This is a genomic window from Pseudomonas putida, assembly GCF_009883635.2.
Taxonomy (GTDB): Bacteria; Pseudomonadota; Gammaproteobacteria; order Pseudomonadales; family Pseudomonadaceae; genus Aquipseudomonas; species Aquipseudomonas putida_W.
In genome coordinates this window covers 4,364,753-4,422,423 of record NZ_CP026115.2, presented here as the reverse complement: position 1 = coordinate 4,422,423, position 57,671 = coordinate 4,364,753, and the positions used below count along the sequence as shown (strand labels likewise).

Here is a 57,671-nt window from a genome sequence, read left to right as displayed (position 1 = left end):
ACTGTCAGATTCACATAAATATCATTGAAAGCATTTCTCATCGGGCGCATGATCGACAAAAATTTGGCCTTCATGGACGAAGCTTCAGTAAAAAGTCGGTTTTTTGACTTTTCCGCCAAAACCGTGACAGGTCGCGAAGTTCCCCTTCCCTGCGCTGTAACCAGCGCCATGAGTCGAGGCTGTGAAATGAGCGTTCTGATCCCCTGCATCATCGCCGGCGGTGCCGGCACCCGCCTGTGGCCGGTTTCTCGCGAAGCCATGCCCAAACCCTTCATGCGCTTGCCCGATGGCCAGAGCCTGCTGCAGAAAACCTTCACCCGAGCTGCGGCGCTACCAGGCATCGAGCGGATACTGACGGTGACCAACCGCGAAGTGTTCTTCCGCACCCAGGACGAGTACCGCCTGGTCAATCCCGACAACCTCGCCCTCGACTACCTGCTGGAAACCAACGGCCGCAACACTGCGCCCGCGATCGCTGCCGCCGCGCTGCACTGTGCCAGGCATTACGGCCACGACAGCGTGCTGCTGGTGTTGCCGGCCGACCATCTGATCCAGGACGCCGAGGCCTTCGCCACCGCCGTCGAGCACGCCCGGCAACTGGCCAACGAAGGCTGGCTGGCCACCTTTGGCCTGCTGCCAAGCCGCGCCGAAACCGGCTTCGGTTACATCGAGCAAGGCGAGGCCATCGGCAATCATGCGCATCAGGTCGCCTGCTTCGTGGAGAAGCCCGATGCCCTCACCGCCCGCGACTACCTCGAAGGCGGCCGCCACCTGTGGAATGCCGGCATGTTCTGCCTGCGTGCTGGCACCGTACTCGCCGAACTGCAGGCGCATGCCCCGGAACTGCTGGCCTGCGTGACCTGCTGCCTGGAGCAGAGCGCGACCAAGCAGGGCAACAAGGCACTGCAGGTGGAACTGGACCCGGACAGCTTCGCCCTGGCCGAGGACATCTCCATCGACTACGCCTTGATGGAGCGATCCGACAAGGTTGCCGTGGTGCCTTGCGAACTGGGCTGGAGCGATATCGGCAGCTGGGAGGCGGTGCGCGAACTGCGTAACACCGACGACGCCGGCAACCACTGCAACGGTGAAGCGGTGCTGCACGACGTGACCAACTGCTACATCGACTCACCAAAGCGCCTGGTCGGCGCCGTCGGCCTGGACAACCTGATCGTCATCGACACCCCCGATGCCTTGCTGATCGCCGACGCCGCGCGCAGCCAGGAGGTCAAGGTGATAGCCCAGCAGCTCAAGCACCAAGGCCATGAAGCCTACCGCCTGCACCGCACCGTCACCCGCCCCTGGGGCACGTACACCGTGCTCGAGGAAGGCCCGCGCTTCAAGATCAAGCGGATCATGGTGCGCCCTGGCGAATCGCTGTCGCTGCAGATGCACCATCACCGCAGCGAGCACTGGATCATCGTCAGCGGCATGGCCTGCGTGACCAACGGCGAAGAAGAGTTTCTGCTCGACACCAACGAGTCGACCTTCATCAAACCCGGCCGCACTCACCGCCTGACCAACCCCGGCGTGATCGACCTGGTAATGATCGAAGTCCAGAGCGGCGAGTACCTGGGCGAAGATGACATCGTGCGCTTTACTGATATCTATGGACGCGTCCCGGCGGCAGCCATCGGCTGAAGGCTGGCGGACGCGTTTTTTGTCCGCAGCCTTCAGCGAGGTTTCCGGTTCATGCGTATTCTCTGGACTCTGCCTTACCTGCCCTGGCCCACCACCAGTGGCAGCAAGACCCGGCAATACCACCTGCTGCGCGCCCTCGCGCAGCAGGGCCACCGGATCACCTTGCTGGTGCAGTCGAAAATCCCCTTGTGCGATGCCGCCCGCGAAGCCCTCGAACCCTTGCTCGATCGCTTGATCGTGCTGCCCCGGCGCCCACTGCACAGCCCGCTCAACCTGCTCGCCTCACCCATCATCGATTACCCGATGCGGGCCATCATCAACGGCCTGGCCCCTGGCTTGCGGCACCAGTTCGAGCAATTGCTGGACGAACCCTGGGACGTCATCCAGATCGAGCACAGCTATAGCTTCCAGCCGTTCGAAAAAGCACTGCAGGCACGCGAGCTGCCCTACATGCTCAGCGAACACAACCTGGAGTCGGTGACCGGTGCCGCCTGCCATGACCGCCTGCCGCTGTGGCTGCGCCCGCTCAATGCCTTCGACCGTTGGCGCTATCGGCGCTGGGAGCAGCGCGTGCTGCGCCAACCCACCGAAGTGGTAGCGGTGAGCCCGCATGATGCCGAGCTGATCAGCCAGGTCAGCGGCCGCCCGGTCAATGTGGTGGTCAACGGCGTCGATTGCGATTACTACCAGAACGTCCACCCGGCCCTGCACAGCCAGCGCCTGCTGTTCGTGGGCAACTTCGAGTACGCCGCCAATGTCGAAGCCATCGAATGGGCCCTGGAAGAAATCCTGCCCCAGGTGTGGATGAGCAACCCGGCGGTACGCCTGGCCATCGCCGGGCATGCCCTGCCGATCAGCTGGAAACTGCGCTGGAACGACCCACGCATCGAGTGGGTCGGCTATCGCCCTGACCTGCGCGAACTGCAGCGCCGTTCCGCGCTGTTCTTTGCACCCTTGCGCTATGCCGGTGGCTCCAAGGTGAAGATCCTCGAAGCCATGGCCGCCGGGCTGCCGGTGATCAGTACCGACAAAGGCGTATCAGGCCTGGCCGCCAACAACGGCGAGCATTACCTGGGCAGTGACGACGGTGACCAGTTGGCGCTGCTGGTCACACAACTGCTCAACCAGCCGTGGCGCATGTGCCAATTGAGCGAGGCCGGCCGCCAGTTTGCCCGCAATCGCCACGACTGGAGCGTGGCCGCCCAGCAACTGGAAACCGTGCACATGCGCCTCACCCAGTCGGCACCGGCCGACGCCACCCAGGGCGGTGGCGCCTGGCTCGGTCGCTCAGCCGAGTAGTTCGCTCAGCGGTATGAACGGCACGCTGTCGCCCGGCTTCGGCGTGCTGCCCTCACGCACCTCCACCAGCCCCTCGGCCCAGGCCGCACTGCGCAGCACACCGGAGCTCTGGTTCTTGTAGATGCGCACCTGGCCATTGTCGATGCGCGCACGCAGGTACTCGCGACGCGTGCCAGCCTTGGTCCATTCGAAGCCGGCCGGAACATCGAAACGCAGCGGCGTGACATCGGCCACGCCCTGGCGGCGCAGCAGGTAGGGCCGCGTCAACAGGCCGAACGTCACCAGGGTCGAAGCCGGGTTGCCGGGCAAGCCGATTACCGGCACACCGCGGTAATGCCCGAAGGTCAGCGGCTTGCCAGGCTTGATCGCCAGCTTCCACAAGGCCAGCTGGCCCGCTTCGCGCAATGCGGCACCGAGGTAGTCGGCCTCGCCCACGGAAACACCGCCAGTGGAGAGGATCAGGTCGACATCGCCCAGTCCACCCAGGCATTCGCGGGTACGTTCCAGGTCATCGGGGAGAATGCCCATGTCGCGCACTTCGCAGCCCAGCCGCTGCAGCCAGCTGACCAGCAAGCGCCGGTTGCTGTTGTAGATCTGCCCCGGGCCCAGTGGCAGGCCAGGCTCGACCAGCTCATCGCCAGTGGACAGCACCGCCACCCGTACCCGCCGCACCACCCGCAACTGCGCATGGCCAAGGGTTGCTGCCAGGCCCAGCTCGATAGGACCGAGCCGCGTGCCAGCGACCATCACCTGCTCGCCCTTGCGGGTTTCCTGGCCCTGTGGGCGAACGTTCTGATCAAGTGTTAGCGCTTCGAGGAAGCGCACTCGACCATCTTCCAGCACCTCGGTGTTTTCCTGCATCTCGACGCAGTCGGCACCTGCCGGCATTGGCGCACCAGTGAAAATGCGCGCACAGGTGCCGGGCTGCAGGGGCTCGGGAGCATGCCCGGCGAAGATCCGCTGACTGACCGGCAAAGGCTCGCCCTGGAGATCGGCCAGGCGCAAGGCGTAACCATCCATGGCGCTGTTCGGCCACGGCGGCAGGTCAAGCGTGGCCACCAGCTCGGTGGCCAGCACGCGGCCTTCGGCCTCGGCCAGCGAGACGATTTCGGTTTCCCTGATTGGCGCAGCCTCTGCCAGCGCCAGCAGTCGCTCCAGGGCTTCTTCCACCGGCATCAGTGGCCGGGCAGCAGGCGCCTCAGCCACGGCTGTCACAGGCCGCTGCCTGTTTCAGGTGGGCGACGAAATTGCACGGCCGATGGCGGGCATCCAGCTGCTCGGCGAGAATGCCGTCCCAACCGGTGCGCACGGCATTGGTCGAGCCCGGCAGGCAGCACACCAGGGTGCCGTTGGCCAGACCGGCCAGGGCCCGCGATTGCACGGTGGAGGTGCCGATATCGGCCACGGAAATCTGCCGGAACAGTTCACCGAAGCCCTCGACCTGCTTATCCAGCAGGCAGGCGACCGCCTCCGGGGTACTGTCACGGCCGGTAAAGCCGGTACCACCGGTGATCAGCACCACCTGCACGCTGTCGTCGGCGATCCAGGTGGCGACCTGGGCGCGGATCTTGTACAGGTCGTCCTTGAGCAGCACGCGCGCGGCCAGCGTGTGGCCAGCGGCGGTGAGGCGGTCGACGAAGGTCTGCCCGGAGGTGTCGGTTTCAAATGTGCGGGTGTCGCTGACCGTGAGCACGGCAATGTTCAGCGCCACGAAGGGGGTATCTGCCTTGGCTTTCATGGGTGTCCGTCGCAGGGAAAGGGGATGGACGCAGTTATATCACAGGCAGCCGTGCAGGCCGTCACAGGTCAATAACCCTGGCTTGCGGCTATGCTGGAATGTAAAAGGAACTTGCGTGGACGCCCTGCGTCATAAAGTCATCTTGCACCATCGCACTGGAGAAACACGATGATTCAACGGACCCTTCCCGCCTTCCTGCTCGCCTTGGGCCTTGGCGCCCTCGCTGGCTGTGCATCGCCGACCGTGATCACCCTGAACGACGGCCGCGAAATCCAGGCAGTGGATACCCCCTCCTATGACGAGGACTCCGGTTTCTACGAATTCGAACAGCTCGACGGCAAGCGCACGCGCCTGAACAAGGACCAGATCCGCACCGTCAAGGAGCTCTGACCCGGGTGTTCTGGTGGGCAAGCCCTGTCAACAACAAGGGCTTGCCGCCAAAAATGCTATGCAGTAGGATTTTGGTCATCGGAGTGTAGCGCAGCCAGGTAGCGCGTCTCGTTCGGGACGAGAAGGCCGCAGGTTCGAATCCTGTCTCTCCGACCAAGATCTCAGCAAAAAGACCGCCTTGCGCGGGCTTTTTGTTGTGCCTCGGAAATCAGTTGACCGCTGTCACCTGCTCCGCCTGCACCGGCACATACAGCAACTGCAGACGCGAGCTGCTCCACTCACGGGTGCGGTTGGTCAGCTCGATGTCGTTGTTCAGCTTCTGCCCATAGCTCGGCACGATTTCCTTCAGGCGCGCCTGCCATTCCGGCATCTTGATGCGGTCCTTGAAGGTTTTCTCCAGCACCGTCAGCATGATCGGCGCGGCCGTCGAGGCGCCCGGCGAAGCCCCCAGCAGCGCGGCGATGCTGCCATCCTGCGCGGCCACCACTTCGGTACCGAACTGCAGGATGCCACCCAGTACCGGATCCTTCTTGATCACCTGCACGCGCTGGCCAGCCTGCAGCAGCTTCCAGTCCTCGTTCCTGGCATTGGGGAAATACTCGCGCAGGGCCTGCATGCGGTCGTCGAAGCTGAGCATCAGTTGGCCCATCAGGTAGGTGCTGAGGTCGAAGTTATCGATCCCGGCGTTCACCATCGGCAGGATATTGTGGCTGGTAAGCGAGGCAAACATGTCCAGCAACGAGCCGTGCTTGAGGTACTTGGTGGAGAAGGTCGCGAATGGGCCGAACAGCAACACCTCCTGGCCATCGATCACTCGCGTGTCCAGATGGGGTACCGACATCGGTGGCGCCCCGACCGAAGCCTTGCCATACAGCTTGGCCTTGTGCCGGGCGACGATGTCCGGGTTGTCGGTCATCAGGAACTGGCCGCCGACCGGGAAGCCTGCATAGCCGTCCGCCTCAGGGATGCCCGACTTCTGCAGCAGCTTCAGCGCGCCGCCACCGGCCCCGATGAACACAAAGCGGGCATTGACGCTAGCCTCCTTGCCGCCTTGGGCAAGGTCAGCCACCACCACTTTCCAGGTGCCATCAGCATTGCGCACGATATCGCGCACTTCATGGCTCAGGTGCAGCGTGACATTGGGGTTGCGGGTCATCGAGGCAAACAGCTGGCGGGTGATCTCGCCGAAGTTCACGTCGGTACCGATGGCCATGCGCGTGGCGGCCACCCGCTGTTGCGGGTCACGCCCCTCCATCACCAGAGGCACCCACTTGCGGATCTGCTCGTGGTCTTCGCTGATCTCCATGCCACGGAACAGCGAGCTGTGCTGCAAGGCAGCAACGCGCTTGTGCAAGAAGGCGATGTTCTCGTCACCCCAGACGAAGCTCATGTGCGGCACGTTGTTGATGAACGACTTCGGGTTGCTGAGCACACCCTGCTCGACCTGGTAGGCCCAGAACTGCATGGAGATCTCGAACTGCTCGTTGACCCCGACAGCTTTGCTGATGTCGATGCTGCCGTCCTTGCCTTCGCTGGTGTAGTTCAGCTCGCAGAACGCCGAATGACCGGTGCCAGCGTTGTTCCAGGCGTTGGAGCTCTCCTCGGCGACCTGGTCCATGCGCTCGTAGACGCCGACCTTCCAGTTCGGCTCCAGCTCGGTGAGGTAGGTGCCCAGGCTCGCGCTCATGATGCCGCCGCCAATCAGCAGCACATCGACGGTCTTCGCAGGCTCTTCGGGTTTGGAGCAGCCGATGACGCCCAGGCAGAGGAACGTCAGCAGGAATTTCTTCATTGATGTTGTCCAGTTGTTGTGTACACGCGCGCCGCACAGAGCAGGGAGCGTGCCAACTGGGTCATGGCCAATGAATACGGGTGTGACAGCGGGTCGCATGGCGACATTCCGCCACAGGAATAACGGCTTTATCCTGCTTGATGGCGGGTTTCCCCCAAGGGGGCCGCTGCGCAGCCCCGGCCATTGATCAGGCGGTCAGCCGCGAGGTGACCTCACCCAACTGCCCCGACAACCCATGCAGGCGCTGCCCCGCCTGCTCGGTATGCTGCACCGCCTCCTGGTTGGCGGTGGCGATCCGGGTGATTTCGATCAGGTTGCGCGAAATGTCTTCGGCCACGCTGGTCTGCTCTTCGGCCGCCGTGGCGATCTGCCGGTTCATGTCGCGTATCGCCTCCACCGCCAGGGTGATCCGTTGCAGCATATGCCCGGCCTGCTGCACCTGCTCGGCGCCCTCCTCGCTGCGCTGCTGGCCGCTCTCGATGGCCTTGACCGCCTCCACAGCGCCCGATTGCACGGCTTCGATGATCTGGTGAATCTCGGCGATCGATGCCGCCGTGCGCTGGGCCAGGCTGCGCACCTCATCGGCGACCACGGCAAAGCCACGCCCGGCCTCACCCGCACGGGCCGCTTCGATGGCGGCATTGAGCGCCAGCAGGTTGGTCTGCTCGGCGATGCCGCGAATCACTTCCAATACCTTGCCGATGCGGGAACTGTCACTTTCCAGGTCGCGGATCACCGCAGCGGTGCCGGCGATCTCGCGGTTGACCACGCCAATGATGTCGATGGTCTGCTGCATCACCTGTTCGCCCGCCTGGGCGCTGTGGTCGGCATCGTCGGCGGCACGTGCGGCCTCGGCGGCGTGGCGGGCCACTTCCTGGGCGGTGGCGGACATCTCGTGCATGGCCGTGGCCACCTGATCGGTGCGCTGGAACTGGTCGTGGGTACCACGGGCCATGTCACCGGCGATACTGCGCAACTGGCCACTGGCGCCTTCCAGTTCCTGGGCGTTGTCCTTCAACCGGCCAACGGTCTCGGCAAGGAAGTCGCGCAAGGTATTGGCAGCACGCGCCAGACGGCCCAGTTCGTCCTCGCGACGGCTGTCGACGCGGGCGGCGAAGTGGCCCTGGCTGAGTTGTGCCACGTATTCGATCAGTTGGCGAATTGGCTCGATCAGGCTGCGGTTAAGCAGCCACAGGCTGAGCACGCCGACCAGCAATGCCGATCCGAGCATTACCAGCACGCCGAGCCACACGGTGCGTTCGGCACCGGCATTGATCTCGGCGGCACGGCCACGGGCTTCGGCGCGCAGCTGCTCGACCAGCGCGCTCATCTGCTCGCTGGCCGCCCGGTCCACGCCCTTCACTGCCTGGTCACCGGCTACCGGGTCGCCACCGGCCGCCAGAAATGCCTGACGCCCTTGTTCGTAGGCCTGGCCGAGCTGGCGGTGGCTGTCACGCAGTTGCTGCAGCGGTGCCTTGAGCTTGGCATCGCTGCTGTCGATCAGCTCCCCAAGCAGCTGTTGAACCTGCTGCTCGCGGGCCTGGAACTGCTGCCAGTACTTGTCCAGCTCGGCCGGTTGGCGACCGCGCAGCAGCACGTTCTTCCATTCCTGCACCTGGATCTTGAACTGCAGGTTGGCTTCATCGATCAATTGCGACGCCCGCAGCGGCCCGTCCACCAGTTCGCCATAGCCACGCACGCTGGAGGACAGGAACTGGAAGCACACCAGGGCGATCAGCAGCATCGCCGCCAGGCTGCCGCCCAGCAGGGTGAGAATTTGCACTCGGAGTGATTTACGCAACATCGCGGATCTCGGGAACAAGGAATAAGGAAACGGCGCGCCGTTGCAGCGCCGCGACAGACATCCTTGTCCTCGTTCGCAGGCCAAAAAAAAGCTGCCATCGATCGATAGCAGCCAGGTCGAGCACTTACGCAACAGTTGAATTCAATACTCTCAGGCAATTGCTACAGAAATGTTACAAGTGCACGACGCCTAGCCCGTGGTGAACTGCAGCTCGGCCAGGCGAGCGTACAGCGGGCTTTCCTCGACCAGCTGCCGGTGCGTCCCGACCGCGACCACTCGCCCCTTGTCGATCACCGCGATGCGGTCGGCGTGCTGCACCGTGGCCAGGCGGTGCGCGATGACCAGCGTGGTATGCCCGGCCATCAGGCTCGGCAGGGCCTGCTGGATCAGGTGCTCGCTTTGCGCATCGAGGGCGCTGGTGGCTTCGTCGAGTAGCAGGATCGGCGCATCCACCAGCAGCGCTCGGGCGATTGCCAGGCGCTGCTTCTGGCCACCAGAAAGGCCAATGCCGCCCTCGCCCAGCGGCGTCTGGTAACCCTGTGGCAGTTGCCGGATGAATTCGTCGGCGTGGGCGCCCTGGGCTGCCGCCTCGACGTCGGCCAGGGTCGCCTCGGGCCGACCGTAGCGGATGTTGGCCTCCACCGTGCCGCGGAACAGTGACGGGTTCTGCGCCACCAGGGCGAACTGACGGCGCAGGTCGTCGGGCTCCAGCGCCGTGATCGGCTGGCCGTCGAGCAGGATGCGCCCCTGTTGCGGGTCGTAGAAGCGCAAGAGCAGGTCGAACAAGGTCGACTTGCCCGCCCCCGAAGGCCCCACCAACGCCACGGTCTGGCCTGGCTCGATGGCCAGGCTGAGGTGGTCGATGGCGGCCACCGAAGGCCGCGAGGGATAGGCGAAGGTCAGCTGCTGCAGTTCGATGCGCCCACTGGCACGCTGCTGCGCCAGTGTCACGGGGGCCGCTGGGGCCAGGATCGTGCTGCGCGCCGTCAGCAGCTCGGCGATGCGCTCGGCGGCCCCGGCGGCGCGCTGTAACTCGCCGATCACTTCACTCAGGGTGCCGAAGGCACTGCCGACGATCAGGCTGTAGAACACGAACGCTGCCAGCTCCCCTGCGGAAATGCGCCCGGCGATCACATCCATGCCTCCCACCCACAGCATGACGCCAACCGCGCCCAGCACCAGCACGATCACCAAGGTGATCAGCCAGGCACGCTGGGCGATACGTTGCCGGGCCACGGCAAACGCAGCCTCCACCGTACCGGCGAACAGCTCGCGGTCAAGTGCCTGGTGGTTGTAGGCCTGCACGGTCTTGATCTGCCCCAGGGTCTCGGCCACATAGCTGCCGACATCGGCCACCCGGTCCTGGCTCTGCCGCGACAGGCTGCGCACCCGCCGGCCAAACAGCAGGATCGGCGCCAACACCAGCGGCAATGCCACCACCACGATGCTGGTGAGCTTGGGGTTGGTGATGAACAGCAGCACCACGCCACCGATCACCATCAGTGCATTGCGCAGGAACATCGACAGCGACGAGCCGATCACCGATTGCAACAAGGTCGTGTCGGCGGTCAGCCGTGACTGGATCTCGGAACTACGGTTGTCCTCGAAAAAGCCTGGATGCAAGCCCACCAGGTGATCGAAAACCGCGCGACGGATGTCGGCAACGCAGCGCTCGCCGATCCACGACACCAGGTAGAAGCGGCTGAACGTGCCTGCCGCCAGGGCCACTACCAGCACCAGGAACAGGCCGATGGTCTGGTTCAACTGGTGCGCTGAGCGGGTCATGAAACCCTGATCGACCAGCAGGCGGATACCCTGGCCCATGGACAGGGTGATGCCGGCGGTGACGACCAGCGCCAGCAAGGCCAGCAAGGCCTGGCGACGGTACGGACGCATGAACTGCCAGGCCAGGCGCATGGCACGGCGTTGGCGAGAAGAAGCCGAATCGGGCATGAGGTGAACCAGGGAACGCAGGAAGATTGAAGACTACCATTCATCCACGTTGGGCGTGCCTATAACCCATCGATCTAACAGGCCTCTGGAGCTTTGCCGCGCTTTCTGCTGGACTGTGCAGGCCTTGGTGCACACGATAACTTTTGTAACAGGCCAGTCACGGCGCAGGTTTAACCTGATCCTGAACCTGATGAGGAGATATTCTATGAGCTTGCAACATGGCAGCGACACCGTGAAATCTGAGAACAAACCACAACCCAAGGCCTGTGGTTCGATCATCGACGCCCAGGGCCGCGAGATCGAGATCACCGAGCAGATGATCCAGCAGGCCTGCAAGAACCTGGAAGACAGCCGCGTGAAGAAAGTACGTCAGGGCTGAAGCACGAATCCTTTGAAACCCGGCTTTACGCCGGGTTTTTTATTTTGACCGGTGATCAGGCCAGCACGCCACCCAAGGCATTGACCATCTGCGCCAACTGCGGCGCCTCGCCCCTCACGCGCACCGCCAACCCTTCGATCTCCCGCCGTGGCGGATACTGCTTGCGCAACTGGTCGAACGCCGCCCGCTGCTCGGCCACATCGTCGCTAAGGCTGCGACGGAAATCGGCATCGTCACGCCGTGGGTCATACACTGCCCGGCACAGCGCCGCCAGGGCCCAGGCAGGCTCCGCCGTGCCGTCCAGCTCGATCTGCGCCAACGGCGGCGGCGGCAGCAGATCGGCCAGCTGCACGCTTACGGCTTCGCCCAGGTAGCGGCACAAGGCCTGATAGATCTGCGCCGTGCCACGCTGGCGGCCGTCCAGGCTGTAGCCGGCAATGTGCGGCGTGGCCAGGGTGCACAGGTCTGCCAATTGCAGGTCGACCTGCGGCTCGCCTTCCCAGACATCGAGCACCGCGTGCACGTCTTCGCGATCCAGCAGCAGCTCACGCAGCGCCGCGTTGTCCACCACCGGCCCGCGGCTAGCGTTGATCAGCCAGGCGCCGGGGCGCAGCTGCGCCAGCTGCGCTTCGCCGAGCAGGTGCCAGGTCGGATGCTCACCGCCACGCTGCAGCGGGGTGTGCAGGCTGATCACGTCGCACTGTTCAAGGATCGTCGCCAGGCTGACGAAGTCGCCACCCTCGGCGGCCTGGCGCAGCGGGTCGCAGACCAGCACCTTCCAGCCCAGGCCGTGCAGCACACGCACCAGGCGGCCACCGACTTCGCCAGCGCCCACCACACCGTAGGTGCGTTGCGCCAGTGCCACGCCGTCCAGGTCGGCCAGGGTCAGCAGGCTGCCCAGCACGTAATCGACCACGCCACGGGCATTGCAGCCCGGCGCGCTGCTCCAGTGGATGCCCGCTTCGGCGAAGTAGTCCAGGTCCAGATGGTCGGTGCCGATGGTGCAGGTGCCGACGAAGCGCACCTTGCTGCCTTCGAGCAGTTGCCGGTCGACCTTGGTCACCGAACGCACCAGCAGCACATCGGCATCCTTGACGCTGGCGGCGTCGAGGCTGCGGCCGGGATAACGGCGGATCTCGCCGAAGCCTTCGAAGAAGGCATCGAGCAGCGGGATATTCTCGTCGGCAACTATCAGCATGGCGCTCTCCTGTCTGGGGAGCGCAGTGTAGGCGCTACGGGAAGTGTGTTCCAGCGCGGCTCAGTCGGCTTTCTTGCGGATCCAGTACAGGTAGGTACCGGCTTCTTCCTGCTGCTGCAGCAATTCGTGGCCGAGGAAGTTGCAGAATTTGGGGATGTCACGGCGGGTCGACGGGTCGGTGGCGATGACCTTGAGCAGGCCGCCAGCGGCCAGGTTGCGCACGTGCTGGTGCAGCATCATCACCGGTTCCGGGCAGTTCAGGCCGGTGGCGTCGAGGATGGCATCGGGGGTGAAATCGGTCATGGGGGGCTCCGCAAATGATCGCTATTGTGGCGCATCCGGTCGTGTCGACCAAGAGGGGGCGCTGGTGCATGCCTTCAGTGGTGCGTGTGCGTCGAGATCGAGCGCCGCCCGCGCGGCGCATCGCGAGCTTTGCTCGCTCCTACGTTTGTTTCGGGCCAGTAACGCCTGTGACAGGCGCGCGCGACCGCCTGATTTATACGACGCGATAGCGAGCCATGCGCCAAGGCGTTCGCGCGCAAATCCCACAGGAATAATTGGCCCGAAACAAACGTAGGAGCGAGCAAAGCTCGCGATGCGCCGCGCGGGCGGCGCTCGCTCTCGACACTCACGCACCACTCAAGGCCTGCACCTGGCAACTCAACGCGGTTTCAAATCAAGCCTACGCAGGTGGCACGTCACTTCTTCGCGGTCGTGATACAGCTGCTTGCAGGCAATGGACACCTTGATCTTGCGCGCCTTGAACGTCGCCTCCATACGGTCCAGCAACCGCCGCACCTCGGCATAGCGCTGCTTCATCGGCAACTTCAGGTTGACCACCGCCTCACGGCACAACCCCTCCCCCAGCCAGGTCTCGATCAGCGAGGTGGTCCGCGCCGGCTTCTCGACGATATCGCAGACCATCCAGTCCACCGGCTGCTTCGGTTGCCAGGTGAAACCGTCCGCCATCAGGTGCTCTACCAGCCCGGTTTCCATCAGGCTTTCGGCCATCGGCCCATTGTCGATGGCGGTGACCAGCATGCCACGGCGTACCAGCTGGTAAGTCCAACCGCCTGGCGAAGCACCCAGATCGACACCCCGCATATCGTCACCCAGGCGCTGCTCCCACTGCTCACGCGGGATGAACTGGTGCCAGGCCTCTTCCAGCTTGAGGGTCGAACGGCTTGGCGCCTCACGCGGGAACTTCAGCCGCGGGATGCCCATCGGCCACAGCGCGCTGTTGTTCGCCTCAGCCACGCCGACGAATACCCGGCGGCCACTGATGAACGTCAGCAGCAGGCGCGGCAGGCTGGCGTTGTCGACCAGGCGGCCGGCCTTTTCCAGGGCCTTGCGCAACGGCACTTCGAACTTGCGGCAGAAGGTCGAAAGCTCCTTGCCTTCGTTGCTGTCCAGTACCTCCAGCCACAGGCTGCCGAACACCGGGTGCTCGGCCAGATGCGCCAGCAGCACGCTGATGCGGTCGGTTTCCGGCAGCTCGATATACGTGCCCCGCGCCCACTGGCGTGGGAAGATCAGTTGCGCGAAGCGCAGCTGGGCCATCAGGCGCTCGGCACCTTCGGCCTCGGCGCAGACGAACTCGGCACAAGCGCTCTGCGGCTTGCCCTTGGCATAACCGGCCACACCCAGCTGGGCGGCATGTTCGCTGATCTCGGCGCAGACTTCACCCTCGAAACCGGGCCGGCAATGCATGAACAGGGTATTCATCTCTCACTCCACTACGGCTGGCGCACCACGGGCGCCGGCAGGGCGGCGATGATAAAGGAAGATCGGAACCTGCGACATGCCCCGCCGGTCCAGAAAAGAGTCAGGGGCACCAAACGGAGCTAACCTGACCATTCAGCCAGGTCCGTGCCGTGCGGGCCGAAACAGCGCGGTGGCACCGGCCACAAGCAGCCGTGCCGGGCCCCGCCGCACAAGGAGTTGGCAATGCCCTCGCTCGATAGCCTGAACACCCTCAAGACCCTCCAGGTGGCTGACCGCACCTATCACTATTACAGCCTCGCCGAAGCCGGTCGGCAGCTGGGCGATCTGCAGCACCTGCCCATGTCGCTCAAGGTACTCCTGGAAAACCTGCTGCGCTGGGAAGACGGCGAGACCGTCGGCACCGATGACCTGCGCGCCCTCGCCGGCTGGCTGCAGGAGCGCCGCTCCGACCGCGAAATCCAGTATCGCCCGGCACGGGTGCTGATGCAGGACTTCACCGGCGTGCCGGCAGTGGTCGACCTGGCCGCCATGCGCGCCGCCATGGCCAAGGCCGGCGGCGACCCGCAGCGGATCAACCCGCTGTCGCCGGTGGACCTGGTGATCGACCACTCGGTGATGGTCGACCGCTACGCCACGCCACAGGCCTTCACCCAGAACGTCGACATCGAAATGCAGCGCAATGGCGAGCGCTATGCCTTCCTGCGCTGGGGCCAGAGCGCGTTCGACAACTTCCGCGTGGTACCGCCGGGCACCGGTATCTGCCACCAGGTCAACCTGGAATACCTCGGACGCACGGTATGGACCCGCGACGCCGATGGCCACACCTATGCCTTCCCCGACACCCTGGTCGGCACCGACTCGCACACCACCATGATCAACGGCCTCGGCGTGCTCGGCTGGGGCGTCGGCGGCATCGAGGCGGAAGCGGCCATGCTCGGCCAGCCGGTGTCGATGCTGATCCCCGAAGTGATCGGTTTCAAGCTCACCGGCAAGCTGCGCGAAGGCATCACCGCCACCGACCTGGTGCTGACGGTGACGCAGATGCTGCGCAAGAAAGGCGTGGTCGGCAAGTTCGTCGAGTTCTATGGCGACGGCCTGGCCGACCTGCCGCTGGCCGACCGTGCCACCCTCGCCAACATGGCACCGGAATATGGCGCCACCTGCGGCTTCTTCCCGGTCGACCAGGTGACCCTCGACTACCTGCGCCTTTCCGGCCGGCCGAGCGAGGCCGTGCAACTGGTGGAACAGTACTGCAAGGCCCAGGGCCTGTGGCGCGAACCCGGCCAGGAGCCGCTGTTCAGCGACACCCTGGCCCTCGACATGCACGACGTCGAGGCCAGCCTGGCCGGGCCCAAACGGCCCCAGGACCGGGTTGCCTTGGGCCAGGTCAGTCAGGCCTTCGACCACTTCATCGAACTGCAGCCCAAGCCGCTGGCCAAGGAAGTCGGCCGCCTGGAAAGCGAAGGTGGCGGCGGCGTGGCGGTGGGCAACGCCGACCAGGCTGGTGAAATTGACTACAGTCACGGCGGCCAGACCCACACCCTGCGCGACGGCGCCGTGGTGATCGCCGCGATCACCTCCTGCACCAATACCTCCAACCCGAGCGTGATGATGGCGGCCGGCCTGGTCGCGAAGAAAGCCCTGGAAAAAGGCCTGCAGCGCAAACCCTGGGTCAAGAGCTCGCTGGCCCCGGGCTCCAAGGTAGTCACCGACTACTACAAGGCCGCGGGCCTCACGCCTTACCTCGACCAGCTTGGTTTCGACCTGGTCGGCTATGGCTGCACCACCTGCATCGGCAACTCAGGCCCGCTAGATGAAGCCATCGAGAAAGCCATCGGCAGTGCCGACCTCACGGTCGCCTCGGTGCTGTCGGGCAACCGCAACTTCGAAGGCCGCGTGCACCCACTGGTGAAGACCAACTGGCTGGCCTCGCCGCCCCTGGTAGTGGCGTATGCCCTGGCGGGCAGCGTGCGGATCGACCTGACCCGCGACCCGCTGGGCACTGGCAAGGATGGCCAGCCGGTGTACCTGCGCGACATCTGGCCAAGCCAGCAAGAAATCGCCGAGGCGGTGGGCAAGGTCGACACGGCTATGTTCCACAAGGAGTACGCCGAAGTCTTCGCCGGCGACGCCCAGTGGCAGGCCATCGAGGTACCCCAGGCTGCCACTTACATCTGGCAGGACGACTCGACCTACATCCAGCACCCACCCTTCTTCGACGCCATCGGCGGGCCGCTGCCCGAGATCGACGACATCCACGGTGCGCGCATCCTCGCCCTGCTCGGTGATTCGGTCACCACCGACCACATCTCACCGGCCGGCAACATCAAGGCCGACAGCCCGGCCGGGCGCTACTTGCGCAGCAAGGGCGTGGAACCTCGTGACTTCAACTCTTACGGCTCGCGGCGCGGCAACCACGAGGTGATGATGCGCGGCACCTTCGCCAACATCCGCATCCGCAACGAGATGCTGGCGGGCGAGGAAGGTGGCAACACGGTGCACGTGCCCAGTGGCGAGAAGCTGTCAATCTATGACGCCGCCATGCGCTACCAGGCCGAGGGCACGCCGCTGGTGGTGATCGCCGGTCAGGAATATGGCACCGGCTCCAGCCGCGACTGGGCGGCCAAGGGCACCAACCTGCTGGGGGTCAAGGCCGTACTGGCGGAGAGTTTCGAACGCATTCATCGCTCCAACCTGGTGGGCATGGGCGTGCTGCCACTGCAGTTCAAGGCCGGGCAGGACCGCAAGCAACTGGGGCTGACCGGCAAGGAGCAGATCGACCTGCTGGGCCTCAGTGGCGCGCAGATCAAACCAGGCATGAGCCTGCCGCTGCGGATCACCCGCGAGGATGGGCAACAGCAGCAGATCGAAGTGCTCTGCCGGATCGATACCCTCAACGAAGTGGAGTACTTCAAGTCAGGGGGGATTCTGCATTATGTGCTGCGGCAGATGATTCGCAGCTGATTGGCTTGGGAGTAGCGGCGTCTGTGAGATCGAGCGCCGCGCGGGCGGCGCTCGATCCACGCACCAGCACAAAACGACGTCAGGCACCCGGCAGTAGCACTTTAATGGCCGGTCAGTCATCATGCCCTCAATTTGTCAGCAAATGGTCACAAACATAGGCAATCCGCTGCGAACGCCAAGTTTCCCATAACGCGTCCGCAACAGCGGTCAATTGCCCCAGATCAACGAAGTCAAATATCCATTCAATAAAACCAGTGGCTTGCCGATACCTGTCGAAAGCCTTACGGACTATTCAGCTCATGCGCAACAACCAGCCGATTACCCAGAGGGAACGGACTTTCCCTGCCCAACAACGGTTGATCTCCACCACCAATGCCAAGGGTGTGATCACCTACTGCAACGATGCGTTCGTCGAGATCAGCGGTTTCACCCGCGAAGAGCTGATTGGCGCCCCCCACAACCTGGTGCGTCACCCCGATGTGCCAACGGCAGTGTTCGCCCACATGTGGCAAACCCTCAAGCAAGGCTTGCCGTGGATGGGCATCGTCAAGAACCGTTGCAAATCCGGCGACCACTACTGGGTCAACGCCTACGTCACGCCGATTTTCGAGAACAACCAGGTCGTCGGTTTCGAGTCGGTGCGCGTCAAACCGACCGCCGAGCAGATCCGCCGTGCCGAGGCCCTGTACCAGCGCATCAACGACGGCAAGCCTGCCATCCCGCGCCGTGATCGCTGGCTGCCGGTGCTGCAGGACTGGTTGCCGTTCATCCTGGTCAGCCAGGTCGGTTTCCTGATTGGCAACTGGCTCGGCCACTCCTGGGGCTTCGCTCTGGCCGCCGGCCTGTCGGTACCGCTCGGCCTGTTCGGCCTGAGCTGGCAGCAGCGTGGCCTCAAACGCCTGTTGCGCCTGGCCGAGCAGACCACCTCCGACCCGCTGATCGCGCAGATGTACACCGACAGCCGTGGCGTGCAGGCACGCCTGGAGATGGCCATGCTCAGCCAGGACGCGCGCATGAAGACGTGCCTGACTCGCCTGCAGGACAGCGCCGAGCACCTCAGCGACCAGGCCCGCCAGTCCGATGCCTTGGCGCACAAGAGCTCCTCGGGCCTGGAGCGCCAGCGCGTGGAGACAGAGCAGGTCGCTGCCGCCGTCAACCAGATGGCCGCTACCACCCAGGAAGTGGCCAACCACGTGCAACGCACCGCTGACGCCACCCAGGAAGCCAACCGCCTGACCAGCCAGGGCCGGCAGATCGCCGGGGAAACCCGTGATGCCATCGAGCGCCTGTCGAGCGCCGTGGGTGAGACCGGCCAGACCGTGACCCAACTGGCCAAGGACAGTGACGAAATCGGTGGCGTGGTCGATGTGATCAAGGGCATCGCCGACCAGACCAACCTGCTGGCGCTCAACGCCGCCATCGAAGCGGCCCGTGCCGGCGAGATGGGCCGTGGTTTCGCCGTGGTCGCCGACGAGGTACGCCAGCTGGCCCAACGCACCGCCGAATCGACCGGGCAGATCCACGGTCTGATCGCCAAGCTGCAACAAACGGCCAACAACGCCGTGCTGACCATGGAAACCGGCCACCGCCAGGCCCAGGAAGGCGTCGAGCGCGTCATGCAGGCGGACCAGGCACTGGTTGGGATCAGCGAAGCAGTGGCCAACATCACAGACATGGCGACCCAGATCGCCGCCGCCACCGAAGAGCAGACTGCAGTGGCCGACGAGATCAGCCGCAACATCAGCACCATCGCCCAGCTCGCCGACCAGACAGCCGAGCAGGCGCAGCATTCGGCGCAGCTCAGCGAAGAGCTGACCAGCACTGCCGGCGGGCAGTATTCGCTGGTGGAGCGCTTCAACCGCTAGTTCTGGCCTACGCGGTCACTGTAGGAGCGGCCTTGCGGCCCTTTCGCGACGCAAGGCCGCCCCTACAGTGACCGCGAACAGGCGCCTTACCAGTCCAGTGTCAGCCTGCTCTCGAAGTAGCGCTCTTCGCCGGTCAACGGATCGGCAAATCGCAAGCTCTGCGCCAGCAGCTTCAACGGCCGCTGATAGTCGTCTTCGTCCTTGAGCAACTCGGGGTAGAACGGGTCATTGCAGATCCCCGCCCCCAACGCCGCCATGTGCACACGCAACTGATGCGTCTTGCCCGTTACCGGCGACAGTCCATAGCGCCACAACTCGCCATGCGTCTCCAGCACTTCGGCAAAGGTCTCGCTGTTGGCCTCCCCTGCCACTTCGTGCATGCGAAAGAACGGCTCGCCATGCACCAGGCGACTCTTGCGCACCAGGGGGAATGCATGCTGCGGCAAAGCGGCAGCGATGGCTTGATAGCGCTTATCGATCCGCCGCTCCGGGAACAACCGTTGATACGCGCTGCGCGTCTGCGGATTGGCGGAGAACAGCACCAGCCCGGCGGTGTGCCGGTCGATGCGATGCAACGGCACCAGGTGCGGGTTGCCCAGGCGTCGGATCAGGCGGCGCAACAGGGTCTGCTCGACGTATTCACCGGTTGGCGTTACCGGCAGGAAATGCGGCTTGTCGGCCACCACCAGGTGCTCATCCACATGCAGGATGGTTTCCTGCACCGGAATCGGCCGCTCGTTGGGCACCTCGCGAAAATAGTGAAGGCGCATGCCGCGCCGGTAGGGCAAGTCGGCAGCAATCGCCCTGCCCTCGGCATCGAGCACCCGGCCACGGGCGAAGCGGTCAAGCCACTGCGCGCGCTCGATGGCCTTGAAATGGTCGCACAGGCAATCGAGTACCGTCGCCCAGTGGCCGGGCGGCAGGCAGACCGTACTGGCTTGCTGGTGGGCGGGGTCGAAAGGCGTGGTCATGGCAGGGCTCGAGCAATCAAAGCCCAGCATTATCCCCCAAGCCCGGCGCCTCAACCAGCCTCGACCATCCCCTCGCTATACGCCTTCAACCAGCGAAGTACCTGCACGGGTTCCCAACGCCCCGGATCATAGAGCGCGTAGACCAGGCCCTGGTAACCCACGACATCCAGCCCCCGGTGGTAACCGGCACGCTGGAACAAGGCCTCGATCTCGGCAAAGCACGTGTTGAAATGCACCTTGCCGAATGGCGTGCGGTCGTCGGTGACCAGGCCTTCGAGGCGCAATTCCAGTACGGCGTCGCACACCCGCTCCACCGGCATACGGTTGACGCTGTACTTGAGTTGCTCGACGTTGAGCATGGGTTCACCTCGATACTGTATTTATATACAGCATACGAAGAGCGACACCGCAGAGTCAATCGGCTCGAACGCTACTGCAAGCCTGGCAGGTAGCCCGTACCCTTGCGAATGGTCAGCACCTCGCGGCGCGGCGCGGCAGTTGACACCGACAGGTGAACCCAGCTGTCGAATTCCAGGATCAGCTGGTCGAACGCCACATCACTCTTGCTTACCTGCCTGACCACTTCCCGGTTGTCGACGCCGATCACCGTGAAATCCGCAGCCAGGCCTTTCACGTGCTGGCTACTTCGCACCCCGCCGACGCGCGCATTGACCTCCACGCTGCGGTAGCCGCTGCTGACGATGACGGGGCACCCGAACAACCCCCGGACCTGCTCGAGCGCTTGGCAAAGCAGGCGCAGATTACTCAGGACCTCAGGCGTAGGGGTGTTGTCCAACCCCTCTCTCGCGGCAACTTGCGAAGTAATCAGTTCTTCCAGGGCGAAATGTGGCGTGATCAGCATGGCGGAGCTCTCGATGAAAATGCAAAAGGACCGATGACCATCAACGGTTCGTCATCTTCATTGCTGCCTGCGGGCCATGCACGAGGGCAAGCATTCCCGCTGCCCGTTACTGGGCGAGGAAGGCCACTACCTGTTCGGCATCGAATGGCCAGTGCAGCTCTGCCGAAGTATCGCTGCGCCGCAACACCGGAATGATCAATCCGTACCGCTCGAACAACGCCTGGTCATCGGCGATGTCGACCAACTCGATCAGCAAGCCGTGTTCAACAAAGGGCATCAGCACGGCTTCGGCCACTTCGCATAAGTGGCACCCGACGGTACCGAAGAGTTGGCATTCAGGCAGCATGGTGGGCAAGACCCAATTTGGCTGTAGGAAGAAGCTTATTCTAAGTCTGTCCTGCCCCCTCTGCACCTGACCTTGCTCAATCCTGGCTGGTGGCGCCGATCCGGTGCAGCGACAGGTCTGCGCCCTGGAACTCCTGCTCATGGCTCAAACGCAGGCCATGCAGTTGGCGAATCAGGCCATACACGGCAAAACCACCGATCAGTGCTACCAGGACGCCCGCCAGGCTGCCCAATAGCTGACTGATCAGGCTGACCCCGCCCATACCCCCCAGTGCCGCCTGGCCAAACACACCGCAGGCGATCCCTCCCCACAGGCCGCACAAGCCGTGCAGCGGCCAGACACCGAGCACATCGTCGATCTTCCAGCGGTTCTGTGCAGCCGTGAAACTCCAGACGAACAGCACCCCTGCCACCAGGCCGGTGGCCAGCGCACCGATCGGGTGCATGAGGTCAGAGCCGGCACAGATCGCCACCAGACCCGCCAGCGGCCCGTTGTGCAGGAAGCCCGGGTCGTTGCGCCCGGCCAGCAAGGCCGCCAGGGTGCCGCCGACCATGGCCATCAACGAGTTGATCGCCACCAGGCCGCTGACGCCCTGCAAGGTCTGGGCACTCATCACGTTGAAGCCGAACCAGCCGATGATCAGGATCCACGAGCCCAACGCCAGGAACGGAATGCTCGACGGTGCGAAGGCCACCAGGCGGCCGTCGCGATAGCGCCCGCGCCGCGCGCCCAGCAACAGCACCGCCGCCAGCGCCAGCCAGCCGCCCATGGCATGCACCACCACCGAGCCGGCAAAGTCATGGAACGGCGCACCGAAACGGGCCTGCAGCCAGGCCTGCACACCCAGATTACCATTCCACACCACACCCTCGAAGAACGGGTAGATGAACGCCACGATCAACGCCGTGGCGCACAACTGCGGCGCGAACCGCGCACGTTCGGCGATCCCCCCCGAGATGATCGCGGGAATCGCGGCGGCGAAGGTCAGCAGGAAGAAGCATTTGACCAGCGCATAGCCGTGATCGGCTGCCAGTTGCGACGCTGGCTGCAGGAAATTCACGCCATAGGCGATCCAGTAGCCAATGAAGAAATACACCAGCGCGGAGATGGCGAAATCACTGAGGATCTTTGACAGCGCATTGACCTGGTTCTTGTGGCGCACGGTGCCCACTTCGAGAAACGCGAAGCCGGCGTGCATGGCGAGCACCAGAATGGCGCCCATGAGGATGAACAGGGTGTTGGAGCCATGGACGAGGGAGTCCATTGCGCTGTGCATGTTTTCCATGAAAGTGGCAGACCTGCTGAAAAGGCACCAGGACAGTTCAAGAACCTGCATCCCTGCACCGAATCGGTGCCAGCTTTTGCCCTGCTTTGCCGAACCGGGCGCAGCCTGCGTGGTTTTTTCTTGGGTTTGTCGTGGATTGGGTTAAGGTTTATCGGTATCTGCCAGGGCTCGACGCCCTGGTTCGGCGCACCGCCCTGTGCTACGCCCCGCGTTGTGGCAAAACTCATTAGCAAGGCCCATACCAGCACCGCTAGTGAACCTTCCACGCGCCCGGTCACTCGAATGCCCTACAACACTTGCACACCTACTTAGGGAGAGCCCCATGGCCAGCAAATCGGCAAAGACTGCACAAGAGATATTGATGGCTGACTTTCAGGCCTTGGTCCGTGATACCGAGAAACTGCTGGCCGACACCGCCAACCTGGCGGGCGACCAGGCCGACGAGCTGCGCGAGCAGATCCACGACCGCCTGACCCAGGCCCGCGAAACCCTGCAACTGACCCAGGACTCGGTGCGTGAGCGCGGCCAGGCAGCCCTCGGCAGCGCCGAACAGTACGTCCAGGAAAACCCCTGGCAGGCCATCGGGATTGCCGCAGGTGTCGGCCTGTTGATCGGCCTGCTGGCCAATCGGCGCTGAGGAGTTCCCATGGAGAATGACAGCATTGGCACCAGCGCCTCGGGCAAACGCCTGGGCGCGGCGCTGCTGGGGCTGCTGCACAGCCACATCGAACTGTTCGGTATCGAACTCCAGGAGCAGAAAGCACGCACCCTGAGCCTGCTATTGTTCGCCGGGCTGGCCCTGGTGTTCGCGTTGCTGCTGCTGACCGCACTGTCGGGCTTGCTGCTGGTGCTGCTGTGGGACAGCTATCGCCTGGCCGGCATCATTGGCCTGTGCGTCTTCTATGGGGCTGCGGCGCTGTATTGCGGCCTGCGCCTGAAAGCCGCCGTATTCGATGAGTCGTCCCCCTTTGGTGCGACCCTCGACGAACTGGCCAAGGACCGGGAGCGCCTGTTGCCATGAGCCTGCCTGAATTACCGAACACCCGTAACCCACGGGAACTGCGCAAGGCGCTGCTGCGCCTGCGCATGGAAATGCACCGCCAGGAGATTCGCCATGAGTCCGGGCAGTTGCTGCAACCCTTGCAGCGCCTGCGCGGCATGGGCAGCTCGCTGCATGACGGGTTGGGTATCAAGCATGCGCCGTTGTGGGGCATCGGTGCCGTCGTGGCGCTGGGCTTTCTGACCGGCAAAGGGGTACGCAGCGGTAACCTGAGCCGCCTGGTCCGCTTGGGGACCAGCCTGCTGCCGCTGGTGCGCCTCTACCTGCAGGGCAACCGTCGCCGTTGAACGTCTACCGGCCCTGATCCCACAGGGCCGGTCCCGATCTACCCCTTGCACGCCTGCTCACGACACCGGAAGCTATACCCTTCGATCGACAGGAGACCGCGCCTTGGACTGGCACACCCTGCTCACCCGCGAACGCCTCGGCAAAGCCCTCTACAGCGCCGAAGAACTCGGCCGCAGCCCTTTCCACAAAGACCATGACCGGATCATCTTCTCAGGGGCATTTCGCCGCCTCGGGCGCAAGACCCAGGTCCATCCCGTTTCAAGCAACGACCATATCCATACGCGCCTGACCCATTCACTGGAGGTTAGCTGCGTTGGCCGTTCGCTGGGCATGCGCGTCGGCGAAACGCTGCGCGCCAGCCTGCCAGAGTGGTGTGAGCCCAGCGACCTGGGCATGATCGTGCAGTCGGCCTGCCTGGCTCACGACATTGGCAACCCACCATTCGGCCACTCCGGCGAAGACGCCATTCGCCACTGGTTCCAGCAGGCCGCCGGGCGTGGCTGGCTGGACGACATGAGCGACGACGAGCGCGCCGACTTCCTCAACTTCGAAGGCAACGCCCAAGGCTTTCGCGTACTCACCCAGCTCGAGTACCACCAGTTCGATGGTGGCACCCGGCTGACCTACGCGACCCTTGGCACCTACCTCAAATACCCCTGGACCGCCCGGCATGCCGATGCCCTCGGGTACAAGAAACACAAGTTCGGCTGTTACCAGAGCGAGCTGCCACTACTCGAACAGATCGCCCGCAAGCTCGGCCTGCCGCTGCTCGAAGAACAGCGCTGGGCGCGCCATCCGCTGGTCTACCTGATGGAGGCGGCCGATGACATCTGCTACGCCCTGATCGACCTGGAAGACGGCGTAGAGATGGAACTGCTGGACTATGCCGAAGTCGAGGCGCTGTTGCTCGACCTGGTCGGTGACGATTTGCCGGAAACCTATCGCCAGCTTGGCCCTGCCGACTCACGGCGACGCAAACTGGCAATACTGCGTGGCAAAGCGATCGAGCACCTGACCAATGCCGCTGCCCGCGCCTTCGTCGAGCAGCAGCAGGCACTGCTGGGCGGGCACCTGAGCGGTGACCTGGTCGAGCACATGCACGGCCCGGCCAAGCGCTGCGTGCTGCAGGCCAAGGACATGGCGCGCAACAAGATTTTCCAGGACAAACGCAAGACGCTGCATGAGATTGGCGCCTATACCACGCTGGAAATCCTCCTCAACACATTCTGTGGTGCCGCCCTGGAACAGCATGGCGGGCGCACCCCTTCGTTCAAGAGCCGCCGCGTGCTCGATCTGATCGGTAACAACGCGCCCACACCGCAAGACTCGCTGCACAAGGCTTTCCTGCGCATGATCGATTTCATCGCTGGCATGACCGACAGCTATGCCAGCGAGATGGCTCGGGAAATGACTGGGCGCTCAAGCCCGACCTGAAGCCACGGCAGCGTCGCCCGGCGCAGTACCGAGCGACACCTGCCGCCAGAAACTTCCTACAATCAACACCTGATCATTAAACACCAACTAAACAGGCTAATGAAAAGTTAGCAAAACACTTAAGGCAGCGAATCATCCCCTTACACTTCGTAGCCAAAATTGAACTAAGCTGTAAGCCGTTTCCCATATATAGCTAATCCTCCTACTGCGTCCCCCTGCCGACTTGCAACTGGGGTAAGGTGCCCCCTGCCTCCGTCATCCGCCGCAGGAAATCTGAACATGAATACTGTATTTATTGTCGATGACCATCCTGTCATCCGCCTTGCTGTCCGCATGCTGCTCGAAAACCAGAACTACAAGGTAGTGGGCGAATCGGACAACGGCGTGGAAGCCATGCAGAAGATTCGTGAAACCCAACCTGAGCTGGTCATTCTGGACATCAGCATCCCCAAGCTCGACGGCCTTGAGGTCCTTTCACGCTTCCAGGCCATGGCCCTGCCGCTGAAAGTCCTGATTCTCACCGCACAGTCTCCGGCGCTGTTCGCCGTGCGCTGCATGCACTCGGGGGCGGCAGGTTATGTATGCAAGCAGGAAGACCTGAGCGAACTGCTCAGTGCCATCAAGGCCGTACTGGACGGATACAATTATTTCCCCAGCCAGGCCATCCACAGCAATCACGAAACAGCAGACCCTGATTTGCGACTTTTCCGACTCGTTAACGACCGAGAACTTATGGTCTTGCAACTTTTCGCCCAAGGCCGCAGCAACCAGGAGATCGCCAAAGGGATGTTTCTCAGCAACAAGACCGTTAGCACCTACAAGAAGCGACTCATGCAGAAACTGCAGGCCGACTCGTTGGTCGATCTGATCGAAATGGCCAAACGCAACGCACTGGTCTGAGGTCGTCAATGGTGCAATTGATTGCCTGCCTTGGGCTTGTCCTGACGCTGGCCTGCCACCTGGCAGAGGCCTCATCCCATGAAGTCGTGCCCTATACCCTGCTGGCCCGTTCTTCGACGATGCCGATGAACCCGCAACTGACGGAGCAGCAACAGCAATGGCTGCAGGGCCGGCAAGCCCTGATCCTGGGCACCTCGGCGCCCGACTATCCACCTTTTGACATCACCAGTGGTGGGCAGATCTACCAAGGTCTCACCGCCGAATATGCCAGCCTGATCAGCAAAACGCTGAAGCTGCCGATCCAGGTCATGCGCTACCCTCACAGGCAGGCGGCGCTGCAGGCCCTCAAACGTGGAGACATCGACCTGCTCGGCAGCGCCAATGGTTACGAAGCGGCAACCGAAGGACTGACGCTTTCACACCCTTATGCGGTTGACCAACCCGTGCTGGTCACGCGGGAAGATGAACCGCCCGCCCTCAGTGGCAGCCTGAATGGCATGCGCCTGGGCATGCTCTACCACTACTTGCCCCTGGAGGCAGTCCATGCCGCCTACCCCAAGGCCGAAGTCCTGGTTTTCGGCTCCTCCACCCAGGCCCTCAATGCCGTGGCTTTTGGCCAGGCCGACGTATTCATCGGCGATACCATTTCGACTCACTATCAGCTCAATCGTGGGCACCTGCCACGCCTGCGCATGGCCAGCTTCGGCCAGCACGAGAACTTCGGTTTCAGTTTTGCCATGCGCTCCGAGGATAAGCAGCTCAAGGAGTTGGTCAATGCAACCCTCGACCGCCAGCCCAGCGCCGTACGCACCAGTATTCTCAAGCGCTGGAGTGCTGGCAGCGAGCTGCTGCTAAGCGATCGCCAGCTTCAGTTGTCCCCCGAGGAGGAGCAATGGCTGCTCAGCCATCCGGTCATGCAGGTCGCCATCGACGAAACGGCATCACCTCTGTCCTACTTCGATGGCAATGGCCATTTTCGCGGGATTACCGCTGACCTGCTTGACCTGATACGCCTGCGTACCGGACTGCGCTTTGAGGTACAGCGGGCCAATGGTATCGCCGATATGCTCGCCAGGCTGGAGAACGGGCGCGTGGACATGATCGCCGCCCTGGCCAGCGACGGCACTACCGACAAACACCTGCACCTGAGCCGGCCGTACCTCGAGAGCCCACATGTGCTGGTCACCCGCGCCCAGGGTGAGCAGTACGACTCACTGGAAAAACTGAACGGGCACCGGGTTGCCATTTCCCGTTACAGCAACCTGGACGATTTGCTGACAACCCGCTTCCCACAGATTGGCTGGATCGAGACCGAAAGCCCCTTTTACTCCGTGGCGCTGCTCAACAGTGGCGCCGTCGACGCCGTGATCACCCCCTTGATCGATGCCAACCACGCCTTGGCCAGCAATACCAACCTGATCATTCGCAGCACGGTGGGTAGCGAGCCAGCCCTCTTTTCCATGGCCACCAGCGATCAAGACATGCCGCTTGCCTCGATCCTCGACAAGGCCCTGCTAAGCATTTCACCGGAAGAGCTGGGGGTCATAAACAACCGTTGGCGTGGCTACGACTTGCATGAAGATGCAAGCTGGTCAACCGTGCGACGCCTGATCCTGAAAGTACTGCTGGGCACTGGCGTGTTGTTGTTGCTGGCACTGATCTGGAACGCCCGCCTGCGTGGGCAGATCAAACAGCGCCAGCGCGCTGAACGCGCGTTGAACGATCAGCTGGAGTTCATGGGTGCTCTACTCAACGGTACTCCGCATCCCATGTACGTGCGCGACCGGGAAGGCCACCTGCAAAGTTGCAACGCCAGCTACCTCGAAGCCGTCCAGTCCGGCCTTGAAGACGTGATTGGCAAGCGCCTGGATGAGAGCCTGTTCGCGGGCGCCGAGAACACCCGCCAGATCCAGGCCGACTATCAACAGGTGATGTCTGCCGGCGTGCCGCTGATCATCGACCGCCCCCTGCGCTTACGGGATCGGGAAATCACCATCTACCACTGGATCCTGCCCTATCGTGATTCGCTGGGCGAAGTGCAAGGGATCATCGGCGGCTGGATCGACATCAGCGAGCGTCGCAAACTGGTTCAAGAGCTGCGCGAAGCCAAACGCCTGGCCGACGACGCCAATCGCGCGAAGAGCACCTTCCTTGCCACCATCAGCCACGAGATCCGCACACCGATGAGCGCGGTCATCGGCATGCTCGAACTGGCATTGAGGCGCGCCCTGCAGGGGCAGGCGGACCCCACCTCGCTGGAAGTCGCCCATCACTCCGCCAGGGACCTGCTGGGCCTGATCGGCGATATCCTGGATATCGTGCGTATCGAGTCAGGCCACCTGTCCCTCAGTCCAGAGGCGGTCGATCCCGCAGTACTGGTCGAGTCGGTAGGCCGCGTATTCGATGGCCAGGCCCGGCAGAAAGGCCTTGCTCTGGACATCAGCATCAGCCCCAATGCCCGCTGCCACGGGTTGCTCGACCCGCTGCGCTTCAAGCAGGTCTTGTCCAACCTTGTCAGCAATGCCATCAAGTTCACCGAGCAAGGGCAAATCCACGTCACACTCGACTTGCGCGAAGAAGGCCCAGACTCACCGCCAACGCTGGAGCTCGAAGTACGTGACAGCGGCATCGGCATTCATGACGATGACCTGCTGCGGCTGTTCAACCCGTTCGTCCAGGCCAACCCACACAGCCAGGGGGCGCGTGCAGGCACTGGGCTGGGCCTTGCAATCTGCCACAGCCTGTGCGAGATGATGGGTGGCAACCTGAGCATCAAGAGCCTTCCGGGCTTGGGCACACAGGTTCGCCTGTTGATGCCGCTGGAACGCGTCGACGCCCCGGCGTCCCCCGTTTTTGAAATCGAAGAGGTCGAAGCTCCCGCCCCCGGCCTCACAGTGCTGGTCATCGATGATCACCCTGCCAACCTGCTATTGATGGCGCAACAACTGAGCTATCTGGGGCTCAGCCATGCCAGCGCCAGCAATGGCCGCGAAGGCCTGGAGAAATGGCGGGAAGCACCATTCGACGCACTGGTACTCGATTGCAACATGCCACACATGAACGGCTACCAGCTAGCCACTGCGGTTCGCAGCGAGGAACGCCAGAGGGGACGCCCGCGTTGCGTCATCCTGGGCTACACAGCAAACGCGCAACCCGAAGTCAGGCAAAAGTGCCTCAGCGCCGGCATGGACGATTGCCTGCTCAAGCCCATCAGCCTGCGCACCCTCAGCCAACGCCTGGCCAAGATTACGCCCCAGCGACGGCAAGCCATTGCTCCACTGTTCAACCTGGCGGGCCTGGCCGGCATCGTCGGCAACAACACCAGCAGCCGTACCCGCTTTCTCACCGCCGTGCACACAAGCCTGAAGGAAGACCTGACAATACTCATGGATTTTGACCCCCACCATCAGGCCGCCGAAATTCGCGAGCAGGCGCACAAGATCCTCAGCGCGGCACGGCTGCTGGAAGCCAAGGGCATGATGAAGGCCTGCACGGCCCTGGAGGAAGAACGTTCGTCTGCAGCCTGCATCAAACTGCAGCGGCAGGTACTGGCTCGGCATATGCGCCGAGTGGAGAAAGCGCTGGCCAGGGAACTGACCAGGGCTTGACTGAGCGACGCCCGTGCAGGGCGCCGCTCAGGCATGTATCAGGAAGCCGGGTTGATCGGCTTTTCCGGATACCAGGCGTCCAGCAGCGGGCTGACTTCGATGTTGGTCAGTTCGCTGCGGCCTTTGAGCCAGGCTTCGACAGCGGCACGCTGCTCTTCGCTGACCGAACCACGGTTGGCCAGGCAAACCAGACCGAAGTCATCGCCGCCGACGTAGTCCAGGCCGTTGGCATCCATGGCTTCTGCCAGGAAAGCGTCGAGGAAGGCATCGATGGCTTCGTCGGACAGGTCTTCCTTGAAACCCAGGTTCAATTCGAAACCCAGCTCCTGGAATTCATCAACGCACAGCTTCTTGCGCAGACGACGGGAACGGTTGGTAGCCATGAAACAATCCTCTTGAGTATTAACGCGCGGCACTTTACCAGTTTCCACGCTACAAAGGCGCTTTTCCGTCGAACGTGGCGCATGAACGCTGCGCTTGGGGCATAATGCGCTCTATATTTCATGCTGGGGTGATCATCTCTTACAGCCCCATTGTCTTTTTCCCTCGTCCGCAGGGTATTTAATCCATATGATCAAAAAGCTCCGCCCCCTCGTTCTCGCCGGCCTGCTGCTGCCGCTTGCATTGCCCAGCCAGGCAGCTGCCGTCAACACCTCCCTGCCGCCGAAAGTCCAGCAGGCGCTCAAGGCCAACAAGCTGCAGGACAGTGCACTGTCGCTGGTCATGCTGCCGCTGAACGGCCCAGGCTCGGCCACCGTGTTCAACGCCGATGTATCGGTCAATCCGGCTTCGACCATGAAGCTGGTCACCACCTACGCCGCCCTTGAACTGCTCGGCCCGACCTTCCAGTGGAAAACCGAGTTCTACACCGATGGCACCCTGAGCAATGGTGTGCTCAATGGCAACCTGTACCTAAAGGGCGGCGGCGACCCCAAGCTGAACATGGAAAAGCTCTGGCTATTGATGCGTGACCTGCGCGCCAATGGCGTACGCACCGTTACCGGTGACCTGGTGCTGGACCGCAGCCACTTCGTGCAACCCAACCTGCCGCAGTTCGACGATGACGGTGGCGACGTCAACAAGCCGTTCCTGGTCAAACCTGACTCGCTGATGATCAACCTCAAGGCCCTGCGCTTCGTGACCCGCAACGATGGCGGCAAGGTCACCGTCGCAGTCGAGCCACCGATCGCCAGCATCCGCATCGACAACCAGGTCAAGGCCGTGGCCTCCAAGCAGTGCAGCGGCGACGTGCGCTACAACCCGGTGCCGCAACCCGATGGCATCAGCGTGACCGTTACCGGCCAGCTGGGCGATGGCTGCAACTCGCAGACCTACCTGTCGCTGCTTGACCACCCGACCTACGCTGCCGGCGCCGTGAGGGCAATCTGGAACGAGCTGGGTGGCAGCATCCAGGGCCGAGACCGCGTCGAGAACGTGCCAAAGAGCGCACGCCTGCTGGCCCGGGCCTTCTCGCCCGACCTGGTGGAAGTGATCCGCGACATCAACAAGTACAGCAACAACACCATGGCCCAGCAGCTGTTCCTGAGCCTGGGTGCGCAGTTCCGTACCGACGCCGATGGCGACGACGCCCGTGCTGCCCAGCGCGTGGTGCGCCAGTGGCTGGCGAAGAAGGGCATCACCGCGCCGCATCTGGTGATGGAAAACGGCTCCGGGCTGTCACGTGCCGAGCGCGTCAGCACCCGCGAGATGGCCGCGCTGCTGCAGGCGGCCTGGAACAGCCCTTACTCGGCCGAGTTCATCAGCTCGATGCCGCTGGTGGGTATGGACGGCACCATGCGCAAACGCCTCAAGCGCACCGCCTTGACCGGTGAAGGGCACATCAAGACCGGTACCCTGAACACCGTGCGGGCAATTGCAGGCTTTAGCCGTGACAGCAATGGCAATACCTGGGCGGTGGCAGCGATCCTTAACGATCCGAAGCCGTGGGGTGCCTCGCAGGTGCTCGACCAGGTGCTGCTGGACCTGTATCGCCAGCCGAAGCTGAACAACAGCGCGACTGCTGCCACCCAATGATCCTGAGATAACCTGCACCGGCCTCTTCGCGGGACAAGCCCGCTCCTACAAGTACTGCGCAAATCCTGTAGGAGCGGGCTTGTCCCGCGAAGAGGCCGGTGCAGGCATCAGGTCAACTCTGCTTCAACCCTGTCTCTACCTGCCTGCTTGGCCGCATACACCCCTGCGTCCGCCCGCAACAGCAAGGCATCAGCCCCCTCCCCCTGCCGCCACCCGGCCACGCCAAAGCTCGCAGTCACCTTGCCCACCCCTTCGACCGGCACACTGCGCACGCCGTGCCACAGCTCCGTGGCCAGCATCCGTGCCTGTTCGGCATCGCTGCCCGGGCACAGCACCATGAACTCCTCCCCACCCAAGCGACAGAACACATCGGTGCGGCGCAAGCGCTGACCAATCCGTTGGCACAAGCTGCGTAGCACATGGTCACCCACCGCATGGCCGTATTGATCGTTGATCCGCTTGAAATGATCGATGTCGAGCATGATCACGGCCAGGTCCAGCTCATCTCGCTGGGCGCGGTCCAGTTCAACCTTGAGCCGCTCCTGGAAATAGCGGCGGTTGTGAATACCGGTCAGCGCGTCGGTCACCGACAGTGCACGCAATTCTTCCTCGACCCCCTTGAGGTCGGAGATATCGGTGAGGTAGCCATGCCACAGCGTGCAACCATTCTCGCCGGGCTCCGGCGTCGCTTCGCCGCGCACCCAGCGCAATCCGCCACGCGGTAGGCACACCCGGTACTCTTCGCGCCACGGTGAAAGGTGTTCTGCGGAGTAGCGCACCGAACGGCGCACGCGCTCCAGGTCATCGGGGTGAATGCGTTCGAATACCGCCGTGGCATCCTCGCGCAGCAACTGCAGATCGACCTCGTAGATGTCGAACAGCCCTTGGCTGGCATAGGGGAAGCACGAGTGACCATCTGCATCCAGCTGATATTGATAGATCCCGCCAGGTACTTCCGCGCTGAGTTTCTCCAGCAAGCGATCACGCAGGGCCAACGCCTCGTGCACACGGCGCCGCTCGGTGACATCGATGCAGATCGCCAGGTAGCCGACCCACAGCCCCTGCTCGTCGAGCACGGCGGTCACCAGCATGTTGGCCAGCAAGTGGCTGCCATCCTTGCGCAGCAAAGTCCATTCGCCGGGTTCCCCACCACTGTCCTGAATGGTCTCGGCGAACATCGCCTGGCCTCCGGCAATATGCCGCCCATAGCGCAGGCTCAAGGCATGGGCGCGCTGGCTGAGCTCTTCAGGCATCACCAGGTCTTCCAGCTGCAGGTGCCCGACGGCTTCACCGGCCGAATAGCCCAGCATGCGTTCAGCACCGGCGTTGAAGGTGCTGACCTCACCCTTGAGGCTGGTCGCGATGATGGCCACCTGGGTTGCGGCATCCAGCACGCTGCGCAACTGGTTGTGGGTATCGCGCAACGATTGTTCGCTGACCCGCAGCTGGGCCGTGCGTTGCTCGACCAGGGTCAAGGCCCGCTGGCGCTGGCTGAACAGGCTGTAGAGCAATGCGCTCAGCAACAGGCTCAGCAAACCGCCGAGCAGCCCCACGGCCAAGACCGCGCCGGACTGGTTGGCCTGCATGAATGCCTGGCTCGGGCGAATGTCGAGCTGGAAATGGTGATCGGCCAAGTGCAGCAACTGCGTGCTGACCATGGCCAGTGCCGCCACCTGGTTCTGCGAATCGAACAGCACTTCATGGCCATCGCGCCCGCTCGGGTCGATGATACGGACCACCAGGTTGTCATTCGCCGCGACCGGCAGGCCTTCGGTGACCAACTGGCGCATGTTCAGCAAGGCCATGACATAACCCGCTGGCGGGTCATCAGGCCGTGCATCGGAGAACACCGGGGCTACCATCAGCAGCCCACGGGTAAAGTCAGGGGCGACGTTGAGCATGTCCAGCGGCTCGGAAACCGCCATGCTGCCTGGCTGCAGGGCCCGCGCCAAGGTCTGCTCACGGGCCGGCTGGCTGCGCAGGTCGAGCCCGTAGGGTTGCCCCTGCAAATGGTCGGCCTGGGTGTAGAGCACCGGGTAGTAATGGTCGCGCCGTGGTGAGGGGTGCCAGTGACCTGCGCTATCCACCTCGCGGATCAGGTAATCCTGCCCTAACCAGATGCTCGCCTGGCGCTCGAACTCGCGCCGTTGCCCGGCCTCGACCCGTGGTGCCCAGGAATAGGCCAGGGTCCGCTGCAGTAAAGGCCGGGCGTAGCCATCGAACTCACGCGGGGTGATTTCGTTGGAGTAGGTGAAGAAGCGCCGCAAGCCATCCAGGCGTTGTTCCTGGTCGTCGAAACGCTCTGCAATGCGGCTATGGCGCTCGCTGGCCAGCAGCTCGAAGCGCTGGCGCAACTGTTGTTTGTAGAAGGCCTGGGTGGCCAGCGCCAAGCCAACCGACAGCAGGACGCCGGCGACCAACGCCACCAGCGCCACCGCCCAGCCAGCCATCGCCTCTCGGCACAGGCCCAGCACCTTCGCACGCACGCCCCACTTCGACATAGATCGATCTCATCACGTCAGCGTCCTGCGAATTCTCTGGCCCTGTGCTGAGTTATAGCTATTGGCCATTAGGCACGCAATGCGCCTCGTCGAATTAACGCAATTGCAGGCGCCAGGCGCGGTGAATGCGGTTGTTGCGGGCGAAGTCCGGGTCCAGGGTCTGGGCGCTGATTTCTTCCACCGCATAGCGCGTGCTCACATGCTCGTCGAGCTGGAACTTGCGGAAGTTGTTGGAGAAATACAGCACGCCACCCGGTGCCAGGCGAGCCATGGCCAGGTCGAGCAGTTGCACATGGTCGCGCTGGACGTCGAACACCCCTTCCATGCGTTTGGAGTTGGAGAAGGTCGGCGGGTCGATGAAGATCAGGTCATAGCTGTCGCGGTTGGCTTCCAGCCAGGCCATGACATCGCCCTGCTCCAGGCGGTTACGCTCGGAGAAACCGTTCAGCGACAGGTTGCGCCGCGCCCAGTCCAGATAGGTTTTCGACAGGTCGACGCTGGTGGTGCTGCGTGCACCGCCCTTGGCCGCGTGCACGGTGGCCGTGGCGGTGTAGCAGAACAGGTTGAGGAAGCGCTTGCCGTTGGCCTCGCGCTGGATGCGCATGCGCATCGGGCGGTGGTCGAGGAACAGCCCGGTGTCGAGGTAGTCGGTGAGGTTGACCAACAGCTTGACGCCGCCCTCGTTCACTTCCTGGAAGCGACCTTCGGTAGCCTGGCGCTCGTACTGGCGAGTGCCGCTCTGGCGCTCGCGACGCTTGAGCACCACACGCTGTGGGTCGATGTTCAGTGCCTGGGGGATCGCCGCCAGGGCATCGAGCAGGCGTGCCTGGGCCTTGTCCGGGTCGATCGAGCGGGGGGCTGCGTATTCCTGCACGTGCACCCAATCCTGGTAGAGGTCGACTGCCAAGGCATACTCAGGCATGTCGGCATCATACAGGCGGTAGCAGTCGACCTGCTCACGACGGGCCCACTTGCCGAGCTGCTTGAGGTTCTTCTGCAGGCGGTTGGCGAACATCTGTGCGCCTTCCGACAGGCGTGCCGGCTCGCTGGCAACCGCCGCAGGGCGGCGGACCTCGCCATTGTCAGTCTGGGCCTCGCGGCGCTCGCCGGTAACGAACTGATCAGGCTGGACCTTGAACAGCAGCAGCCTGCATGGCAACGCACCGTTCCAGAAGGCATATTGCTTGTGGCTGCGCAGGCCCATGCGCTTGCCCAGCTCCGGTGCGCCGGTGAACACCGCCGCCTCCCAGCCCATGCAGGCCTGGCGCAGGCGTTCGCCAAAGTTCTGGTAGAGGTACAACAGGCTGGCCTCGTCGCCCAGGCGCTCGCCGTACGGTGGGTTGCTGATGACCAGGCCTTTCTGGTTCTGGTCCGGGCGTGGCTCGAAGGTGCTGACTTCGCCCTGGTAGATCTTCACCCAGTCGCCAAGGCCTGCACGCTCGACGTTGTTGCGCCCCGGCTGGATCAGCCGCGGGTCGGCTTCATAACCGCGAATCCACAGTGGCGGCTTGGCCAGGCCGGCTTGCGCGCGGGCCAGGCCTTCTTCGTGGACCTTGCGCCAGGTCGCCGGCACATGGCCGAGCCAGGCACTGAAGCCCCAGCGTTCACGCTTGAGGTTGGGCGCGATATCGGCGGCGATCATCGCCGCCTCCACCAGGAAGGTACCGACACCGCACATCGGGTCGGCCAGGGCGCCGCCTTCGGCGGCAATGCGTGGCCAGCCGGCACGGATCAGCACCGCAGCCGCGAGGTTTTCCTTCAGCGGCGCGGCGCCTTGCTGCAGGCGGTAACCACGCTGGTGCAGGCTGTGGCCGGACAGGTCGAGCGACAGGATCGCCTCGCCACGGTCCAGGCGCAGGTGCACGCGCACATCCGGGTCGACCTTTTCCACCGACGGGCGCAGGCCCTCACGGTTGCGCAGCTTGTCGACGATCGCGTCCTTGACCTTCAGCGCACCGAAATGGGTGTTGTCGATGCCCGAGCCATGGCCGCTGAATTCCACTGCCAGGGTACCGTCGGCCGCCAGGTGGTCAGCCCAGTCGACGGCATGCACGCCATCGTAGAGATCGTCGGCGTTCTTCATCGGGAAGCGCTTGAGCACCAGCAACACGCGGTTGGCCAGGCGCGACCAGAGGCACAGGCGATAGGCGGTTTCCATGTCGGCGGCGCCGCGAATGGCCGAGGTGTGCTCACGCACATCATCGAGGCCGAGGCCTCGGGCCTCTTCGGCAAGCAGGCCTTCCAGGCCTTTGGGGCAGGTGAGATAGAGTTCGAAACGGTCCGACATGAGTATTCCAGCGCCTTGGGCTATGTAAGTGACGAGGCGACGCATCGCCTGGCCGATGTTTGCCCGAACGCCCTTCCAGCAAGCGTCCGAGTGGCCTTCCCCGCTGCATCAGCGCAGCCGAGGGGCCGGGCCGCCTGATCGATCCGCTGTTCGCCAGGTGGCAAAAACAGCTTAGATCATCAGGCAGTACCAATAATTTCCGTCGACTCCGGGACCGGTGTGACCCTTCGTCGCATTACCGAATATTTCTGTCATCCTGCCGCAACGCTGGCGAAATGACGTCAAGGTTCAGCAAACCCTGATCACAGCGGGCTCAACGTCAAACAAGGTTGAGTCGCATTTATTTACTTATCCCCTCACCCTTGGAAAGGTTACGTGCTTATGACAAATCGATCATTCACACGGTGACCTGCATTCGATAGAACTGGTCTCAGGCCACTTCGCAACGAGGCGGCACTTTCAGCTCGCCACGCCGGCAGCGAGCGCAAAACCGGCAGAAAGACTCTGCCCGGCCTCGGAGAGGCCGACGGGACATTACAGTCAACAAGTGAGGGCAACACCCTATGAGAAGACTTAAGCGTGATCCGTTGGAAAGAGCATATTCACGTGGCTACCAATACGGGGTCACCGGCAAATCCCGCGAACTTTGCCCCTTTACTCTTCCTTCAGTTCGCCAAGCCTGGATCAACGGCTGGCGCGAAGGTCGCGGTGATAACTGGGACGGAATGACTGGCACCGCTGGCATCCATAGACTCAACGAAAATCACGCCGTTGGCTGAACGAGGACACTGAATTCGAGTTACCATGCGCGCCCTATCCGGGCGGCGGGCTTCGGCCCAGGGGCCCCTTGACGGGGCCCTTTTTTATGCCCGCCTTCAGGCCTTGGGCATTGCCGCGATCGCATCCACCGCTTCGCGAATCAGTGACGGCCCCTTGTAGATGAAGCCCGAGTAGATCTGCACCAGGCTCGCCCCTGCGGCGATCTTCTCTGCCGCATGACGGCCTTCGGTAATGCCACCGGCGGCGATGATCGGCAGCTTGCCACCCAGCTCGCCCGCCAGCACCTTGACGATATGGGTGCTCTTCTCCAGCACTGGCGCGCCCGACAGGCCGCCGGCCTCGCCACCATGCTCCAGCCCTTCGACACCCTCGCGGCCCAAGGTGGTGTTGGTGGCAATCACCGCGTCCATTCCCGACTCCATCAGCGCCGAGGCCACCAGCGCGGTTTCCTCGTCGCTCATGTCCGGCGCGATCTTGATCGCCAGCGGCACACGCTTGCCCTGTTCGGCGGCCAACTGCTCACGGCGTTCGGCCAGGGCATCGAGCAGCTGCCTGAGCGAGTCGCCGAACTGCAGGCTGCGCAGGCCCGGGGTGTTCGGCGAGCTGACGTTGACGGTGATATAGCTGGCTTCGCGATAGACCTTGTTAAGGCAGATCAGGTAATCGTCGACCGCACGCTCGACCGGGGTATCGAAGTTCTTGCCGATGTTGATGCCCAACACACCGTCGTAGCGCGAAGCACGCACGCGCTCGAGCAGGTGATCGACACCCAGGTTGTTGAAGCCCATGCGGTTGATGATCGCCGTTGCCTGCGGCAGGCGGAACAACCGTGGCTTGGGGTTGCCCGGCTGCGGACGCGGGGTCACGGTGCCGATCTCGACGAAGCCGAAGCCCAGCTGGGCAAAGCCGTCGATGGCCGCGCCGTTCTTGTCCAGGCCCGCCGCCAGCCCCACCGGGTTGGCGAAGTTCAAGCCCATCACGGTCACCGGCAACGCGGCCGGCTGCTTGCACAACACGCCATTGAGCCCAAGCCGGCCACCGGCGCCGATCAGGTCCAGGGACAGGTCATGGGAGGTTTCCGGGGAAAGCTTGAACAGCAGCTGGCGGGCCAGGGTATACATGGGCGGGCAAGGCTCGGGGTGAGTGAGGCAGCGATTATAGCCAGCGCGCGCCCGGCATGACAGGGGCTTGGCACATGGGTTGCTACTTCCCTTGCCTACAGCCTGTTCAGTTCGACCGAGGACCTTCGTGAATACAGCACCTCTAGCCTGGGTAAACGGCAGCGACGCACCGGAAAAACCCAGCCTCAACATCGGCTACATGGCCCTGACCGATTGCGCCTCGGTGGTGGTCGCCGCCACCCAGGGCTTCGCCCAGCAACACGGCCTGACCCTCAACCTCAAACGCCAGGGCTCCTGGGCCGGCCTGCGCGACAAGCTGGCCAGCGGCGAGCTGGACGCCGCCCATTGCCTCTACGGCCTGGTCTACGCCGTACACCTGGGCATCGGTGGTGTACCGGCCAGCGACCTGGCAGTGCTTATGGGGCTGAACCAGAATGCCCAGGCCATCAACCTGTCGCCGGCCCTGCAGCGCAAGGGCGTGACCAGCCCTGAGGCACTGGCGCAACAGGTGCACCAGCATGGCGCACGGCTGACTTTCGCCCAGACCTTCCCCACCGGCACCCACGCCATGTGGCTGTATTACTGGTTGGCCAGCCAGGGCATCCACCCGTTGCACGACGTTACCAGCGTGGTGGTGCCACCGGCACAGATGGCGGCGCATATCCAGGCCGGGCGCATCGACGGTTTCTGCGTCGGTGAGCCTTGGGCCGCTGCCGCCGTCAGCCAGGGCCAGGGCTTCACCCTGGCCACCAGCCAGTCGATCTGGCCCGACCACCCGGAGAAGGTACTGGCCTGCACCCGCACCTTCGTCGAGCACAACCCCAATAGCGCACGCGCACTGGTCAAGGCAGTACTTGCTGCCAGCCGGTTCATCGAACAGAGCCAGGAGAACCTGCGCAGCACCGCGCAACTGCTCAGTGGTAGCGCCTACCTCGACACACCGATCGAAAACGTCGAGCCGCGCCTGCTGGGCGACTATCAGGACGGCCTGGGTAACGCCTGGCGCGACCGGCACGCCTTGCGCCTGTTCGACCATGGCCGTGTCAACCTGCCTTACCTGTCGGACGGCATGTGGTTCATGACCCAGTTCCGCCGCTGGGGCCTGCTGCGTGACGATCCCGACTACCTCGGCGTTGCTCGCCAGGTGCAGCAACTGGCGCTGTACCGCGAGGCCGCTGACGCACTCGGCGTGCCCTGCCCCGAGTCAGCCATGCGCAGCAGCCTGCTGATCGACGGCACGCGCTGGGACGGCACCGATCCGTATGCCTACGCCCGCAGCTTCCGCCTGCACGCCCTGGGCCATGCGCCCGATGCCCGAGTCGGTCTGTGAGGGCCATCACCATGCTGCGCATCCTGCTGATCGACGACACCCAGAAGAAGGTTGGCCGCCTCAAGGCCGCACTGCGCGAAGCCGGATTCGAAGTGATCGAGGCGCCAGACCTGACCATCGACCTGCCGGCCTGCGTCGAAACGGTGCGCCCGGACGTGGTGCTGATCGATACCGACTCACCCGACCGTGACGTGATGGAGCAGGTGGTGCTGGTCAGTCGCGACCAGCCACGGCCCATCGTGCTGTTCACCGACGAGCATGACCCGGCGGTAATGCGCCAGGCGATCCAGGCCGGGGTCAGCGCCTACATCGTCGAAGGCATCCATGCGGCGCGGCTGCAGCCCATTCTCGATGTCGCCATGGCGCGCTTCGAGAGCGACCAGGCGCTCAAGGCCCAGCTGTTGGCCCGCGACCAGCAACTGGCCGAGCGCAAGCGCATCGAGCAGGCCAAGGGGTTGCTGATGAAGATGAAAGACTGCAACGAGGAGCAGGCCTACACCCTGATGCGTCGGCAGGCCATGAGCCGCCAGCAGAAGCTGATCCAGGTGGCCGAGCAGATCATCGCCATGCATGAAATGCTGGGCTGAGGCCGCCTCACCAGACCAGAGTTGGCCCAGCTCTTGCTGAAGATATTTCACCGGTAGCCAACGGCGGTTGCCTCATAAAACTCCCGACAAAGACGTCGCTCTCCCCTCCACGCCAGTGGACCGGGTAGCGGCGTCTTTTTCGTTTCCGTTGCATTGCCGAGTGAGGTGTTCGATGAGTACCAGCTTCTGGAAATCCGGGCATGTGCCCACGCTGTTCGCCGCGTTCCTGTATTTCGACCTGAGCTTCATGGTCTGGTACCTGCTTGGCCCGCTGGCGGTGCAGATCGCCGCTGACCTGCAACTGAGCGCCCAGCAGCGGGGGCTGATGGTGGCTACGCCGATCCTTGCCGGTGCAGTGCTGCGCTTCGTCATGGGTGTGCTGGTCGATCGCCTGTCGCCGAAGACCGCTGGCCTGATCGGCCAGGTAATCGTCATCGTCGCCCTGGCCGGCGCCTGGTACCTGGGCGTGCACACCTATGAGCAGGCCCTGCTGCTGGGTGTATTCCTCGGTGTTGCCGGTGCCTCGTTCGCCGTGTCGTTGCCGCTCGCGTCGCAGTGGTACCCGCCGCAGCATCAGGGCAAGGCCATGGGCATCGCAGGTGCGGGCAACTCCGGCACCGTGTTCGCCGCCCTGCTGGCCCCGGTGCTGGCCGCCGGGTTTGGCTGGAACAATGTGTTCGGCTTTGCCGTGCTCCCGCTGCTGCTGACCCTGGTGCTGTTCGCCCTGCTTGCCCGCAATGCTCCGCAACGGCCCAAGCCCAAGGCGGCAGCCGACTACCTCAAAGCCCTGGGCGACCGTGACAGCTGGTGGTTCATGTTCTTCTACAGCGTCACCTTCGGCGGCTTCATCGGCCTGGCCAGCGCCCTGCCCGGCTACTTCAGCGACCAGTACGCCCTGAGCCCGGTTACCGCTGGCTACTACACCGCCGCCTGCGTGTTCGCCGGCAGCCTGATGCGCCCGCTGGGTGGCGCCCTGGCCGACCGTTTCGGCGGCATCCGCACGCTGCTCGGCATGTACAGCGTGGCTGCCATCTGCATCGCGGCAGTCGGCTTCAACCTGCCGAGCGCGGCAGCCGCCCTGGCGCTGTTCGTCAGTGCCATGCTCGGCCTCGGCGCCGGCAATGGCGCGGTGTTCCAGCTGGTACCACAACGCTTCCGCCAGGAGATCGGCGTGATGACCGGGCTGATCGGCATGGCCGGTGGCATCGGCGGCTTCCTGCTGGCAGCAGGGCTCGGCGCCATCAAGCAGCACACCGGCGACTATCAGCTGGGCCTGTGGCTGTTCGCCAGCCTTGGCCTGCTCGCCTGGTTCGGCCTGCACGGGGTCAAGCAGCGCTGGCGCACCACCTGGGGCTCGGCAGCGGTTACCGCTGCGCGGGTCTGAGGCACGACGATGAGCCTGCAGCTTAGCTTCGCCCAGGCCAGCGCCACCGGGCCACGCACGGAGAACCAGGACGCCCTGCGCCTGGTCACGCCGGCAACGGAACTGGCCGCCAGCAAGGGCTACCTGTTCGCCCTCGCCGATGGCGTCAGCCAGTGCGCCGACGGCGGCCTGGCTGCCCGCGCCAGCCTGCAGGCGCTGGCCATGGACTATTACGCCACGCCCGCCACCTGGGGCGTGGCCCAGGCCCTGGACCGCCTGCTGTTGGCACAGAACCGCTGGTTGCGCGCCCAGGGCAGCCAGCCGCTGCTGACCACACTGAGCGCCCTGGTACTACGCGGGCGCCGCTTCACCCTGGCACACGTGGGCGATTGCCGGGCCTATCGCTGGCACGCCGGTCACCTGCAATGCCTGAGCGAAGACCACGTCTGGGACCAACCCGGCATGCAGCACGTGCTCAAGCGTGCACTGGGCCTGGACCAGCACCTGCTGGTCGACTACCTGGACGGCGAACTGCAGACTGGCGAGTGCTACCTGTTGCTCAGCGACGGCGTCTGGGCCAGCCTTGGCGACCAGCACATCCAGGCCGTGCTGCGTGAGCAGCCCGACCTGCAGTCGGCCGCCGACACCCTGGTTGCCAGCGCCCATCACAACGGCAGCCAGGACAACGCCAGCGCCTTGCTGGTGCGGGTCGAGCAGTTGGGCACGGCCAACCTCGGCGACACCCTGGTGCAACTGCAGCAATGGCCATTGCCTGGGCCGCTACGCGAGGGCCAGGCGCTCGATGGCTGGCAGATCGAGACGCGCCTGGCACACAGCCGCCAGTCGCTGCTCTACCGGGTACGCGATACCCAGGGCCAGCCCTGGCTGCTGAAAACCCTGCCCGGCGAGCGCGAACAGGAACCCGGCGCCGCCCAGGGCCTGCTGCTGGAGGAGTGGTTCCTGCGCCGGGTCGCTGGCCGTCACTTCCCCGAACTGCATGCCGCGAGCCAGCGCCAGCACCTGTACTACGTGATGCGCGAACACAGCGGCAAGACCCTCGCGACGCAATTGGCCAGCCATGGCCCGCTACCGCTTGCGCAGTGGATGGAAGTAGCCCGCCAGCTGTTGCAAGCGGTCGGCGTACTGCACCGGCGTAACCTGCTGCACCGCGACATCAAGCCCGACAACCTGCATCTGGGTGATGACGGCCAGTTACGCCTGCTGGACTTCGGCCTGGCGTACTGCCCCGGCCTCTCTCAGGATCCACTGCACGAGCTACCCGGCACGCCTTCGTTCATTGCCCCGGAAGCCTTCGAAGGCCAGCCGCCCAGCCCGCGCCAGGACTTGTATGCAGTCGGCGTCACGCTCTATCACCTGCTGACCGGGCATTACCCCTACGGCGAGATCGAGGCCTTCCAGCGCCCGCGCTTCAGCCAGGCGGTCAATGCCTCACGCTATCGCCCCGATCTGCCCGAATGGCTGCAGCACAACCTGCAGCAAGCCGTGGCAGCAGACCCGGCGCAACGCTTTGAAACCGCCGAACAGTGGCTGCTGCTGCTCGAGCTCGGTGACCGCCAGGAATTGCCCAGCCGCCCACGCCCCTTGCTTGAGCGCGAACCATTGAAGGTCTGGCGAACCCTGGCCCTGCTGTCGCTGTTGTGCAACCTGATTCTGTTGTTCGCCCTGCTCAAGGGTTGAACGCGTCCTGCCGATGAGGAAACCCTGATGAATGCAAAAGTCTGGCTGGTCGGTGCCGGCCCTGGCGACCCTGAACTGCTCACGCTCAAGGCCGTGCGCGCGCTGCAACAGGCCGAGATAGTGATGATCGACGACCTGGTAAACCCGGCCGTACTGGAACACTGTCCGCAAGCCAGGGTCATTGCCGTAGGCAAACGTGGCGGTTGTCGTTCCACACCCCAGGCCTTCATCCAGCGCCTGATGCTGCGTCATGCACGGCAGGGGCGTTGCGTGGTGCGCCTCAAGGGCGGTGACCCGTGCATCTTTGGCCGTGGCGGCGAGGAAGCACTGTGGCTGCAAGGCCATGGCATCGAAGTGGAGCTGGTCAACGGCATCACCGCCGGGCTGGCCGGTGCAACCCGGTGCGGGATCTCGCTGACTTCGCGCGGGCTCAGCCGCGGGGTGACGCTGGTGACCGCGCACACCCAGGATGACAGCGAGCTGAACTGGGCGGCGTTGGCGCAAGGTGGCACGACCTTGGTGGTGTACATGGGCGTGGCACGGCTGGAGCAGATTCGCCGGGGGCTTCTGGATGGTGGCATGGCGGCTGGGATGCCAGTGGCGATGATCGAGAATGCGTCGTTGCCGCAGCAGCGGGAGTGCCGCAGTGATGTAGCGGCGATGGTGAAGGATGCGCAAGTGTTCGGGCTGCGCAGCCCGGCGATTCTGGTAATTGGGGATGTGGTTGGGGAGCAGGTGATGCAGGAATGGGTGGCAGAGGCCGGGTAATGCTTTAGCCGCACAAATTTCAGGCAAAGAAAAACCCGGCCGAGGCCGGGTTTTTCATTGAGGCTTCAGGCCAATTACTTGGACTGGGCTTCTACCTGAGCTTCAACGCGACGGTTGATAGCGCGGCCTTCTTCGGTGGCGTTGTCGGCAACCGGACGGGTTTCGCCGTAGCCAACCGAGTCAACACGGCTGGATTCTACGCCGTACTGCTGGGTCAGGACCTGCTTCACAGCGTTGGCACGACGCTCGGACAGCTTCTGGTTGTAAGCGTCTGGGCCGACGGAGTCAGTGTGACCTTCAACCACGGTGGTGGTCTGTGGGTACTGCTTCATGAAGTCAGCCAGGTTCTTGATGTCACCGTAGCTGTTTGGCTTGACGACCGACTTGTCGAAGTCGAACTTGACGTCCAGCTCAACGCGAACGACTTCGGCAACAGCCGGGCAGCCATCAGCGTCAACGGTAACGTTGGCTGGGGTGTCTGGGCACTTGTCGACGTTGTCGCAAACGCCGTCGTTGTCGGAGTCGGAGCAGACTTCAGCAACTGGCGCCGGAGCAGCTTCAACTTTGCCACCGCTACCGCCGAAGTTCAGACCCACACCAACGGACGGGCCCCACTCGGTGTTGCCGTTGTCGATGTTGTACATGGCTTCAACGCCGGCACGGGCGAAGAACATGTCGGTGATGTACCACTTGGCGCCAGCGCCAACGTTGGCGAAGGTGGAGTGGTCGCGGCCGCTACGAGTGGCCTGACCCAGGCTTTCGTGAGCGAAACCAGCGGAAACGTACGGACGCAGAGCGTCGCCGACGGTACCGAAGTGGTAGGTAGCGTCCAGCTTGGCCTTGGAACCTTTGATGTCCTTGTTGAAGACTTCACCACGAGCGTTGTGAGTCTCGTTGTAGCCCAGGTCCAGGGATACGTCGTCAGTCAGGAAGTAGCCCAGACGAACGCCAGGATTGGTGCCGTCGTTCTTGAAGTTACGTTCGCTGTCGTAGTACTGCTTGGTAACGTTACCTTCGATTTCGACTGCGCCCTGGCCTTGAGCCATAACGCCGAACGAAGTAGCTGCGACGAGCGAGCCAATGGCCAAGCCCAAGGTGTTTTTCAATTTCATCCGTTAAATCCCCATCTGGTGATAGTTAAGCAGTCCCACCAACATCCGGGGGACAACTCGACGGCAAGTCTAGCAGAACTCGCCGATCCGTTAGAGATATTTACAAGGGACTAAGTTTCATCCAAACCTGCAAATTTCTCACGAAGCTTGTCTAGCGCGCGCTTGTAGCGCATTTTCGTTGCGCTCAAGCCCATATGCATGATATCGGCGATTTCCTGAAATTCCAGTTCCGCGACAAAGCGCAACACCAGAATCTCCCGGTCGATCGGGTTCACATGCACCAGCCACTTGTCCAGCCCGCCTTTCTCTTCCGGTTTCGGAGCCTTCTCTTCGGACGCCTCTTCTATAGGGTCCAGACTCAAGGCATCCATCAACCGGCGTTTACGACGCTCCTTGCGGTACTGGGTAATGCATTCGTTGTAGGTGATGCTGTAGAGCCAGGTCTTGAACTTGGATTTGCCCTCGAAGTTCTTCAGACCGTACAGCACCTTCAGCATCACTTCCTGACAGACATCATCAGCGTCGCGGTCGTTCCCCAGATAACGTGCACAGACGTTGAAAAGGGTCCGCTGGTAGCGCCGCATGAGCTCCTCATAGGCGCGGGTTACGTGATACAGCTCCTCATGCGAACGCGCCACCAACTCCTCGTCGGTGAGTTCGCGGGGGTCATAACGCATGGGCGGCGAATGAACTTTATTCAAAACGGATCTGGCCGACAGTCAGGTCAATGTCGCCGCTCAGCCCCATGGGGCGATTTTCGCGGCGGCATACATTAACAGCTTTTGTGCGGTTAGCGGCTATTGACTCGCTGTTCGAGGAGCACGCGATTGGACAACGACACCAGTTCGCCATCATCGGTCAACAGCGTCGTCTTGACCGTGCCGATCTCTTCGATCATTCCTTCAACCTCTCCAATCCGCACCTGCTGGCCGACCTGGTAGAGTTCACGAACGTAGATGCCGGCCAGAATCTGCCCGGCGATTTCGCGGCTGCCAAGGCCCATGGCAAGCGCGACGGCCAGACCAACGGTAATCAGGCCAATGACGATCACGTGGTTGAGCAGGTCGGTCTTGACCTCGAGCTGGCTGATGGCCACCGAGATGCTGATGATGATCACCAGGCCTTGGGTGATGCGCCCCAGGCCTGCGGAGTATTCAAGGCCGATCCCTTCCGCCGCGCCGCGCACCAGGCCGTTGGCCACCTGCGCCAGCAGTACGCCGGCCAGCAGTACCAGGGCTGCGCCGAACACCTTGGGCAGGTACAAGGCGAGCATGTCGAGAGTTGCCGAAACCCGCTCCAGGCCCAACGATTCAGCGGCCGAGACGAGGAAGATCAGCAATACGAACCAATAGACAACCTTGCCGATCAAGGTCGATATCGGCACCTGGATGCCAACCCGGCCAAGCATCTTGGTCGCCCCGGTGCCGGCCATCAGGCGGTCCAGGCCGAACTTGGCCAGGAGCTTGGAAAGCAGTGTGTCGAGCAGCTTGGCCACCACGAAACCGAGCAGCACCACGACCAGCGCGCCGAACAGGTTGGGGATGAAGTTCGCTACCTTGGTCCATAGGGCGGTCATCGCAGTGACCAGGCTCTGGGTCCAGAGATCGAGTTCCATATTCAATCGGCCTTATCTGCTTTGCTGCCATTGGCAGCGTTGCGGGTAGAGTGTCGACGCACCGGCGCAACGTGCGCCGAGCCATTGTTCACGGCGATCAGCAGCGCCTGGCTCCAGCGGCCAAGCAGGCTGAACAGATCACCGGCACCGACCTGGCGGTTGGCGGTTTTCAGCACGCGACCCAGGCACGCGGCATCGTCTCGCTCCTCGCCGGAGGGCGACGCCTTGAGCAGGTCACGCAGGGATTCTTCAAACGGATCGTGCATAGGCACCTCGCGCAGTGTCACTCAGAGACGAGGTGGCCGGGCGATGGGTCACACATCGCAGTGGAACGAATGTTTCAAGATGACTCGCCACCTTCATACCCAGCGCAACCGCCGGAACAACCACCACTGCCCTACCGCCAGGCCCAGCACGACGATGCAGGCAAGCAGGAAGCCATAAGGGTTGCTCGCCCCCGGAATGCCGCCGACGTTGATGCCGAGCAGCCCGGTGATGAAGCTCATGGGCAGGAAGATGCAGGTGATGATGCCGAAGCGGTACATGGTCCGGTTCATCCGCTCGCTGCGCCGACGGTCTTCACTCTCCAGCACCAGCGCTGCCCGCTCGCGGGTCAGTTCGAGCTCTTCGAGGTAGCGGATCAGGCTGTTGTTCAGCTCGTTCCAGTAATCGGCGTCGGCATCGCAGAACCAGCTCCACTTGCTACGCGACAGCTGGGCATAGATTTCCCGCTGTGGCGCCAGGAACCGGCGCAACCCCGCGGCGCGACGACGGATTTGCTGCAGGCTGCCATGCTCCGGTGAATACCGCTCGTCGGATTCGACCTTTTCTTCTTCGTCGTCGACCAGCTCCGAGAGGTCGCTGACCAGGCTCTGGACTTTTTCGGTCAGCAGTTCGCCCATCAACAACAGCAGTTCAGACGCCGATTTCGGTCCCCTGCCCTCTTCAAGCTGCTGAAGGATCTCATCGCTGGCACGCAATGGCCGCAAGCGCAGCGAAATCACCCGCTGCGCCTGGGCATGGATGCGTACCGAAACCATGTCCTCGGGCTCGGCGCCCGGGTTGAGGTTGACCCCGCGCAGGAACAGCAGCATCTGCTCACCGGCCTGCGGCAACAGCCGTGGCCGGGTGTTCTCCTCCAGCAGCAGGTCGCAGGCGAACTCGCTCAGGCCACTGTCTTGCAGCAACCAGGTGCGGGTTTGCGGATGACTGCGATCCCAGTGCAGCCACAGACTTTCGTGTGGCTGCAGCTGCAGGTCGTCCAGCTCGGTCCGGGCGATCGAACGCGCGCTGCCTTTACCATCGAGCACCAGGGCATGCACCAGCCCCCACTGCGCGTTGTCTTCCTCGAACATCAAAGCTCCATCAGCGCGTACGACGCGTCACTCCGGCATTTTCAGCGGGCTTGGCGAAATGATCACGCCGTTGTTGTCGGCATACAGGTACTCGCCCGGGCGGAAGGTGACCCCGGCAAAAGTTACGGCCACGTTGAGGTCACCGATACCGCGCTTGTCGGTTTTCATCGGGTGGCTGGCCAGCGCCTGCACACCGACGTCGGTCTGGATCAGTACGTCGACGTCTCGCACGCAGCCGTAGATCACCAGGCCTTCCCAGCCGTTCTTGGCGGCCTTCTCCGCGAGCATGTCACCGAGCAGCGCACGGCGCAGCGAGCCGCCACCGTCGACTACCAGGACCTTGCCCTTGCCATCGAGCTCGACCTGATCCTTGACCAGCGAGTTGTCTTCGAAACACTTGATGGTGACGATCTGGCCACCGAAGGAATCGCGGCCACCGAAGTTGCTGAACATCGGTTCCAGCACCTGTACCAGGTCCGGGTAGGCGTCACACAGGTCGGGCGTTACGTAATGCTGCATGGGAAGCTCCTGTCAGTCACAACGAAAGCGGGTATCGGCCAAGGCTACACCGTAGAAGCTGTCGCAGTCATCCGGGACTGAGCAGTCAAGTTTTGCCTGTGCCGCGAAGAGGCCGGCCCAGGCGAAGCAGATTCAGCCAACAGGCACAGGCTCGGCCGCCACCGTCGACACATGCACTGGCAACAGCGGATCGCGCAACCAGCGCTCCACCAGCGGCCAGACCTGCGCCTGCGCCGCCTTGCTCACCAGCATGTCGACATGCCCAAAGGCCTCGAAACCCTCTTCACGGCCCAGGCGCAGGAACTGCTTGCGCTCGCCACCCAGCTGATCGAACAGCTTGCGGCAAGCCCACACCGGGTCCTGGAAGTCCCCGGCGCCGGCCACCGCCAGCAACGGCACATCCACGTCGGCCAGCCCCGCCCACCAGTCGTTCTGCTTGTCGCCAAAGCGCCCGAACAGGCCATGCCAGCGCATGCTCTCAAGGGCCAGGCCGATCGGCTCGTCCTCCGGCCCGCGCTTGAACCGCGGCCCGGAAATCTGCCCCCAACGCTTGAGCAGCATTTTCGCCCCCCAGGTCAGAGGCGGCACCTTGAGCGGCCAGTAGACACGGCTGATCTGGGTACCGAAAAGCGCCGCGCTGGCCACCTGGCCGGACTCGAGGAAGCCGCCACCCAGGGCCGCCACCAAGGTGGTTCCCCCCAGGGAATGGCCAACCCAGTGCGGCGCCTGGCCAGACTGCTCACGAACGAATGCCGCAATCAGCGGCAGGTCGTCGCGGGCGTAGTCGGCCACGCTGTTGTGCTTCCAGTTGCGATTACGTGGTGACAAGCCGTGGCCGCGCATCTCCGGTATCCACACATCGAACCCGGCCCGCGCCAGATAAGCCCCCAGGCCGATGCCCTTGGGCGAATACCAGAAGCGCCGGTTGGAGAAACTGCCATGCAGCAGAATCACCGGCACGCCCAGGGGCCGGCCTTGATCAGCCAGGCCCAGGCGGGTCACGGCCAGCTCGACGCTGGGATCAGGGCCGTTGCCGGCCTTGATCCGGTACACGTCTTCGCTGAGGTCGCCGCGACGCTCGGCACTGAGCAAGGCCACGGGAAAAAGGTTGCTGCTGCTTTGCATAAGGTTGCTTGGTGCACAAAAAAGGGCGTGATCCATCACTGGAACCCGCCCTGGAAAAAACCAGGCGGGGGCGCGCCAGACGCGCCCCCGCAATTTACCGCATCAGGCTGCGCCCTGGCCTTCGGCCAGGAAGAACCAGGTCTCCAGGACCGAGTCCGGGTTCAGCGACACGCTTTCGATGCCCTGCTCCATCAGCCACTTGGCCAGGTCCGGGTGGTCCGACGGGCCCTGGCCGCAGATGCCGATGTACTTGCCGGCCTTGTTGCACGCCTGGATGGCGTTGGCCAGCAGCTTCTTCACCGCCGGGTTACGCTCGTCGAACAGATGGGCGATGATGCCCGAGTCGCGGTCCAGGCCCAGGGTCAGCTGGGTCAGGTCGTTGGAACCGATCGAGAAGCCGTCGAAGTACTCGAGGAACTCCTCGGCGAGGATCGCGTTGGACGGCAGCTCGCACATCATGATCACGCGCAGGCCATTGTCGCCGCGGGCCAGGCCGTTTTCGGCGAGCAGGTCGACGACCTGGCTGGCTTCGCCCAGGGTGCGTACGAACGGCACCATGATCTCGACGTTGGTCAGGCCCATTTCGTTGCGCACGCGCTTCAGCGCACGGCACTCGAGCTCGAAGCAGTCACGGAACGACTCGCTGATGTAGCGCGAGGCGCCGCGGAAGCCCAGCATCGGGTTTTCTTCTTCCGGCTCGTACAGTTTGCCGCCGATCAGGTTGGCGTACTCGTTGGACTTGAAGTCCGACAGGCGCACGATGACCTTTTTCGGGTAGAAGGCCGCTGCCAGAGTGCTGATGCCCTCGACCAGCTTCTCGACATAGAAGCCGACCGGGTCGTTGTACCCGGCGATGCGCTTGTCGACGCTTTCTTTCAGGTCGGCAGGCAGGCCGGCGTAGTTCAGCAGCGCCTTGGGGTGCACGCCGATCATGCGGTTGATGATGAATTCCAGACGCGCCAGGCCCACGCCTGCGTTAGGCAGCTGGGCGAAGTCGAAGGCGCGGTCCGGGTTGCCGACGTTCATCATGATCTTGAACGGCAGCTCCGGCATGGCGTCCACCGAGTTCTGCTTGACGTCGAAGCCCAGCTCGCCTTCGAAGATGAAGCCGGTATCGCCTTCGGCGCAGGATACGGTCACGCCCTGGCCGTCTTTCAGCACTTGGGTGGCGTTGCCGCAACCGACCACGGCCGGGATGCCCAGCTCACGGGCGATGATCGCCGCGTGGCAGGTACGCCCGCCACGGTTGGTGACGATGGCGCTGGCGCGCTTCATCACCGGCTCCCAGTCCGGGTCGGTCATGTCGGAGACCAGTACGTCGCCCGGCTGCACCTTGTCCATCTCGGACACGTCGTTGATCACGCGGACCTTGCCGGCGCCGATGCGCTGGCCGATGGCGCGGCCTTCGACCAGCACGGTGCCCTTCTCTTTGAGCAGGTAACGTTCCATGACGTTGGCGCTGGCGCGGCTCTTCACGGTCTCAGGGCGGGCCTGGACGATGTACAGCTTGCCGTCGTCACCGTCCTTGGCCCATTCGATGTCCATCGGGCGCTGGTAGTGCTGCTCGATGATCATTGCCTGCTTGGCCAGCTCATTGACTTCGTCGTCGCTCAGGCAGAAGCGTGCACGCTCGGCGCGGTCGACCTCGACAGTCTTGACCGAGCGACCGGCCTTGGCTTCGTCGCCATAGACCATCTTGATCGCCTTGCTGCCCAGGTTGCGGCGCAGGATGGCCGGGCGGCCAGCCTCCAGGGTCTGCTTGTGCACGTAGAATTCGTCAGGGTTGACCGCACCCTGCACCACGGTTTCACCCAGGCCGTAGGCGCCGGTGATGAACACCACGTCACGGAAGCCCGACTCGGTGTCGAGGGTGAACATCACGCCGGCAGTGCCGGTTTCCGAACGGACCATGCGCTGCACGCCAGCGGACAGGGCAACCAGCTTGTGGTCGAAGCCCTGGTGCACGCGGTAGGCGATGGCGCGGTCGTTGAACAGCGAGGCGAACACTTCCTTGGCCGCGCGGATCACGTTGTCGACGCCACGGATGTTGAGGAAGGTTTCCTGCTGACCGGCGAACGAGGCGTCCGGCAGGTCTTCGGCGGTGGCCGAGGAACGCACGGCCACGGCCATGTTGTCGTTGCCCTTGGACATTTCGGCGAAGGCGGTGCGGATTTCCGCATCCAGGCGAGCCGGGAATTCGGCCTCCATCACCCACTGGCGGATCTGCGCGCCGGTCTTGGCCAGGGCGTTGACGTCATCCACGTCGAGGGCGTCGAGGGCCGCATGAATCTGGTTGTTCAGGCCACTCTGTTCGAGAAAGTCACGGTACGCCTGAGCCGTAGTGGCAAAGCCGCCCGGCACCGACACGCCGGCACCAGCGAGGTTACTGATCATCTCGCCCAGGGATGCGTTCTTGCCCCCCACATGCTCCACATCGTGGACGCCGAGCTTATCGAGGGAAACTACGTACTCTACCAAGGTGATCTCTCCACTAACTGTATTGGAAAAACTCAAGGGCGCCCGCCTGCCTTCGTTGACTGGGCCGGACGCTTGTGGCCTGTACCTGGAAAATAGGTTCGCAAAATATGGCAGAATGCTGACAGCCACGTTCGGCAAACCGAACTTATCATATCCAAGAAACGTCATCAGCTTAAGGCCCAGATCGCAAATGAAACGAACCGCGTTCTTCATCTCCGATGGCACCGGCATCACCGCCGAAACCCTGGGCCAGAGCCTGCTCGCTCAATTCGAAAGCATTCCGTTCAGTAAATTCACCCGTCCGTACATCGACAGCCCGGAAAAGGCGCGGACCATGGTGCAGCAGATCAACGCTGCCGCAGAGCGCGATGGCATGCGGCCGATCATCTTCGACACCATCGTCAATCAGGACATCCGTGAGATCCTGGCGACGTCGAACGGCTTCATGATCGACATCTTTTCTTCGTTTTTATCCCCGCTTGAGCAGGAATTGACGGCCCATTCGTCGTATTCCGTGGGCAAATCGCACTCGATTGGCGGCAATTCCAACTACATGGAACGCATCGAGGCGGTGAACTTTGCCCTGGACAACGATGACGGTGCGCGCACCCACTACTACGACAAGGCCGACCTGATCCTGGTCGGCGTGTCGCGCTGCGGCAAGACCCCGACCTGCCTGTACATGGCCATGCAGTTCGGCATCCGCGCCGCCAACTACCCGCTGACCGAGGACGACATGGAGCGCCTGCAACTGCCGGCGGTGCTGAAAAAGCACCACAGCAAGTTGTTCGGCCTGACCATCGACCCCGACCGCCTGACCGCCATTCGCCACGAGCGCAAGCCCAACAGCCGCTATTCGAGCTTTGCCCAGTGCGAGTTCGAGGTGCGCGAGGTGGAGAACCTGTTCCGCCGGGAGAACATTCCCAACATCAATTCCACGCATTTCTCGGTGGAAGAGATTTCGGCGAAGATCCTGGTCGAAAAAGGCGTGGAGCGCAGATTCAAGTAAGCCTGCACCGGCCCTTTCGCGGGACAAGCCCGCTCCTACAAGATCGCGCGATCCCTGTAGGAGCGGGCTTGCCCCGCGAAGAGGCCGGCACAGGAGTACAAAAAAAGCCCCGGCATCGCTGCCGGGGCTTTCTTTTACCTCAGCACCTGACTCAGGACGGCAGCACCGCCGCCTGCCCGCTCAGCGCCAGGTCGACCAGCTCGCGGTTGGCCACCGCGTACATCGCATAGTCGGTGCCGGTGGCATTGCGCAGGTCGTCGAGCATGGCGCGCCAGCGCTCGACCATCACCCGGTGCTGCTCGGCCCACAGCGCCACACGGGCGTCCATGTCTTCCGGAGCATCGACCATCTGCAGCACCGAGATGGTGATCGCCCGCTGCTGCAGGTCGATGTCGTCGCGGAACGCCTCGCGGGCCAGGGCCTGCCAGTTGTTTTCCACCGGCAGGTTGCTGATTTCCTGCAGGTACCAGGTCAGGTCCAGCGCGCTGCCCACGGCGAAGAACGCCTTGGCCACCTGCGCCGGGTCATGCCCGGTGACGTCCGAGGCCTCGATGATCGGCAACAGGGTGTACAGGTGGGTGGTACCGGCAACCATGCGCGCCAGCAACTCCGGTACGCCAGCGTCGACGAAGCTCTGGTAACGCACCATCCAGCGCTCGCGGGTCGGGCCTTCCAGCAGCTCGTCGAGCTTGAGCCCCAGCTGGGCGATCTTCGGCCCGAAGTGTGCAGTGTCACGCCCCGCATCCTGCTCGTTGCGTCGGCTGCGCAGGAACCAGCGGGTGGCGCGGCGGCCCAGGCGCATCAGCTCGTCCATCAGGGTCAGCTGGATTTCCGCCGGCACCTGGTAGTCCAGCGCCTCGATCTGGCGGAACCAGTGCGGCAGGTGGAAGATATCGCGCACGATCACGTAAGCCCCGGCGACGTTGGCCGGGCTCATGCCGGTCGACTCCTTCAGGCGCTGGACGAAGGTGATGCCCATGTTGTTGACCAGGTCGTTGGCGATCTGGGTACTGACGATTTCGCGCTTCAGGCGGTGACGGCGCATGGCATCGGCGAACTTGCTGACCAGCGACGGCGGGAAGGCGGTTTCCATGTCGCGGGTCAGGTAGTCGTCGTCGGGTACCAGCGACTTGAGCAGCTGCTCCTTGAGGTCGATCTTGCTGTACGAGATCAGCACCGACAGCTCGGCACGGGTCAGGCCCTGGCCGGCAGCCAGACGCTCGGCCAACTGCTCCTCGGACGGCAGAAACTCGATGGCCCGGTCCAGCTTGCCACGGCCTTCGAGGTCGGCCATCAGGCGCTTGTACTCGGCGATCCGCTCGCGGGCGCGGCGGGCGGCCAGCGACAGCGCCTGGGTCTGCTTGTAGTTGTTGCCCAGCACCAGGCCGGCGACTTCGTCGGTCATGCTGCCGAGCAGCTGGTTGCGCTGCTTCTCGGTCATGTCGCCACCCTGCACCACTTCGTTGAGCAGGATCTTGATATTGACCTCGTGGTCGGAGCAGTCCACGCCACCGGCGTTGTCGATGAAGTCGGTGTTGGTGGCGCCGCCATGCAGGCCGAATTCGACACGGCCGAGCTGGGTCATGCCGAGGTTGCCGCCCTCACCCACCACCTTGCAGCGCAGCTCGTTGCCGTTGACCCGCAGTGCATCGTTGGCCTTGTCGCCGACATCGGCGTGGCTTTCGCTGCTGGCCTTGACGTAGGTGCCGATACCGCCGTTCCACAGCAGGTCGACCGGCGCCTTGAGCAGCGCGTGCAGCAGCTCGGTCGGGGTCAGGCGATCGGCCTCGATGGCAAAGCGCTCTTTCATCTGCGGGCTGATGGCGATGCTCTTGGCACTGCGCGGGAAAATCCCGCCGCCTTCAGACATGATGCTGGTGTCGTAGTCGCTCCAGGCCGAACGCGGCAGGTCGAACAGGCGCTTGCGCTCGATGAAGCTGGTGGCCGGGTCCGGGTTCGGGTCGATGAAGATGTGCAGGTGGTTGAACGCCGCCACCAGTTGCAGCTTGTCGGACATCAGCAGGCCGTTGCCGAATACGTCGCCGGCCATGTCGCCGACGCCGATCACGGTGATCGGGTCCTGCTGCACGTTGATGCCGCGCTCGCGGAAGTGGCGCTGCACGCCAACCCACGCGCCGCGGGCGGTGATGCCCATCTTCTTGTGGTCATAACCGGCCGAGCCACCCGAGGCGAACGCATCGCCGAGCCAGAAGCCGTAGTCGATGGCAATGCCGTTGGCGATGTCGGAGAAAGTCGCGGTGCCCTTGTCGGCCGCCACCACCAGATACGGGTCGTCGTCATCGTGACGCACCACATTGGCCGGCGGCACCACGCCACCTTCCTTGAGGTTGTCGGTGATGTCGAGCAGGCCGGAGATGAAGATGCGGTAGCAGGCCACGCCCTCGGCGGCGATCTCGTCGCGAGTGCCGCCCAGCGGCAGCCGGCGCGGCAGGAAGCCGCCCTTGGCGCCCACTGGCACGATCACCGAGTTCTTTACCTGCTGGGCTTTGACCAGGCCCAGCACTTCGGTGCGGAAGTCTTCCTCGCGGTCCGACCAGCGCAGGCCGCCGCGGGCGACGTTGCCGAAGCGCAGGTGCACGCCCTCGACCCGTGGCGAATAGACAAAGATCTCGAACTTCGGCACCGGCTTGGGCAGCTCGGGAATCAGCTTGGGGTTGAACTTGAAGCTGAAGTACGACTTGTTCTGGCCGTTGGCATCCGACTGGTAGAAGTTGGTGCGCAGGGTGGCCTTGATCAGGTCCAGGTAGCGCCGCAGGATGCGGTCCTCGTTGAGCACCTGGACCTCGTCCAGGGCCGTGAGGATCGCCTGTTCCAGGCGCTGCTGCTTGTCATCCAGGTCTTCATTGGTGAGCTTGCGCGCCAGGTAGAAGCGGGTCTTAAACAACCGGGTCAGCTCGCGGGCGATGTCGGTGTGATTGTTCAGGGTGCTGGCGATATAGCCGAGGTCGAAGCCCAGACGGATCTGCTTGAGGTAACGGGCATAGGCACGCAGCAGCGCCACGTCACGCCATGGCAGGCCGGCAGTGAGCACCAGGCGGTTGAAGGCGTCGTTCTCAGCGTCGCCCTTGACGATATGGATGAAGGCATCCTGCAGGGTGTCGTTGAGCTGCTGGATGTCCAGGTCCAGGCCTTCGCTGTAGGTGAAGGCGAAGTCATGGATCCAGAACTCACGCCCGCTGGCGTGGCGCAGGCGGTAAGGGAACTCGCCGAGCACGCGCAGGCCAAGGTTTTCCAGAATCGGCAGCACATCAGACAGCGCCAGCGGGGTGTCGGCGTGGTACAGCTTGCAATGCAGCAGGCGCTCGCCCAGGCGGGTCAGGGGCTGGTAGAAACTCATCGCCAGCGGCTTGCTCTCGGACAGTGCCACCACGTGCTGCAGGTCGACCACCGCCGAATGCGCCGGGAAGCGCTCGCGGTAGCCCGCCGGGAAGCCCTTGGGGAAGTCGCCGAGGATGTTGGTGCCCTGGGCTTCGCCGAAGTTCTCGATGACCAGCGCCGAGTAGTCGTCCTGCCACGAGCGGCAGGCCTGGATCACTTCGTTTTCCAGCTGCTGCGGGTCGATGTCGATGCGGTTCTTCGGGTCGACCCGCAGGATCAGCTGCACACGCGCCAGCACCGATTCGGAGAAGAAGGTCCAGAATTCGCAGTCGCTGGCCTTCAGACGCTCCATCAGCACCTGCTGGATCTTCTGCCGCACTTCGGTGGAGTAGATCTCGCGCGGCACGTAGGCCAGGCCGTAGCAGAAGCGCCCGTACGGGTCCTTGCGCAGGAACACGCGAATCTTGTTGCGTTCCTGGATCTGCACGATCGACATCACGGTATTGAACAGCTCGTCGATCGGGGTCTGGAACAGGTCGTCGCGCGGCAGCACTTCGAGCACCTGGGCCAGCTCCTTGCCCAGGTGCGCTTTCGGGTCGAAGCCGGAACGGCGCTCGACTTCGGCGACCTTCACGCGGATGTAAGGGATGGCATGCACGCTTTCGCCGTACACCGCCGAGGTGTACAGGCCCATGAAGCGGTGTTCCTTGATGACCTTGCCATCGGCATCCAGCTGGCGGATCGACACATAGTCCGGGTAGGCCGGGCGATGCACGCGGCTGGGCAGTGCAGCCTTGGCGAACGACAGCAGCAGCGGCTCGTTGAGGTAGGCCACGGCGTAGTCTTCGATGCGCAGTTCTTCCGCCGTCAGGCCTACCCGCAGGCGGCGCGGCAGGCCGAGGAACGACTGTTCGTCGTAGACCATCTGGCCACCGTCGCTGTCGGCCTGGACGGTGAATTCTTCATAGCCGAGGAAGGTGAAGTGGTTGTCCAGCAGCCATTCGAGGAAGGCCTTGACCTCGCCCTTTTCATGCTGGGCCGGGCCGTAGGCGGTGTTCTCCACTTCAGCGACGACTTCGCGCAGTTTGGCTTTCATCGGCTCGAAATCAGCCACCGCCACGCGCACTTCGGCCAGCACCTGCTCGATC

At 63.5% G+C, this 57,671-nt stretch carries 46 protein-coding genes, 1 tRNA gene and 1 pseudogene (1 of these 48 cut by a window edge); 21 read left to right on the top strand and 27 right to left on the bottom strand.

What is annotated here, in order from left to right:
* The first annotated feature begins 186 nt into the window (after positions 1-186).
* Both C2H86_RS20135 and C2H86_RS20130 read left to right on the top strand, forming a co-directional pair.
* Positions 187-1,641 carry a mannose-1-phosphate guanylyltransferase/mannose-6-phosphate isomerase gene (locus C2H86_RS20135; RefSeq protein ID WP_159409499.1) on the top strand — a complete coding sequence of 485 codons (1,455 nt, stop codon included), beginning with the start codon at positions 187-189 and terminating at the stop codon, positions 1,639-1,641.
* Positions 1,642-1,692: 51 nt separating this feature from the next.
* Positions 1,693-2,940: a glycosyltransferase family 4 protein gene (locus tag C2H86_RS20130; RefSeq protein WP_159409498.1), complete on the top strand. Its 1,248-nt coding sequence runs from the start codon at positions 1,693-1,695 to the stop codon at positions 2,938-2,940.
* Here C2H86_RS20130 and C2H86_RS20125 read toward each other — a convergent pair.
* Both C2H86_RS20125 and moaB read right to left on the bottom strand, forming a co-directional pair.
* Positions 2,929-4,155, bottom strand: coding sequence for a molybdopterin molybdotransferase MoeA (locus tag C2H86_RS20125; RefSeq protein WP_159409497.1), 1,227 nt, complete (start codon positions 4,153-4,155; stop codon positions 2,929-2,931). The genes C2H86_RS20130 and C2H86_RS20125 overlap by 12 nt on opposite strands.
* Positions 4,139-4,678, bottom strand: a complete 540-nt coding sequence (gene moaB, locus C2H86_RS20120) for a molybdenum cofactor biosynthesis protein B (RefSeq protein ID WP_085674853.1) — start codon at positions 4,676-4,678, stop codon at positions 4,139-4,141. The genes C2H86_RS20125 and moaB overlap by 17 nt, the downstream gene beginning before the upstream one ends.
* 168 nt (positions 4,679-4,846) lie before the next feature.
* Here moaB and C2H86_RS20115 point away from each other — a divergent pair, with 168 nt between their 5' ends.
* Both C2H86_RS20115 and C2H86_RS20110 read left to right on the top strand, forming a co-directional pair.
* A complete protein-coding gene (locus tag C2H86_RS20115; RefSeq protein WP_110631211.1) occupies positions 4,847-5,068 on the top strand; it encodes a YgdI/YgdR family lipoprotein in 222 nt (73 codons plus the stop codon).
* Positions 5,069-5,147: 79 nt separating this feature from the next.
* Positions 5,148-5,224 (top strand) — tRNA-Pro (locus tag C2H86_RS20110).
* A gap of 52 nt (positions 5,225-5,276) precedes the next feature.
* Here the strand turns inward: C2H86_RS20110 and mqo are convergent.
* The 4 genes and pseudogenes from mqo to C2H86_RS20095 form a co-directional block, all read right to left on the bottom strand.
* A complete protein-coding gene (gene mqo, locus C2H86_RS20105) occupies positions 5,277-6,860 on the bottom strand; it encodes a malate dehydrogenase (quinone) (protein WP_159409496.1) in 1,584 nt (527 codons plus the stop codon).
* A gap of 187 nt (positions 6,861-7,047) precedes the next feature.
* The gene (locus C2H86_RS28775) at positions 7,048-7,752 is read right to left on the bottom strand and encodes a methyl-accepting chemotaxis protein (RefSeq protein ID WP_430738597.1); all 705 of its coding nucleotides are present in this window, start codon (positions 7,750-7,752) and stop codon (positions 7,048-7,050) included.
* A gap of 228 nt (positions 7,753-7,980) precedes the next feature.
* Positions 7,981-8,091 (bottom strand): annotated as a pseudogene (locus tag C2H86_RS28770) (hypothetical protein); the annotation flags it as partial.
* Between the two features lie 762 nt (positions 8,092-8,853).
* Positions 8,854-10,617, bottom strand: a complete 1,764-nt coding sequence (locus C2H86_RS20095; protein ID WP_159409494.1) for an ABC transporter transmembrane domain-containing protein — start codon at positions 10,615-10,617, stop codon at positions 8,854-8,856.
* Positions 10,618-10,822: 205 nt separating this feature from the next.
* Here C2H86_RS20095 and C2H86_RS28220 point away from each other — a divergent pair, with 205 nt between their 5' ends.
* Entirely contained in the window at positions 10,823-10,996 is a 174-nt protein-coding gene (locus C2H86_RS28220) for a PA1571 family protein (protein WP_205524556.1), read from the top strand.
* A 55-nt stretch (positions 10,997-11,051) separates the two neighbouring features.
* On the opposite strand, the gene pdxB is transcribed toward C2H86_RS28220, so the two are convergent.
* From pdxB to rlmM, 3 genes are all read right to left on the bottom strand, one after another.
* Entirely contained in the window at positions 11,052-12,194 is a 1,143-nt protein-coding gene (gene pdxB / locus C2H86_RS20090; protein WP_159409493.1) for a 4-phosphoerythronate dehydrogenase PdxB, read from the bottom strand.
* Between the two features lie 60 nt (positions 12,195-12,254).
* Positions 12,255-12,497: a sulfurtransferase TusA gene (gene tusA / locus C2H86_RS20085; RefSeq protein ID WP_027919534.1), complete on the bottom strand. Its 243-nt coding sequence runs from the start codon at positions 12,495-12,497 to the stop codon at positions 12,255-12,257.
* 357 nt (positions 12,498-12,854) lie between these two features.
* Positions 12,855-13,919, bottom strand: coding sequence for a 23S rRNA (cytidine(2498)-2'-O)-methyltransferase RlmM (gene rlmM / locus C2H86_RS20080; RefSeq protein ID WP_159409492.1), 1,065 nt, complete (start codon positions 13,917-13,919; stop codon positions 12,855-12,857).
* A gap of 222 nt (positions 13,920-14,141) precedes the next feature.
* Between rlmM and acnA the strand changes: the two genes are divergently transcribed.
* A complete protein-coding gene (gene acnA / locus C2H86_RS20075) occupies positions 14,142-16,883 on the top strand; it encodes an aconitate hydratase AcnA (protein WP_159409491.1) in 2,742 nt (913 codons plus the stop codon).
* 299 nt (positions 16,884-17,182) lie between these two features.
* Positions 17,183-18,748: a methyl-accepting chemotaxis protein gene (locus C2H86_RS20070; RefSeq protein WP_159409490.1), complete on the top strand. Its 1,566-nt coding sequence runs from the start codon at positions 17,183-17,185 to the stop codon at positions 18,746-18,748.
* 86 nt (positions 18,749-18,834) lie between these two features.
* Here C2H86_RS20070 and C2H86_RS20065 read toward each other — a convergent pair whose 3' ends face one another.
* The 5 genes from C2H86_RS20065 to C2H86_RS20045 all read right to left on the bottom strand — a co-directional run bounded on the left by C2H86_RS20065 (position 18,835) and on the right by C2H86_RS20045 (position 22,212).
* Positions 18,835-19,719 carry a pseudouridine synthase gene (locus tag C2H86_RS20065; protein WP_159409489.1) on the bottom strand — a complete coding sequence of 295 codons (885 nt, stop codon included), beginning with the start codon at positions 19,717-19,719 and terminating at the stop codon, positions 18,835-18,837.
* Positions 19,720-19,769: 50 nt separating this feature from the next.
* The gene (locus tag C2H86_RS20060; RefSeq protein ID WP_060508085.1) at positions 19,770-20,078 is read right to left on the bottom strand and encodes a hypothetical protein; all 309 of its coding nucleotides are present in this window, start codon (positions 20,076-20,078) and stop codon (positions 19,770-19,772) included.
* A gap of 71 nt (positions 20,079-20,149) precedes the next feature.
* Entirely contained in the window at positions 20,150-20,581 is a 432-nt protein-coding gene (locus C2H86_RS20055; RefSeq protein WP_159409488.1) for a D-Ala-D-Ala carboxypeptidase family metallohydrolase, read from the bottom strand.
* 106 nt (positions 20,582-20,687) lie between these two features.
* The gene (locus C2H86_RS20050) at positions 20,688-20,927 is read right to left on the bottom strand and encodes a glutaredoxin family protein (protein ID WP_159409487.1); all 240 of its coding nucleotides are present in this window, start codon (positions 20,925-20,927) and stop codon (positions 20,688-20,690) included.
* A 76-nt stretch (positions 20,928-21,003) separates the two neighbouring features.
* On the bottom strand, positions 21,004-22,212 hold the full coding sequence (locus tag C2H86_RS20045) for an ammonium transporter (RefSeq protein ID WP_159409486.1): 1,209 nt from the start codon (positions 22,210-22,212) through the stop codon (positions 21,004-21,006).
* A 322-nt stretch (positions 22,213-22,534) separates the two neighbouring features.
* Between C2H86_RS20045 and C2H86_RS20040 the strand changes: the two genes are divergently transcribed.
* The 6 genes from C2H86_RS20040 (at position 22,535) to C2H86_RS20015 (ending at position 29,502) form a co-directional block, all read left to right on the top strand.
* Complete coding sequence (locus C2H86_RS20040) at positions 22,535-22,849, top strand: DUF883 family protein (protein WP_060508089.1); 315 nt, start codon at positions 22,535-22,537, stop codon at positions 22,847-22,849.
* Between the two features lie 9 nt (positions 22,850-22,858).
* A complete protein-coding gene (locus tag C2H86_RS20035) occupies positions 22,859-23,233 on the top strand; it encodes a phage holin family protein (RefSeq protein WP_152955821.1) in 375 nt (124 codons plus the stop codon).
* A complete protein-coding gene (locus C2H86_RS20030) occupies positions 23,230-23,559 on the top strand; it encodes a hypothetical protein (protein WP_159409485.1) in 330 nt (109 codons plus the stop codon). Before C2H86_RS20035 ends, C2H86_RS20030 begins: the two co-directional genes overlap by 4 nt.
* Positions 23,560-23,662: 103 nt before the next feature.
* The gene (locus C2H86_RS20025; RefSeq protein WP_159409484.1) at positions 23,663-24,994 is read left to right on the top strand and encodes a deoxyguanosinetriphosphate triphosphohydrolase; all 1,332 of its coding nucleotides are present in this window, start codon (positions 23,663-23,665) and stop codon (positions 24,992-24,994) included.
* A 279-nt stretch (positions 24,995-25,273) separates the two neighbouring features.
* Entirely contained in the window at positions 25,274-25,894 is a 621-nt protein-coding gene (locus tag C2H86_RS20020) for a response regulator transcription factor (protein WP_159409483.1), read from the top strand.
* An 8-nt stretch (positions 25,895-25,902) separates the two neighbouring features.
* Positions 25,903-29,502, top strand: coding sequence for a transporter substrate-binding domain-containing protein (locus C2H86_RS20015; RefSeq protein ID WP_159409482.1), 3,600 nt, complete (start codon positions 25,903-25,905; stop codon positions 29,500-29,502).
* 38 nt (positions 29,503-29,540) lie between these two features.
* On the opposite strand, the gene C2H86_RS20010 is transcribed toward C2H86_RS20015, so the two are convergent.
* On the bottom strand, positions 29,541-29,885 hold the full coding sequence (locus C2H86_RS20010) for a YggL family protein (RefSeq protein WP_159409481.1): 345 nt from the start codon (positions 29,883-29,885) through the stop codon (positions 29,541-29,543).
* A gap of 187 nt (positions 29,886-30,072) precedes the next feature.
* Between C2H86_RS20010 and dacB the strand changes: the two genes are divergently transcribed.
* Positions 30,073-31,536 (top strand): D-alanyl-D-alanine carboxypeptidase/D-alanyl-D-alanine endopeptidase, encoded by a 1,464-nt coding sequence (gene dacB, locus C2H86_RS20005; protein ID WP_159409480.1) that lies wholly within the window; start codon positions 30,073-30,075, stop codon positions 31,534-31,536.
* 107 nt (positions 31,537-31,643) lie between these two features.
* Here dacB and C2H86_RS20000 read toward each other — a convergent pair whose 3' ends face one another.
* Together C2H86_RS20000 and rlmKL are read right to left on the bottom strand one after the other, a co-directional pair.
* Positions 31,644-34,037, bottom strand: a complete 2,394-nt coding sequence (locus C2H86_RS20000; protein WP_159409479.1) for a sensor domain-containing diguanylate cyclase — start codon at positions 34,035-34,037, stop codon at positions 31,644-31,646.
* 94 nt (positions 34,038-34,131) lie between these two features.
* A complete protein-coding gene (gene rlmKL, locus C2H86_RS19995; RefSeq protein WP_159409478.1) occupies positions 34,132-36,324 on the bottom strand; it encodes a bifunctional 23S rRNA (guanine(2069)-N(7))-methyltransferase RlmK/23S rRNA (guanine(2445)-N(2))-methyltransferase RlmL in 2,193 nt (730 codons plus the stop codon).
* Between the two features lie 563 nt (positions 36,325-36,887).
* Here rlmKL and rmf point away from each other — a divergent pair.
* Positions 36,888-37,103: a ribosome modulation factor gene (gene rmf, locus C2H86_RS19990; RefSeq protein WP_079227119.1), complete on the top strand. Its 216-nt coding sequence runs from the start codon at positions 36,888-36,890 to the stop codon at positions 37,101-37,103.
* Between the two features lie 96 nt (positions 37,104-37,199).
* On the opposite strand, the gene C2H86_RS19985 is transcribed toward rmf, so the two are convergent.
* Positions 37,200-38,225, bottom strand: coding sequence for a quinone-dependent dihydroorotate dehydrogenase (locus C2H86_RS19985; protein ID WP_159409477.1), 1,026 nt, complete (start codon positions 38,223-38,225; stop codon positions 37,200-37,202).
* 127 nt (positions 38,226-38,352) lie between these two features.
* Here C2H86_RS19985 and C2H86_RS19980 point away from each other — a divergent pair, with 127 nt between their 5' ends.
* The 5 genes from C2H86_RS19980 to cobA all read left to right on the top strand — a co-directional run bounded on the left by C2H86_RS19980 (position 38,353) and on the right by cobA (position 43,971).
* Positions 38,353-39,555, top strand: a complete 1,203-nt coding sequence (locus tag C2H86_RS19980) for a CmpA/NrtA family ABC transporter substrate-binding protein (RefSeq protein ID WP_159409476.1) — start codon at positions 38,353-38,355, stop codon at positions 39,553-39,555.
* 11 nt (positions 39,556-39,566) lie between these two features.
* Positions 39,567-40,142 carry an ANTAR domain-containing response regulator gene (locus C2H86_RS19975; protein WP_110632488.1) on the top strand — a complete coding sequence of 192 codons (576 nt, stop codon included), beginning with the start codon at positions 39,567-39,569 and terminating at the stop codon, positions 40,140-40,142.
* A 172-nt stretch (positions 40,143-40,314) separates the two neighbouring features.
* The gene (locus C2H86_RS19970; RefSeq protein WP_159409475.1) at positions 40,315-41,526 is read left to right on the top strand and encodes a nitrate/nitrite transporter; all 1,212 of its coding nucleotides are present in this window, start codon (positions 40,315-40,317) and stop codon (positions 41,524-41,526) included.
* Between the two features lie 9 nt (positions 41,527-41,535).
* The gene (locus C2H86_RS19965; RefSeq protein ID WP_159409474.1) at positions 41,536-43,203 is read left to right on the top strand and encodes a bifunctional protein-serine/threonine kinase/phosphatase; all 1,668 of its coding nucleotides are present in this window, start codon (positions 41,536-41,538) and stop codon (positions 43,201-43,203) included.
* A gap of 27 nt (positions 43,204-43,230) precedes the next feature.
* On the top strand, positions 43,231-43,971 hold the full coding sequence (gene cobA, locus C2H86_RS19960; RefSeq protein WP_159409473.1) for a uroporphyrinogen-III C-methyltransferase: 741 nt from the start codon (positions 43,231-43,233) through the stop codon (positions 43,969-43,971).
* Between the two features lie 74 nt (positions 43,972-44,045).
* Here cobA and C2H86_RS19955 read toward each other — a convergent pair whose 3' ends face one another.
* The 8 genes from C2H86_RS19955 to ppsA all read right to left on the bottom strand — a co-directional run bounded on the left by C2H86_RS19955 (position 44,046) and on the right by ppsA (position 52,175).
* Positions 44,046-45,083, bottom strand: a complete 1,038-nt coding sequence (locus tag C2H86_RS19955) for an OmpA family protein (protein ID WP_159409472.1) — start codon at positions 45,081-45,083, stop codon at positions 44,046-44,048.
* A gap of 110 nt (positions 45,084-45,193) precedes the next feature.
* The gene (sigX, locus tag C2H86_RS19950) at positions 45,194-45,760 is read right to left on the bottom strand and encodes an RNA polymerase sigma factor SigX (RefSeq protein WP_060508105.1); all 567 of its coding nucleotides are present in this window, start codon (positions 45,758-45,760) and stop codon (positions 45,194-45,196) included.
* A 113-nt stretch (positions 45,761-45,873) separates the two neighbouring features.
* Positions 45,874-46,698: a mechanosensitive ion channel family protein gene (locus tag C2H86_RS19945; protein ID WP_159409471.1), complete on the bottom strand. Its 825-nt coding sequence runs from the start codon at positions 46,696-46,698 to the stop codon at positions 45,874-45,876.
* 2 nt (positions 46,699-46,700) lie between these two features.
* Positions 46,701-46,964: a CrfX protein gene (locus C2H86_RS19940; RefSeq protein ID WP_103449775.1), complete on the bottom strand. Its 264-nt coding sequence runs from the start codon at positions 46,962-46,964 to the stop codon at positions 46,701-46,703.
* 93 nt (positions 46,965-47,057) lie between these two features.
* A complete protein-coding gene (locus C2H86_RS19935; protein ID WP_159409470.1) occupies positions 47,058-48,053 on the bottom strand; it encodes a zinc transporter ZntB in 996 nt (331 codons plus the stop codon).
* 27 nt (positions 48,054-48,080) lie between these two features.
* Positions 48,081-48,572 carry a ribonuclease E activity regulator RraA gene (gene rraA, locus C2H86_RS19930; RefSeq protein ID WP_085674904.1) on the bottom strand — a complete coding sequence of 164 codons (492 nt, stop codon included), beginning with the start codon at positions 48,570-48,572 and terminating at the stop codon, positions 48,081-48,083.
* A 132-nt stretch (positions 48,573-48,704) separates the two neighbouring features.
* Complete coding sequence (locus C2H86_RS19925) at positions 48,705-49,697, bottom strand: alpha/beta fold hydrolase (RefSeq protein WP_240349615.1); 993 nt, start codon at positions 49,695-49,697, stop codon at positions 48,705-48,707.
* A 102-nt stretch (positions 49,698-49,799) separates the two neighbouring features.
* Positions 49,800-52,175, bottom strand: a complete 2,376-nt coding sequence (gene ppsA / locus C2H86_RS19920) for a phosphoenolpyruvate synthase (protein ID WP_159409468.1) — start codon at positions 52,173-52,175, stop codon at positions 49,800-49,802.
* Positions 52,176-52,365: 190 nt separating this feature from the next.
* Between ppsA and ppsR the strand changes: the two genes are divergently transcribed.
* Positions 52,366-53,184 (top strand): posphoenolpyruvate synthetase regulatory kinase/phosphorylase PpsR, encoded by an 819-nt coding sequence (ppsR, locus tag C2H86_RS19915; RefSeq protein WP_103449905.1) that lies wholly within the window; start codon positions 52,366-52,368, stop codon positions 53,182-53,184.
* A 151-nt stretch (positions 53,185-53,335) separates the two neighbouring features.
* On the opposite strand, the gene C2H86_RS19910 is transcribed toward ppsR, so the two are convergent.
* On the bottom strand, positions 53,336-57,671 hold the 3' portion of the coding sequence (locus tag C2H86_RS19910) for an NAD-glutamate dehydrogenase (RefSeq protein WP_159409467.1). Its footprint extends 530 nt past the window's final position; 4,336 of the gene's 4,866 nt are visible here — the last part of the coding sequence; its start codon lies off the right edge, out of view; it ends in the stop codon at positions 53,336-53,338.

What these genes read in the sequence shown, in the direction of transcription:
- C2H86_RS20135 (WP_159409499.1), top strand. Translation starts at nt 187, where the DNA reads ATGAGCGTTCTGATCCCCTGCATCATCGCCGGCGGTGCCGGCACCCGC.
- C2H86_RS20130 (WP_159409498.1), top strand. Translation starts at nt 1,693, where the DNA reads ATGCGTATTCTCTGGACTCTGCCTTACCTGCCCTGGCCCACCACCAGT.
- moaB (WP_085674853.1), bottom strand. Translation starts at nt 4,678, where the DNA reads ATGAAAGCCAAGGCAGATACCCCCTTCGTGGCGCTGAACATTGCCGTG.
- C2H86_RS20115 (WP_110631211.1), top strand. Translation starts at nt 4,847, where the DNA reads ATGATTCAACGGACCCTTCCCGCCTTCCTGCTCGCCTTGGGCCTTGGC.
- mqo (WP_159409496.1), bottom strand. Translation starts at nt 6,860, where the DNA reads ATGAAGAAATTCCTGCTGACGTTCCTCTGCCTGGGCGTCATCGGCTGC.
- C2H86_RS28775 (WP_430738597.1), bottom strand. Translation starts at nt 7,752, where the DNA reads ATGTCCGCCACCGCCCAGGAAGTGGCCCGCCACGCCGCCGAGGCCGCA.
- C2H86_RS20095 (WP_159409494.1), bottom strand. Translation starts at nt 10,617, where the DNA reads ATGCCCGATTCGGCTTCTTCTCGCCAACGCCGTGCCATGCGCCTGGCC.
- C2H86_RS28220 (WP_205524556.1), top strand. Translation starts at nt 10,823, where the DNA reads ATGAGCTTGCAACATGGCAGCGACACCGTGAAATCTGAGAACAAACCA.
- pdxB (WP_159409493.1), bottom strand. Translation starts at nt 12,194, where the DNA reads ATGCTGATAGTTGCCGACGAGAATATCCCGCTGCTCGATGCCTTCTTC.
- tusA (WP_027919534.1), bottom strand. Translation starts at nt 12,497, where the DNA reads ATGACCGATTTCACCCCCGATGCCATCCTCGACGCCACCGGCCTGAAC.
- rlmM (WP_159409492.1), bottom strand. Translation starts at nt 13,919, where the DNA reads ATGAATACCCTGTTCATGCATTGCCGGCCCGGTTTCGAGGGTGAAGTC.
- acnA (WP_159409491.1), top strand. Translation starts at nt 14,142, where the DNA reads ATGCCCTCGCTCGATAGCCTGAACACCCTCAAGACCCTCCAGGTGGCT.
- C2H86_RS20070 (WP_159409490.1), top strand. Translation starts at nt 17,183, where the DNA reads ATGCGCAACAACCAGCCGATTACCCAGAGGGAACGGACTTTCCCTGCC.
- C2H86_RS20065 (WP_159409489.1), bottom strand. Translation starts at nt 19,719, where the DNA reads ATGACCACGCCTTTCGACCCCGCCCACCAGCAAGCCAGTACGGTCTGC.
- C2H86_RS20060 (WP_060508085.1), bottom strand. Translation starts at nt 20,078, where the DNA reads ATGCTCAACGTCGAGCAACTCAAGTACAGCGTCAACCGTATGCCGGTG.
- C2H86_RS20055 (WP_159409488.1), bottom strand. Translation starts at nt 20,581, where the DNA reads ATGCTGATCACGCCACATTTCGCCCTGGAAGAACTGATTACTTCGCAA.
- C2H86_RS20050 (WP_159409487.1), bottom strand. Translation starts at nt 20,927, where the DNA reads ATGCTGCCTGAATGCCAACTCTTCGGTACCGTCGGGTGCCACTTATGC.
- C2H86_RS20045 (WP_159409486.1), bottom strand. Translation starts at nt 22,212, where the DNA reads ATGGAAAACATGCACAGCGCAATGGACTCCCTCGTCCATGGCTCCAAC.
- C2H86_RS20040 (WP_060508089.1), top strand. Translation starts at nt 22,535, where the DNA reads ATGGCCAGCAAATCGGCAAAGACTGCACAAGAGATATTGATGGCTGAC.
- C2H86_RS20035 (WP_152955821.1), top strand. Translation starts at nt 22,859, where the DNA reads ATGGAGAATGACAGCATTGGCACCAGCGCCTCGGGCAAACGCCTGGGC.
- C2H86_RS20030 (WP_159409485.1), top strand. Translation starts at nt 23,230, where the DNA reads ATGAGCCTGCCTGAATTACCGAACACCCGTAACCCACGGGAACTGCGC.
- C2H86_RS20020 (WP_159409483.1), top strand. Translation starts at nt 25,274, where the DNA reads ATGAATACTGTATTTATTGTCGATGACCATCCTGTCATCCGCCTTGCT.
- C2H86_RS20015 (WP_159409482.1), top strand. Translation starts at nt 25,903, where the DNA reads ATGGTGCAATTGATTGCCTGCCTTGGGCTTGTCCTGACGCTGGCCTGC.
- C2H86_RS20010 (WP_159409481.1), bottom strand. Translation starts at nt 29,885, where the DNA reads ATGGCTACCAACCGTTCCCGTCGTCTGCGCAAGAAGCTGTGCGTTGAT.
- dacB (WP_159409480.1), top strand. Translation starts at nt 30,073, where the DNA reads ATGATCAAAAAGCTCCGCCCCCTCGTTCTCGCCGGCCTGCTGCTGCCG.
- C2H86_RS20000 (WP_159409479.1), bottom strand. Translation starts at nt 34,037, where the DNA reads ATGTCGAAGTGGGGCGTGCGTGCGAAGGTGCTGGGCCTGTGCCGAGAG.
- rlmKL (WP_159409478.1), bottom strand. Translation starts at nt 36,324, where the DNA reads ATGTCGGACCGTTTCGAACTCTATCTCACCTGCCCCAAAGGCCTGGAA.
- rmf (WP_079227119.1), top strand. Translation starts at nt 36,888, where the DNA reads ATGAGAAGACTTAAGCGTGATCCGTTGGAAAGAGCATATTCACGTGGC.
- C2H86_RS19985 (WP_159409477.1), bottom strand. Translation starts at nt 38,225, where the DNA reads ATGTATACCCTGGCCCGCCAGCTGCTGTTCAAGCTTTCCCCGGAAACC.
- C2H86_RS19975 (WP_110632488.1), top strand. Translation starts at nt 39,567, where the DNA reads ATGCTGCGCATCCTGCTGATCGACGACACCCAGAAGAAGGTTGGCCGC.
- C2H86_RS19970 (WP_159409475.1), top strand. Translation starts at nt 40,315, where the DNA reads ATGAGTACCAGCTTCTGGAAATCCGGGCATGTGCCCACGCTGTTCGCC.
- C2H86_RS19965 (WP_159409474.1), top strand. Translation starts at nt 41,536, where the DNA reads ATGAGCCTGCAGCTTAGCTTCGCCCAGGCCAGCGCCACCGGGCCACGC.
- cobA (WP_159409473.1), top strand. Translation starts at nt 43,231, where the DNA reads ATGAATGCAAAAGTCTGGCTGGTCGGTGCCGGCCCTGGCGACCCTGAA.
- C2H86_RS19955 (WP_159409472.1), bottom strand. Translation starts at nt 45,083, where the DNA reads ATGAAATTGAAAAACACCTTGGGCTTGGCCATTGGCTCGCTCGTCGCA.
- sigX (WP_060508105.1), bottom strand. Translation starts at nt 45,760, where the DNA reads ATGCGTTATGACCCCCGCGAACTCACCGACGAGGAGTTGGTGGCGCGT.
- C2H86_RS19945 (WP_159409471.1), bottom strand. Translation starts at nt 46,698, where the DNA reads ATGGAACTCGATCTCTGGACCCAGAGCCTGGTCACTGCGATGACCGCC.
- C2H86_RS19940 (WP_103449775.1), bottom strand. Translation starts at nt 46,964, where the DNA reads ATGCACGATCCGTTTGAAGAATCCCTGCGTGACCTGCTCAAGGCGTCG.
- C2H86_RS19935 (WP_159409470.1), bottom strand. Translation starts at nt 48,053, where the DNA reads ATGTTCGAGGAAGACAACGCGCAGTGGGGGCTGGTGCATGCCCTGGTG.
- rraA (WP_085674904.1), bottom strand. Translation starts at nt 48,572, where the DNA reads ATGCAGCATTACGTAACGCCCGACCTGTGTGACGCCTACCCGGACCTG.
- C2H86_RS19925 (WP_240349615.1), bottom strand. Translation starts at nt 49,697, where the DNA reads ATGCAAAGCAGCAGCAACCTTTTTCCCGTGGCCTTGCTCAGTGCCGAG.
- ppsR (WP_103449905.1), top strand. Translation starts at nt 52,366, where the DNA reads ATGAAACGAACCGCGTTCTTCATCTCCGATGGCACCGGCATCACCGCC.